The organism is Escherichia sp. E4385, assembly GCF_963883145.1.
GTDB lineage: Bacteria > Pseudomonadota > Gammaproteobacteria > Enterobacterales > Enterobacteriaceae > Escherichia.
Map to the genome: position 1 here is coordinate 171,971 of NZ_CAWOOJ010000017.1, position 50,165 is coordinate 222,135.

General features: G+C 52.1%; 54 protein-coding genes. 40 read left to right on the forward strand and 14 right to left on the reverse strand.

What is annotated here, in order from left to right; genetic code table 11:
- Positions 1-258: 258 nt before the first annotated feature.
- On the forward strand, positions 259-819 hold the full coding sequence (gene nudE / locus AACS80_RS17890; RefSeq protein WP_105268146.1) for an ADP compounds hydrolase NudE: 561 nt from the start codon (positions 259-261) through the stop codon (positions 817-819).
- Positions 820-985: 166 nt separating this feature from the next.
- Here nudE and mrcA read toward each other — a convergent pair whose 3' ends face one another.
- A complete protein-coding gene (mrcA, locus tag AACS80_RS17895; RefSeq protein ID WP_130208973.1) occupies positions 986-3,538 on the reverse strand; it encodes a peptidoglycan glycosyltransferase/peptidoglycan DD-transpeptidase MrcA in 2,553 nt (850 codons plus the stop codon).
- 119 nt (positions 3,539-3,657) lie between these two features.
- Here mrcA and hofM point away from each other — a divergent pair, with 119 nt between their 5' ends.
- The 20 genes from hofM (at position 3,658) to AACS80_RS17995 (ending at position 21,478) form a co-directional block, all read left to right on the forward strand.
- On the forward strand, positions 3,658-4,437 hold the full coding sequence (gene hofM, locus AACS80_RS17900) for a DNA utilization protein HofM (protein ID WP_130217654.1): 780 nt from the start codon (positions 3,658-3,660) through the stop codon (positions 4,435-4,437).
- Positions 4,437-4,976: a PilN domain-containing protein gene (locus tag AACS80_RS17905; RefSeq protein WP_130258693.1), complete on the forward strand. Its 540-nt coding sequence runs from the start codon at positions 4,437-4,439 to the stop codon at positions 4,974-4,976. The genes hofM and AACS80_RS17905 overlap by 1 nt, the downstream gene beginning before the upstream one ends.
- Positions 4,960-5,400 (forward strand): HofO family protein, encoded by a 441-nt coding sequence (locus tag AACS80_RS17910; protein WP_135408040.1) that lies wholly within the window; start codon positions 4,960-4,962, stop codon positions 5,398-5,400. The genes AACS80_RS17905 and AACS80_RS17910 overlap by 17 nt, the downstream gene beginning before the upstream one ends.
- Positions 5,390-5,794, forward strand: a complete 405-nt coding sequence (locus AACS80_RS17915; protein ID WP_130221396.1) for a DUF2531 family protein — start codon at positions 5,390-5,392, stop codon at positions 5,792-5,794. Before AACS80_RS17910 ends, AACS80_RS17915 begins: the two co-directional genes overlap by 11 nt.
- Positions 5,706-6,944 carry a DNA uptake porin HofQ gene (hofQ, locus tag AACS80_RS17920; RefSeq protein ID WP_130208965.1) on the forward strand — a complete coding sequence of 413 codons (1,239 nt, stop codon included), beginning with the start codon at positions 5,706-5,708 and terminating at the stop codon, positions 6,942-6,944. The genes AACS80_RS17915 and hofQ overlap by 89 nt, the downstream gene beginning before the upstream one ends.
- A gap of 400 nt (positions 6,945-7,344) precedes the next feature.
- Complete coding sequence (gene aroK / locus AACS80_RS17925; protein ID WP_001507994.1) at positions 7,345-7,866, forward strand: shikimate kinase AroK; 522 nt, start codon at positions 7,345-7,347, stop codon at positions 7,864-7,866.
- 56 nt (positions 7,867-7,922) lie between these two features.
- The gene (gene aroB / locus AACS80_RS17930) at positions 7,923-9,011 is read left to right on the forward strand and encodes a 3-dehydroquinate synthase (protein WP_135410772.1); all 1,089 of its coding nucleotides are present in this window, start codon (positions 7,923-7,925) and stop codon (positions 9,009-9,011) included.
- Between the two features lie 91 nt (positions 9,012-9,102).
- Entirely contained in the window at positions 9,103-10,392 is a 1,290-nt protein-coding gene (damX, locus tag AACS80_RS17935; RefSeq protein WP_138183902.1) for a cell division protein DamX, read from the forward strand.
- 106 nt (positions 10,393-10,498) lie between these two features.
- Positions 10,499-11,335 (forward strand): adenine-specific DNA-methyltransferase, encoded by an 837-nt coding sequence (dam, locus tag AACS80_RS17940; protein ID WP_130217642.1) that lies wholly within the window; start codon positions 10,499-10,501, stop codon positions 11,333-11,335.
- 17 nt (positions 11,336-11,352) lie between these two features.
- Positions 11,353-12,030 carry a ribulose-phosphate 3-epimerase gene (rpe, locus tag AACS80_RS17945; RefSeq protein ID WP_000816280.1) on the forward strand — a complete coding sequence of 226 codons (678 nt, stop codon included), beginning with the start codon at positions 11,353-11,355 and terminating at the stop codon, positions 12,028-12,030.
- Positions 12,023-12,781 (forward strand): phosphoglycolate phosphatase, encoded by a 759-nt coding sequence (gene gph, locus AACS80_RS17950; protein WP_130208957.1) that lies wholly within the window; start codon positions 12,023-12,025, stop codon positions 12,779-12,781. The genes rpe and gph overlap by 8 nt, the downstream gene beginning before the upstream one ends.
- Positions 12,774-13,778, forward strand: coding sequence for a tryptophan--tRNA ligase (trpS, locus tag AACS80_RS17955; protein ID WP_130208955.1), 1,005 nt, complete (start codon positions 12,774-12,776; stop codon positions 13,776-13,778). The genes gph and trpS overlap by 8 nt, the downstream gene beginning before the upstream one ends.
- Before the next feature lie 290 nt (positions 13,779-14,068).
- Positions 14,069-14,974: a GntR family transcriptional regulator YhfZ gene (gene yhfZ, locus AACS80_RS17960; protein ID WP_130208953.1), complete on the forward strand. Its 906-nt coding sequence runs from the start codon at positions 14,069-14,071 to the stop codon at positions 14,972-14,974.
- Positions 14,975-14,990: 16 nt separating this feature from the next.
- Complete coding sequence (locus AACS80_RS17965) at positions 14,991-15,353, forward strand: PRD domain-containing protein (protein ID WP_130208951.1); 363 nt, start codon at positions 14,991-14,993, stop codon at positions 15,351-15,353.
- An 83-nt stretch (positions 15,354-15,436) separates the two neighbouring features.
- The gene (locus AACS80_RS17970; RefSeq protein WP_135410773.1) at positions 15,437-16,600 is read left to right on the forward strand and encodes a YhfX family PLP-dependent enzyme; all 1,164 of its coding nucleotides are present in this window, start codon (positions 15,437-15,439) and stop codon (positions 16,598-16,600) included.
- Positions 16,600-17,826 (forward strand): phosphopentomutase, encoded by a 1,227-nt coding sequence (locus tag AACS80_RS17975; RefSeq protein ID WP_135410774.1) that lies wholly within the window; start codon positions 16,600-16,602, stop codon positions 17,824-17,826. The genes AACS80_RS17970 and AACS80_RS17975 overlap by 1 nt, the downstream gene beginning before the upstream one ends.
- Complete coding sequence (locus AACS80_RS17980) at positions 17,823-18,701, forward strand: phosphotriesterase-related protein (RefSeq protein ID WP_135410775.1); 879 nt, start codon at positions 17,823-17,825, stop codon at positions 18,699-18,701. Before AACS80_RS17975 ends, AACS80_RS17980 begins: the two co-directional genes overlap by 4 nt.
- Positions 18,702-18,711: 10 nt before the next feature.
- Positions 18,712-19,065 carry a DUF2620 domain-containing protein gene (locus AACS80_RS17985; protein ID WP_000719728.1) on the forward strand — a complete coding sequence of 118 codons (354 nt, stop codon included), beginning with the start codon at positions 18,712-18,714 and terminating at the stop codon, positions 19,063-19,065.
- An 11-nt stretch (positions 19,066-19,076) separates the two neighbouring features.
- The gene (locus AACS80_RS17990) at positions 19,077-20,381 is read left to right on the forward strand and encodes a YhfT family protein (RefSeq protein WP_130208943.1); all 1,305 of its coding nucleotides are present in this window, start codon (positions 19,077-19,079) and stop codon (positions 20,379-20,381) included.
- Positions 20,382-20,392: 11 nt separating this feature from the next.
- The gene (locus tag AACS80_RS17995; protein WP_131161829.1) at positions 20,393-21,478 is read left to right on the forward strand and encodes an aminotransferase class I/II-fold pyridoxal phosphate-dependent enzyme; all 1,086 of its coding nucleotides are present in this window, start codon (positions 20,393-20,395) and stop codon (positions 21,476-21,478) included.
- Positions 21,479-21,585: 107 nt separating this feature from the next.
- On the opposite strand, the gene AACS80_RS18000 is transcribed toward AACS80_RS17995, so the two are convergent.
- The 6 genes from AACS80_RS18000 to tsgA form a co-directional block, all read right to left on the reverse strand.
- Entirely contained in the window at positions 21,586-21,753 is a 168-nt protein-coding gene (locus AACS80_RS18000) for a YhfL family protein (RefSeq protein ID WP_064527562.1), read from the reverse strand.
- A 400-nt stretch (positions 21,754-22,153) separates the two neighbouring features.
- Positions 22,154-23,527 (reverse strand): siroheme synthase CysG, encoded by a 1,374-nt coding sequence (gene cysG / locus AACS80_RS18005; RefSeq protein WP_135410776.1) that lies wholly within the window; start codon positions 23,525-23,527, stop codon positions 22,154-22,156.
- An 18-nt stretch (positions 23,528-23,545) separates the two neighbouring features.
- A complete protein-coding gene (gene nirC, locus AACS80_RS18010; protein ID WP_130208937.1) occupies positions 23,546-24,352 on the reverse strand; it encodes a nitrite transporter NirC in 807 nt (268 codons plus the stop codon).
- Between the two features lie 126 nt (positions 24,353-24,478).
- A complete protein-coding gene (gene nirD, locus AACS80_RS18015) occupies positions 24,479-24,805 on the reverse strand; it encodes a nitrite reductase small subunit NirD (protein ID WP_000084764.1) in 327 nt (108 codons plus the stop codon).
- Positions 24,802-27,345, reverse strand: a complete 2,544-nt coding sequence (gene nirB, locus AACS80_RS18020) for an NADPH-nitrite reductase large subunit (protein WP_000049213.1) — start codon at positions 27,343-27,345, stop codon at positions 24,802-24,804. Before nirB ends, nirD begins: the two co-directional genes overlap by 4 nt.
- 261 nt (positions 27,346-27,606) lie before the next feature.
- On the reverse strand, positions 27,607-28,788 hold the full coding sequence (gene tsgA, locus AACS80_RS18025; RefSeq protein ID WP_130208935.1) for an MFS transporter TsgA: 1,182 nt from the start codon (positions 28,786-28,788) through the stop codon (positions 27,607-27,609).
- Between the two features lie 264 nt (positions 28,789-29,052).
- Here tsgA and ppiA point away from each other — a divergent pair, with 264 nt between their 5' ends.
- The 5 genes from ppiA (at position 29,053) to argD (ending at position 32,390) form a co-directional block, all read left to right on the forward strand.
- A complete protein-coding gene (ppiA, locus tag AACS80_RS18030; RefSeq protein WP_064527557.1) occupies positions 29,053-29,625 on the forward strand; it encodes a peptidylprolyl isomerase A in 573 nt (190 codons plus the stop codon).
- A gap of 104 nt (positions 29,626-29,729) precedes the next feature.
- On the forward strand, positions 29,730-29,897 hold the full coding sequence (locus AACS80_RS18035; RefSeq protein WP_000736860.1) for a YhfG family protein: 168 nt from the start codon (positions 29,730-29,732) through the stop codon (positions 29,895-29,897).
- Positions 29,887-30,489: a putative adenosine monophosphate-protein transferase Fic gene (locus AACS80_RS18040; RefSeq protein WP_131161827.1), complete on the forward strand. Its 603-nt coding sequence runs from the start codon at positions 29,887-29,889 to the stop codon at positions 30,487-30,489. The genes AACS80_RS18035 and AACS80_RS18040 overlap by 11 nt, the downstream gene beginning before the upstream one ends.
- A 31-nt stretch (positions 30,490-30,520) precedes the next feature.
- Positions 30,521-31,084, forward strand: coding sequence for an aminodeoxychorismate synthase component 2 (gene pabA, locus AACS80_RS18045; protein WP_135408026.1), 564 nt, complete (start codon positions 30,521-30,523; stop codon positions 31,082-31,084).
- A gap of 85 nt (positions 31,085-31,169) precedes the next feature.
- Positions 31,170-32,390 (forward strand): bifunctional acetylornithine/succinyldiaminopimelate transaminase, encoded by a 1,221-nt coding sequence (gene argD / locus AACS80_RS18050; RefSeq protein WP_135410777.1) that lies wholly within the window; start codon positions 31,170-31,172, stop codon positions 32,388-32,390.
- Positions 32,391-32,446: 56 nt separating this feature from the next.
- Here the strand turns inward: argD and AACS80_RS18055 are convergent, their stop codons facing one another.
- Complete coding sequence (locus AACS80_RS18055) at positions 32,447-34,537, reverse strand: YccS/YhfK family putative transporter (RefSeq protein ID WP_130209200.1); 2,091 nt, start codon at positions 34,535-34,537, stop codon at positions 32,447-32,449.
- A gap of 50 nt (positions 34,538-34,587) precedes the next feature.
- Positions 34,588-35,220, reverse strand: coding sequence for a cAMP-activated global transcriptional regulator CRP (gene crp / locus AACS80_RS18060; protein WP_000242755.1), 633 nt, complete (start codon positions 35,218-35,220; stop codon positions 34,588-34,590).
- Positions 35,221-35,521: 301 nt separating this feature from the next.
- Between crp and AACS80_RS18065 the strand changes: the two genes are divergently transcribed.
- Positions 35,522-35,926 carry an OsmC family protein gene (locus tag AACS80_RS18065; RefSeq protein WP_001148908.1) on the forward strand — a complete coding sequence of 135 codons (405 nt, stop codon included), beginning with the start codon at positions 35,522-35,524 and terminating at the stop codon, positions 35,924-35,926.
- 54 nt (positions 35,927-35,980) lie between these two features.
- Here AACS80_RS18065 and AACS80_RS18070 read toward each other — a convergent pair whose 3' ends face one another.
- Genes AACS80_RS18070 through AACS80_RS18085 form a run of 4 tightly spaced genes read right to left on the reverse strand, consistent with a single transcriptional unit; the run spans position 35,981 to position 40,051 of the window.
- Entirely contained in the window at positions 35,981-36,850 is an 870-nt protein-coding gene (locus AACS80_RS18070; RefSeq protein ID WP_130208927.1) for a phosphoribulokinase, read from the reverse strand.
- 53 nt (positions 36,851-36,903) lie between these two features.
- Positions 36,904-37,122 (reverse strand): YheU family protein, encoded by a 219-nt coding sequence (locus AACS80_RS18075; RefSeq protein WP_064527543.1) that lies wholly within the window; start codon positions 37,120-37,122, stop codon positions 36,904-36,906.
- Positions 37,116-38,138, reverse strand: coding sequence for a hydrolase (locus tag AACS80_RS18080; RefSeq protein ID WP_131161824.1), 1,023 nt, complete (start codon positions 38,136-38,138; stop codon positions 37,116-37,118). Before AACS80_RS18080 ends, AACS80_RS18075 begins: the two co-directional genes overlap by 7 nt.
- The gene (locus tag AACS80_RS18085; RefSeq protein ID WP_135410778.1) at positions 38,138-40,051 is read right to left on the reverse strand and encodes an ABC transporter ATP-binding protein; all 1,914 of its coding nucleotides are present in this window, start codon (positions 40,049-40,051) and stop codon (positions 38,138-38,140) included. Before AACS80_RS18085 ends, AACS80_RS18080 begins: the two co-directional genes overlap by 1 nt.
- A gap of 130 nt (positions 40,052-40,181) precedes the next feature.
- Here AACS80_RS18085 and kefG point away from each other — a divergent pair, with 130 nt between their 5' ends.
- From kefG to slyD, 4 genes are all read left to right on the forward strand, one after another.
- Positions 40,182-40,733: a glutathione-regulated potassium-efflux system ancillary protein KefG gene (gene kefG / locus AACS80_RS18090; protein ID WP_001297514.1), complete on the forward strand. Its 552-nt coding sequence runs from the start codon at positions 40,182-40,184 to the stop codon at positions 40,731-40,733.
- Positions 40,733-42,538: a glutathione-regulated potassium-efflux system protein KefB gene (gene kefB / locus AACS80_RS18095; RefSeq protein ID WP_000399122.1), complete on the forward strand. Its 1,806-nt coding sequence runs from the start codon at positions 40,733-40,735 to the stop codon at positions 42,536-42,538. The genes kefG and kefB overlap by 1 nt, the downstream gene beginning before the upstream one ends.
- Before the next feature lie 9 nt (positions 42,539-42,547).
- Positions 42,548-42,748, forward strand: coding sequence for a YheV family putative zinc ribbon protein (locus tag AACS80_RS18100; RefSeq protein WP_001007730.1), 201 nt, complete (start codon positions 42,548-42,550; stop codon positions 42,746-42,748).
- Between the two features lie 94 nt (positions 42,749-42,842).
- A complete protein-coding gene (gene slyD, locus AACS80_RS18105) occupies positions 42,843-43,433 on the forward strand; it encodes a peptidylprolyl isomerase (protein ID WP_000861334.1) in 591 nt (196 codons plus the stop codon).
- Between the two features lie 48 nt (positions 43,434-43,481).
- Here slyD and AACS80_RS18110 read toward each other — a convergent pair whose 3' ends face one another.
- Positions 43,482-43,700, reverse strand: coding sequence for a protein SlyX (locus tag AACS80_RS18110; protein ID WP_064527535.1), 219 nt, complete (start codon positions 43,698-43,700; stop codon positions 43,482-43,484).
- A 220-nt stretch (positions 43,701-43,920) separates the two neighbouring features.
- On the opposite strand from AACS80_RS18110, the gene fkpA reads away from it, so the two are divergent.
- The 9 genes from fkpA to AACS80_RS18155 all read left to right on the forward strand — a co-directional run.
- Positions 43,921-44,733 carry an FKBP-type peptidyl-prolyl cis-trans isomerase gene (fkpA, locus tag AACS80_RS18115; protein WP_130208921.1) on the forward strand — a complete coding sequence of 271 codons (813 nt, stop codon included), beginning with the start codon at positions 43,921-43,923 and terminating at the stop codon, positions 44,731-44,733.
- Between the two features lie 166 nt (positions 44,734-44,899).
- Complete coding sequence (locus AACS80_RS18120) at positions 44,900-45,622, forward strand: helix-turn-helix transcriptional regulator (RefSeq protein WP_000091466.1); 723 nt, start codon at positions 44,900-44,902, stop codon at positions 45,620-45,622.
- The gene (gene tusD / locus AACS80_RS18125) at positions 45,622-46,008 is read left to right on the forward strand and encodes a sulfurtransferase complex subunit TusD (RefSeq protein WP_001209689.1); all 387 of its coding nucleotides are present in this window, start codon (positions 45,622-45,624) and stop codon (positions 46,006-46,008) included. Before AACS80_RS18120 ends, tusD begins: the two co-directional genes overlap by 1 nt.
- Positions 46,008-46,367, forward strand: a complete 360-nt coding sequence (tusC, locus tag AACS80_RS18130; RefSeq protein ID WP_130261005.1) for a sulfurtransferase complex subunit TusC — start codon at positions 46,008-46,010, stop codon at positions 46,365-46,367. Before tusD ends, tusC begins: the two co-directional genes overlap by 1 nt.
- A gap of 7 nt (positions 46,368-46,374) precedes the next feature.
- Entirely contained in the window at positions 46,375-46,662 is a 288-nt protein-coding gene (gene tusB / locus AACS80_RS18135; RefSeq protein WP_130261004.1) for a sulfurtransferase complex subunit TusB, read from the forward strand.
- Positions 46,663-46,787: 125 nt separating this feature from the next.
- The gene (rpsL, locus tag AACS80_RS18140) at positions 46,788-47,162 is read left to right on the forward strand and encodes a 30S ribosomal protein S12 (RefSeq protein WP_000246815.1); all 375 of its coding nucleotides are present in this window, start codon (positions 46,788-46,790) and stop codon (positions 47,160-47,162) included.
- 96 nt (positions 47,163-47,258) lie between these two features.
- Positions 47,259-47,729 carry a 30S ribosomal protein S7 gene (gene rpsG, locus AACS80_RS18145; protein ID WP_001138043.1) on the forward strand — a complete coding sequence of 157 codons (471 nt, stop codon included), beginning with the start codon at positions 47,259-47,261 and terminating at the stop codon, positions 47,727-47,729.
- Positions 47,730-47,825: 96 nt separating this feature from the next.
- The gene (gene fusA / locus AACS80_RS18150) at positions 47,826-49,940 is read left to right on the forward strand and encodes an elongation factor G (RefSeq protein WP_130208915.1); all 2,115 of its coding nucleotides are present in this window, start codon (positions 47,826-47,828) and stop codon (positions 49,938-49,940) included.
- Between the two features lie 70 nt (positions 49,941-50,010).
- On the forward strand, positions 50,011-50,165 hold a 155-nt coding region (locus AACS80_RS18155; RefSeq protein WP_001690099.1), incomplete at its 3' end, for a GTP-binding protein.

The following is a 50,165-nucleotide window of genomic DNA, read 5'->3' on the forward strand; positions in this document are numbered from 1 at the left end:
CTGCGGTTGGCTATCGGCAAGCGTGGAGTTGAACTTGAGCATCATTAAGCGCATCCCAGTAACCGCTGATCATAGCAAACCCTCTGAGGGCGGAATATCAGCAAATTCCTGGAGTTATTTCAACCTATTGACTTTTAATTTGATTTGAGAACGATTATTTGTCAGGTTGCATAAATGTAAATAACATGCAATTCACATTGCCGAAACGGTGTCCGATATCGCACAATAAATACTGATTTCACTGCAAAAGATTCCACAATGAGAAAATCATTACAAAAACCCACCATTCTGAATGTTGAAACTGTAGCCCGTTCCCGACTGTTTACCGTCGAAAGCGTGGATCTGGAGTTCAGCAATGGCGTGCGGCGTGTTTATGAACGAATGCGTCCAACCAACAGGGAAGCGGTGATGATTGTGCCTATTGTGGACGACCATCTGATCCTGATTCGCGAGTACGCGGTGGGAACTGAATCCTACGAGTTAGGGTTTTCGAAAGGGCTGATTGATCCCGGTGAAAGCGTCTACGAAGCAGCTAACCGCGAGCTAAAAGAAGAAGTGGGATTTGGTGCGAACGATCTGACTTTTTTGAAGAAACTCAGCATGGCGCCGTCTTACTTTTCCAGCAAAATGAATATTGTGGTGGCGCAAGATCTCTACCCGGAATCGCTGGAAGGCGATGAGCCGGAGCCGCTACCGCAGGTTCGCTGGCCGCTGGCGCATATGATGGATTTGCTCGAAGAGCCTGACTTCAATGAAGCGCGCAATGTCAGCGCGCTGTTCCTGGTACGTGAGTGGTTGAAGGGGCAGGGGCGGTTGTAAATACGTAGATCTTGCCTGATGCGTCATACATATCAGGCCTACGGGATTCCTGCAATGTATTGAGTTTTCAAGATTTTGCATGCCGGATAAGGCGTTCATGCCGCATCCGGCATGAACAACGCGCACTTTGCCAGCAAACTAAAAAGGCGCCGAAGCGCCTTTTTAATCAGAACAATTCCTGTGCCTCACCATTATCGATAATGGTCGTTCCCACCTCGCGCACCGCTTGCTGTGTAGGCTGTGTACCTTCAATGAAGTACTCTTCGCGGCTGTTGCCGCCGCTGGCCAGTTGCCCAGTGCTGCGATCGATATTCACCGTCACAATACCCGGCGGCGGCGTCAGCGGTTGTTCCGGTACGCCTTCCAGAACGGCTTTCATATAAGCGTCCCATGCAGGCTGCGCGCTTTTAGCACCACCTTCGTAACCAGAGATCTGATCTTTAATTGCCCCGGAAGCCGTGGTATGACCGAGATTACGACGGTGGTCGTCAAAGCCAATCCATACTGAGGTTACTACGCCTGGTCCGTAACCCGAGAACCATGCATCCTTCGAGCTGTTGGTGGTCCCGGTTTTCCCGCCGATATCATGACGTTGCAAATCACGACCTGCGCGCCAGCCAGTACCTTGCCAGCCTGGTTCACCAAAGATATTGGTGTTCAGTGCGCTCTTAATCAGGAATGCCAGCGGAGTGCTGATAACGTGCGGTGCATACTCCTGCGCGCCGGTCTTCGCGACTAATGTCTGATTAGCTTGCTCCAGTTGCGGCATCGGCACCGAAACATTTTGCTGCTCGCGGGAGATAGCCACGTCTTCAACGTCGTTATTTTCCAGCACGTTCGATTTTTGCGTATCGCCATAAATCACCGGGATATCGCATTCCGGGCAAGCTACTTTCGGTTTCGCTTCGAAAATCACGCCGCCCTGGTCGTTTTCAATTTTGCTGATAAACCACGGATCCACCAGGAAGCCACCGTTCGCCATTACTGCATAGCCGCGCGCCACCTGCAGCGGCGTGAAGGACGCGGAACCCAGCGCCAGCGATTCGGTATGAACAATGTTTTGCGCCGGGAAGCCGAAGCGTTGCAGATACTCTGCAGCGTAGTCGACGCCCATAGCCCGCATTGCACGCACCATCACTACGTTCTTCGACTGACCCAGTCCCTGACGTAAACGGATTGGACCGGCATATTGCGGCGGTGAGTTTTTCGGCTCCCAGTCAGAACCAGCACCGGCGTCCCAGCGGGAAATCGGCACATCGTTCAGCATACTTGCCAGCGTCAGACCTTTATCCATTGCAGCGGTGTAGAGGAACGGTTTGATATTCGAACCCACCTGACGCAGCGCCTGAGTTGCGCGGTTAAACTTGCTCTGGTTGAAGTCAAAGCCACCAACCAGCGCCATGACGGCACCGTTTTGCGGATTGATCGACACAAGCGCCGAGTTCACCTCTGGCACCTGCGCCAGCCACCAGGCATCGCCAACCTGGCGAACCCAGATTTGCTGACCCGTTTGCACCACATCAGTCACTTTACGTGGCGTCGGTCCCTGTTGAGTGTCTGAACGGTAAGGACGCGCCCAGCGAACGCCTTCCATACGCAACGTTACGGACGTTCCGTCAGCCAGCATCGCTGTCGCTTCCTGCGGATTGGTGCTGGTAACTGCGGCAGGCAGCAGCGGACCGTAAGTCGGCAACGCTTTCAGAGTATTGGTTATCTTTTTGGTGTCCCACGCCGTCTCACCTACTTTCCACAGCACATTAGCCGGGCCGCGATAACCGTGACGCATGTCGTAGTCCAGCACGTTGTTACGTACCGCTTGCTGCGCGGCCTGCTGAACTTTGCGGGTAATGGTGGTGTAAATGCGATAACCGTCTTCATAAGCGCTTTCGCCGTAACGGCTATACATCTCCTGACGCACCATTTCGGTGAGATACGGCGCCGAGAAGGCAATTTCCGGCGCGTGATAATTGGCGTTAATCGGCTCACTACGCGTCTGATCGTATTGCTGCTGGGTGATATACCCTTCGCTCAACATACGCGACAGCACAACGTTACGCCGCGCGACGGCGCGATCCATTGAGTAGAGCGGGTTGAAAGTGGATGGGGCTTTTGGCAGCCCGGCAATCACCGCCATTTCGTTCAGCGTCAGTTGGTCGACCGTTTTACCGAAATAGACTTGTGCCGCAGCACCGACACCATAGGCGCGGTAACCGAGGTAAATCTTGTTCAGATAAAGCTCGAGGATCTCGTCTTTAGTCAGCAACTGTTCAATACGAATCGCGAGGAAGACTTCCTTAATCTTACGCATCAGCGTGCGTTCCGGACTGAGGAAGAAGTTTCTCGCCAGTTGCTGGGTAATGGTACTCGCCCCTTGTGACGCGTGACCAGAGAACAACGCCACACTTGCCGCACGGAAGATCCCCACCGGGTCAACGCCGTGATGCTCATAAAAGCGGCTGTCCTCAGTCGCGATAAAGGCTTTCACCATTTCCGGCGGGATTTGATCCAACGTAACCGGAATACGACGCTTTTCACCATATTGCGCAATTAGCTCGCCATCGGCGCTGTAAATCTGCATCGGAATTTGCAGGCGAACATCTTTTAATGTCGCCACATCCGGCAGTTGTGGCTCGATGTAGCGGTAGAGGCCATAAATCGAGCCTGCTCCCAGCAGAATGCAACAGACTGCAAGGATCAATAAATACTTTACGAACTTCACTGGAAATTTCCGATTTGGTTTCATTTGGGCAGTTTATAAACAAACGCGCGGTAGTATAAAGGCAAGCCAGACGCATTGATATACCCGTCAGAGTGACGGGTGATAAGGAGATCATCACAATGGCATTTAAGAACTGGCAAATTGGGTTGCATTTACAACAGCAAGAAGCGGTGGCGGTTGCTATCGTGCGTGGTGCAAAAGAATGTTTTTTGCAACGTTGGTGGCGCTTGCCGCTGGCGACAGACATTATCAAAGATGGACGCATTCTCGATACAGAGCGGCTGGCAAAAACGTTGTTACCGTGGAGTCGTGAACTGCCGCATCGACATCACATTATGCTGGCATTTCCTGCTGGTCGAACGTTACAGAGGGCATTTCCACGCCCGGCGATGTCTCTCGGTGAGCGAGAGCAAACGGCATGGCTGGCAGGCACAATGGCACGCGAGCTGGATATGGAACCGGACTCCCTGCGCTTCGATTATAGCGAAGATTCACTAAGCCCGGCCTATAACGTGACCGCCGCGCAAAGCAAAGAGTTGGCAACGTTACTTACCCTGGCAGAAAGATTGCGTGTTCACGTTAGCGCGATTACCCCAGATGCCTGCGCTTTACAACGGTTTCTGCCTTTTTTACCCCCTCACAAGCAATGTCTGGCCTGGTGTGACCACGAGCAGTGGTTGTGGGCGACGCGTTATAACTGGGGGCGCAAGCTGGTGGTGGGGATGACAAGCGCGAATGACCTTGCAGCGATGTTATCCGTGGATCCCGACAGTATCGCAATATGCGGCGAAGGCGGATTTGACCCCTGGGAGGCGGTTTCTGTTCGTCAGCCGCCGCTACCGCCACCAGGTGGAGACTTCGCCATTGCGCTGGGGCTGGCGCTTGGGGAGAGTCGCTAATGAACCCACCAATCAATTTTTTGCCCTGGCGACAGCAACGCCGTGCGGCCTTTTTTCGCTTCTGGTTGCAGATGTTTGTTGCCCCTCTGCTGCTGACCGTAGGGATAACGCTAATGCAGCGTCTGGCATATAACGCCGAAGCACGCGTAGACGCCATTTTGCTCGAGGGAGAACAACAACTCGCCCGTAGCTTACAGGTCACTAAGCCACGTTTGTTGGAACGCCAACAGTTACGCGAACAGCATTTGCGACGTCAGCGTCAGCGACAATTTACCCGCGACTGGCAACCAGCGCTGGAAGCGCTGGCGACGCTTTTACCAGAAAAAGCCTGGCTGACCACGCTGAGCTGGCAGCAGGGAACGCTGGAAGTCAAAGGACTTACGTCGAACATCACAGCACTAAATGTGTTGGAGAAGTCACTCCGTGAGGATGCCTCTTTTCAGCTCAACCAGCGAGGGGCCACGCAGCAGGATGCACAAGGGCGCTGGCAATTTGCGTATCAGTTAACAAGGAAGGTTAGCGATGAACTCGCTCTTTGACTGGTGGTTTGCCACATCTCCTCGTACCCGTCAGTTTGGCTGGGCAGTCTGGTTGCTGGTGTTATTCACAATCATCGTTCTTTCATTGGCCCATCAGGAAGAGAGCGACGCATTAATTCGACTGCGGGCAAGTAATCACCAGCAGTGGGCTGCACTGCATCGCCTGGTAGACACCACACCCATCCGCGAAGAAAAGACGTTGTCCTTTTCGCCGCTGGATTTTCAGTTGCCTGGCGCGCAACTGGTTTACTGGCATCCGTCCGCCCAGGGAGGGGAGTTGGCGTTGAAAACGCTCTGGGAAGCGGTGCCGTCGGCATTTACACGACTGGCAGAGCGCAACGTCAGCGTAAGTCGTTTTTCGTTAAGCGTGGAAGGTGATGAACTCTTGTTCACGCTCCAACTGGAGGGGGCGAATGATGGCTAAACGTTGGCTGCTGGCTGGTGTTGCATTATGGCTATTAACCGGCATGCGCGACCCGTTTAAACCACCGGAAGATCTATGCCGGATTAGCGAACTTACCCAGTGGCGCTATCAGGGGATGGTAGGAAGAGGCGAGCGCGTTATTGGCGTAATAAAAGATGGGCAAAAGAAATGGCGACGGGTGCAGCAAAACGATGTGCTGGAAAACGGCTGGACGATCTTACAGCTGACGCCAGACACACTAACGCTGGGAACCGGGACAAACTGCGAACCGCCACAGTGGTTGTGGCAACGGCAAGGAGATACAAATGAAGCAATGGATAGCCGCACTACTGTTGATGATGATGCCCATCGTGCAGGCGGCAAAGCCGCAAAAAGTCACGCTGATGGTGGATGACGTTCCGGTTGCTCAGGTTTTGCAGGCGCTGGCCGAACAGGAGAAGTTGAACCTGGTGGTGTCGCCAGACGTCAGCGGTACGGTATCGCTACATTTAACGGATGTTCCCTGGAAGCAGGCGCTACAAACCGTAGTGAAAAGCGCCGGGCTGATAACGCGTCAGGAAGGCAATATTCTTTCAGTGCATTCCGTTGCCTGGCAAAATGAAAATATCGCCCGCCAGGAGGCAGAGAAAGCACGGGCGCAGGCAAACCTGCCGCTGGAAAATCGCAGCATTACCCTGCAATACGCCGATGCCGGAGAGTTGGCGAAAGCGGGGGAGAAGCTACTTAGCGCCAAAGGCAGCATGACCGTTGATAAACGTACCAATCGCCTTTTGTTGCGCGATAACCAGGCGGCGTTAACTGCACTGGAACAGTGGGTCATGCAAATGGATTTGCCGGTAGGCCAGGTTGAACTGTCGGCACACATTGTCACCATTAATGAAAAAAGTCTGCGCGAGTTAGGCGTGAAATGGACGCTGGCCGATGCGCAACAAGCTGGCGGCGTTGGGCAAGTGACTACGCTCGGTAGCGATCTCGCGGTGGCGACGGCGACGACGCATATCGGTTTTAACATTGGGCGGATCAACGGACGTTTGCTGGATCTGGAGCTTTCCGCACTAGAACAGAAACAGCAACTGGATATCATCGCCAGTCCACGTTTACTGGCTTCGCATCTCCAGCCTGCCAGCATTAAACAGGGAAGCGAAATTCCGTATCAGGTTTCCAGTGGTGAAAGTGGTGCAACATCGGTGGAGTTTAAAGAGGCGGTACTGGGAATGGAGGTCACGCCCACGGTGTTACAAAAAGGTCGCATCCGGCTGAAATTACACATCAGCCAGAACGTTCCGGGGCAGGTCCTTCAACAAGCCGATGGCGAAGTGCTGGCAATTGACAAGCAGGAGATCGAAACGCAAGTCGAGGTCAAAAGCGGAGAAACGTTGGCGTTGGGCGGCATTTTTACCCGTAAAAATAAATCGGGTCAGGATAGCGTACCGCTGTTGGGTGACATTCCCTGGTTCGGGCAATTATTTCGTCATGACGGAAAAGAAGATGAACGACGTGAGTTAGTGGTGTTTATCACGCCACGACTGGTTTCCAGTGAGTAAACCGCCGCAAAAGCGGTGATGTTTTTACGTTGAACGTGTTTCATCTATTTGACGCGCGCAGGTATTTAGCATACAAGGAGTACCGATTTGAGAGTTGGTGCTCTTAGCTGCCTGCGTTTTATGATGATGATTTATCATTCAGGCGGTATTTTGCTGTCTTTTTTACGCTAATCTTACCCGGTGATTTATCGCCAAAGCGGTGATAGCAAGGCAGCATGCCTGCAGCGACCAGATATGCAGAGGGATGGGCGATTTATTCAGTTGCCAAACCTGCTGGAGTATTGAGATAATTTTCAGTCTGACTCTCGCAATATCTTATGAGGTTTCAGTCCATGTCCTGCTGCGCTCTCTGAGCGAAGCGGGTTTATCATTAACGAATAGTCTTAGTAGTACCGAAAAAATGGCAGAGAAACGCAATATCTTTCTGGTTGGGCCTATGGGTGCCGGAAAAAGCACTATTGGGCGCCAGTTAGCTCAACAACTCAATATGGAATTTTACGATTCCGATCAAGAGATTGAGAAACGAACCGGAGCTGATGTGGGCTGGGTTTTCGATTTAGAAGGCGAAGAAGGCTTCCGCGATCGCGAAGAAAAGGTCATCAATGAATTGACCGAGAAGCAGGGTATTGTGCTGGCTACTGGCGGCGGCTCTGTGAAATCCCGCGAAACGCGTAACCGTCTTTCCGCTCGTGGCGTTGTCGTTTATCTTGAAACGACCATCGAAAAGCAACTTGCACGCACGCAGCGTGATAAAAAACGCCCGTTGCTGCACGTTGAAACACCGCCACGTGAAGTTCTGGAAGCGTTGGCCAATGAACGCAATCCGCTGTATGAAGAGATTGCCGACGTGACCATTCGTACTGATGACCAAAGCGCTAAAGTGGTCGCAAACCAGATTATTAACATGCTGGAAAGCAACTAATTCTGGCTTTAAATACACTCGTCTGCGGGTACAGTAATTAAGGTGGATGTCGCGTTATGGAGAGGATAGTCGTCACTCTCGGGGAACGTAGTTACCCAATTACCATCGCATCTGGTTTGTTTAACGAACCAGCTTCATTCTTACCGCTGAAATCGGGCGAGCAGGTGATGTTGGTCACCAACGAAACCCTGGCTCCTCTGTATCTCGATAAGGTCCGCGGCGTACTTGAACAGGCGGGTGTTAACGTCGATAGCGTTATCCTCCCTGACGGCGAGCAGTATAAAAGCCTGGCTGTACTCGACACCGTCTTTACAGCGTTGTTGCAAAAGCCGCATGGCCGCGATACTACACTGGTTGCACTTGGCGGCGGCGTGGTGGGCGATCTTACCGGTTTCGCGGCGGCGAGCTATCAGCGCGGCGTTCGCTTCATTCAAGTCCCAACGACGTTATTGTCGCAGGTTGACTCCTCCGTTGGCGGCAAAACCGCGGTAAACCATCCCCTCGGTAAAAACATGATTGGCGCGTTTTACCAACCTGCATCGGTGGTGGTAGATCTCGATTGTCTGAAAACGCTTCCTCTGCGTGAGTTAGCTTCGGGGCTAGCGGAAGTCATCAAATACGGCATTATTCTTGACGGCGAGTTTTTCCACTGGCTGGAAGAGAATCTCGACGCGCTGCTTCGTCTGGATGGCCCTGCAATGGCGTACTGTATTCGCCGCTGCTGTGAGCTGAAAGCAGAAGTTGTCGCCGCCGACGAGCGTGAAGCTGGCTTACGTGCTTTACTCAATCTTGGACATACCTTTGGTCATGCCATTGAAGCTGAAATGGGCTATGGTAATTGGCTACACGGTGAAGCGGTTGCTGCGGGTATGGTAATGGCGGCGCGCACATCGGAACGTCTCGGGCAGTTCAGTTCTGCCGAAACGCAGCGTATTATTACCCTGCTCACGCGGGCTGGGTTACCGGTCAATGGGCCGCGCGAAATGTCCGCGCAGGCATATTTACCGCATATGCTGCGTGACAAGAAAGTTCTTGCGGGAGAAATGCGCTTAATTCTTCCGCTGGCAATTGGTAAGAGCGAAGTTCGCGGCGGTGTTTCGCACGATATCGTTCTTAACGCCATTGCTGATTGTCAGTTAGCGTAACAACAAGAAAGGTCAGGCCGCTTATCCGGCGGTTTATTAGCTTCAGGTTAATTGCAACGTGGTAAGCATTAACCTTTTAGTGGGGTGTTAAATGGATGAATTCAAACCAGAAGACGAGCTGAAACCCGATCCCAGCGATCGTCGTACTGGTCGTTCTCGTCAATCTTCTGAGCGTTCTGAACGTGGCGAACCGCAGATCAATTTTGATGATATTGAACTTGATGATACGGATGATCGCCGTCCGACCCGCGCGCAAAAAGAGCGCGATGAGGAACCGGAAATCGAACAAGAATATGACGAATCCGAAGATGAAACGGTGGATGAAGAGCGTGTAGAGCGGCGTCCGCGTAAGCGCAAAAAAGCAGCCAGCAAACCTGCTTCTCGTCAGTATATGATGATGGGCGTCGGTATTCTGGTTCTGTTGCTGTTGATCATCGGTATCGGTTCTGCGTTAAAAGCCCCCTCGACCTCTTCCAGCGATCAAACTGCGTCTGGCGAGAAGAGTATTGATCTTGCTGGCAATGCGACCGATCAGGCGAATGGCGTGCAGCCAGCATCGGGAACCACGTCTGCGGAAAATACTCAGCAGGATGTTTCTCTGCCACCGATTTCTTCTACGCCGACCCAGGGGCAGACCCCGGCGGCAACGGATGGTCAACAGCGTGTTGAAGTACAGGGTGATCTGAACAATGCCCTGACCCAGCCACAAAATCAGCAACAGCTGAACAATGTGGCGGTAAATTCGACATTGCCGACCGAACCCGCAACGGTTGCGCCAGTACGCAATGGCAATGCATCGCGCGACACGGCAAAAACGCAAACCGCTGAACGTCCGACCACCACGCGTCCGCCGCGTCAGCAGGCAGTGATTGAACCGAAAAAACCGCAAGCAACTGTGAAAACCGAACCGAAGCCGGTAGCACAGCAACCGAAGCGTACCGAACCAGCAGCGCCAGTGGCGAGCTCGAAGGCACCGGCTGCGACTTCTACGCCAGCGGCAACGCCAGCGCCGAATGCGACTGCCAGCACGGAGCCAGCACAAACGGCATCTCCGGCGCAAACCACGACAACACCAGCTGCTGGGGCGAAGAGCGCGGGTAATGTTGGTTCGTTGAAATCGGCACCGTCAAGCCATTACACTCTGCAGTTGAGCAGTTCCTCTAACTACGACAACCTGAACGGTTGGGCGAAGAAAGAGAACCTGAAAAACTACGTTGTCTATGAAACGACGCGTAATGGTCAGCCGTGGTATGTCCTGGTTTCTGGCGTGTACGCTTCGAAAGAAGAAGCGAAAAAAGCGGTATCTACATTGCCAGCCGATGTCCAGGCCAAAAATCCTTGGGCGAAACCGCTGCGTCAGGTACAGGCCGATCTGAAGTAATCAAGGCTATTTCCCGCAATGGATAACCGTTGCGGGAACTGCCTGAAGCGCTGGATGCTGTCGGAGCTTTCTCCACAGCCGGAGAAGGTGTAATTAGTTAGTCAGCATGAAGAAAAATCGCGCTTTTTTGAAGTGGGCAGGGGGCAAATATCCCTTGCTTGATGATATTAAACGGCATTTGCCTAAGGGCGAATGTCTGGTTGAGCCTTTTGTTGGTGCCGGGTCGGTGTTTCTTAACACCGACTTTTCTCGTTATATCCTTGCTGATATCAACAGCGATCTGATTAGTCTCTACAACATTGTAAAGACGCGTACTGAAGAGTATGTGCAGGCTGCCCGCGAGCTGTTTGTTCCCGAAACAAATTGCGCCGAGGTCTACTATCAGTTCCGCGAAGAGTTCAACAAAAGCCAGGATCCCTTGCGTCGGGCAGTACTGTTTTTATATTTGAACCGCTACGGTTACAACGGTTTGTGCCGTTACAATCTGCGCGGTGAATTTAATGTGCCGTTTGGCCGTTATAAAAAGCCCTATTTCCCGGAAGCTGAGTTGTATCATTTTGCCGAAAAAGCGCAGAATGCCTTTTTCTATTGTGAGTCTTACGCCGACAGCATGGCGCGCGCAGATGATGCATCCGTCGTCTATTGCGATCCGCCTTATGCGCCGCTTTCTGCGACCGCTAACTTCACGGCGTATCACACAAACAGTTTTACGCTTGAACAACAAGCCCATCTGGCGGAGATCGCAGAAGGTCTGGTTGATCGCCATATTCCTGTGCTGATCTCCAATCACGATACGATGTTAACGCGTGAGTGGTATCAGCGCGCAAAATTGCATGTCGTCAAAGTTCGACGCAGTATAAGCAGCAACGGCGGCACACGTAAAAAGGTGGACGAACTGCTGGCTTTGTACAAACCAGGAGTCGTTTCACCCGCGAAAAAATAATTCTCAAGGAGAAGCGGATGAAACAGTATTTGATTGCCCCCTCAATTCTGTCGGCTGATTTTGCCCGCCTGGGTGAAGATACCGCAAAGGCCCTGGCAGCTGGCGCTGATGTCGTGCATTTTGACGTCATGGATAACCACTATGTTCCCAACCTGACAATTGGGCCAATGGTGCTGAAATCCTTGCGTAACTACGGCATTACCGCCCCTATCGACGTGCATCTGATGGTGAAACCCGTCGATCGCATTGTGCCGGATTTTGCTGCTGCTGGCGCCAGTATCATTACCTTTCATCCAGAAGCCTCCGAGCATGTTGACCGCACGCTGCAACTGATTAAAGAAAATGGCTGTAAAGCGGGGCTGGTATTTAACCCGGCGACACCATTGAGCTATCTGGATTACGTGATGGATAAGCTGGATGTGATCCTGCTGATGTCCGTCAACCCTGGTTTCGGCGGTCAGTCTTTCATTCCGCAAACATTAGATAAACTGCGCGAAGTGCGCCGCCGCATCGATGAGTCGGGCTTTGATATCCGTCTGGAAGTGGACGGTGGCGTGAAGGTGAACAACATTGGCGAAATCGCTGCGGCGGGAGCGGATATGTTCGTCGCCGGTTCGGCAATCTTCGACCAGCCAGACTACAAAAAAGTCATTGATGAAATGCGCAGTGAACTGGCAAAGGTAAGTCATGAATAAGTTTGAAGATATTCGCGGCGTCGCTTTTGATCTCGACGGTACGCTGGTGGACAGTGCTCCTGGTCTTGCTGCTGCGGTAGATATGGCGCTGTATGCGCTGGAGTTGCCCGTTGCAGGCGAAGAACGCGTTATTACCTGGATTGGCAACGGCGCAGATGTCCTGATGGAGCGGGCATTGGCCTGGGCGCGTCAGGAACGTGCGACCCTGCGTAAAACAATGGGTAAACCGCCCGTTGATGACGACATTCCGGCAGAAGAACAGGTACGTATTCTGCGTAAACTGTTCGATCGCTACTATGGCGAGGTTGCCGAAGAGGGGACGTTTTTGTTCCCGCACGTTGCCGATACTCTGGGCGCGTTGCAGGCTAAAGGCCTGCCGCTAGGCCTGGTTACCAACAAACCGACGCCGTTCGTCGCGCCGCTGCTCGAAGCCTTAGATATCGCCAAATACTTCAGCGTGGTGATTGGTGGTGATGACGTGCAAAACAAAAAACCGCATCCGGACCCGCTGTTACTGGTGGCTGCGCGGATGGGAATTGCCCCACAACAGATGCTGTTTGTTGGCGACTCACGCAATGATATTCAGGCGGCAAAAGCGGCAGGTTGCCCATCAGTTGGCTTAACCTACGGATATAACTACGGCGAGGCTATCGATCTCAGCCAGCCTGATGTAATTTATCACTCTATAAATGACCTTCTGCCCGCATTAGGGCTTCCGCATAGCGAAAATCAGGAATCGAAAAATGACTAAGCCCATCGTTTTTAGTGGCGCACAGCCCTCAGGTGAATTGACCATTGGTAACTACATGGGTGCGCTGCGTCAGTGGGTAAACATGCAGGATGACTATCATTGCATTTACTGCATCGTTGACCAACATGCCATCACCGTGCGCCAGGATGCGCAAAAGCTGCGTAAAGCGACGCTGGATACGCTGGCTCTGTACCTGGCATGTGGCATCGATCCTGAGAAAAGCACCATTTTTGTTCAGTCCCATGTACCAGAACATGCGCAGCTAGGCTGGGCGTTGAACTGCTATACCTACTTCGGCGAACTGAGCCGCATGACCCAATTCAAAGATAAATCTGCGCGTTATGCCGAGAACATCAACGCTGGTCTGTTTGACTATCCGGTGCTGATGGCGGCGGACATCCTGCTGTATCAAACCAATCTGGTGCCGGTCGGTGAAGATCAGAAACAGCATCTGGAACTGAGCCGCGATATCGCCCAGCGTTTCAACGCGCTGTATGGCGATATTTTTAAAGTACCGGAGCCGTTTATTCCGAAATCTGGCGCGCGCGTAATGTCGCTGCTGGAGCCGACCAAGAAGATGTCCAAGTCTGACGATAACCGCAATAACGTTATCGGCCTGCTGGAAGATCCGAAATCGGTAGTGAAGAAAATCAAACGTGCGGTCACTGACTCCGACGAGCCACCGGTAGTTCGCTACGATGTGCAGAACAAAGCGGGCGTTTCCAACCTGCTGGATATCCTTTCTGCAGTTACTGGCAAGAGCATCCCGGAACTGGAAAAACAGTTCGAAGGCAAGATGTATGGTCATCTGAAAGGCGAAGTAGCTGATGCCGTTTCCGGTATGCTGACTGAATTGCAGGAACGCTATCACCGTTTCCGCAATGACGAAGCCTTCCTGCAACAGGTGATGAAAGACGGCGCAGAAAAAGCCAGCGCGCACGCTTCCCGTACGCTGAAAGCGGTGTATGAAGCGATTGGTTTTGTGGCGAAGCCGTAATTCACTATTGCTGGCAAATTGCGCTTTGTTCATGCCGGATGCGGCGTGAACGCCTTATCCGGCCTACAAAGTAATGCACATATTGCAAGGAAATGTAGGCCTGATAAGCGTAGCGCATCAGGCAATTTTGCTTTTATCATCACTCTGAAACTGGGGAAACCCGGTTTTTTTATCCTCTTTTCGCAACAACCCGAAAAAATGTGAAGTGCCTCGCCGTTTCCACATCTCTTAGTTGCCACTTATCTTCATTTTAATGAAGATATAAATATTCACTTTATTGAAAATATATTATGCGTCGAACGTTTATCAAAAAAGAAGGCGTCGTCATCACGACTCTGGCTCGTTATCTGTTAGGTGAAAAGTGCGGTAATCGATTGAAAACCATAGATGAACTGGCAACTGAATGCCATTCATCGGTTGGTCTGACACAGGCCGCGCTGAAAACGCTGGAATCAAGCGGCGCGATTAGAATTGAACGCCGTGGGCGCAATGGCAGTTATCTGGTCGAGATGAATAACAAAGCATTGCTGACTCATGTGGATATCAACAACGTGGTATGTGCGATGCCCTTGCCCTATACCCGTTTGTACGAAGGACTGGCAAGCGGGCTGAAAGCTCAGTTTGATAGCATTCCTTTTTATTATGCGCATATGCGCGGCGCGGATATTCGCGTGGAGTGTTTACTTAACGGCGTCTATGACATGGCGGTAGTGTCCCGCCTGGCGGCAGAAAGTTATCTCACGCAAAAAGGGTTATGCCTGGCGCTGGAACTTGGGCCACATACCTATGTTGGCGAGCACCAGCTGATTTGCCGTAAAGGGGCGTCTGGCAACGTGAAACGCGTGGGGCTGGATAACCGCTCGGCGGATCAGAAAATCATGACCGATGTCTTTTTTGGCAATAGCGATGTGGAGCGCGTCGACCTCTCATATCACGAGAGTTTACAACGCATTGTAAAAGGCGATGTCGATGCGGTTATCTGGAACGTGGTGGCGGAAAGCGAACTTGCCATGCTGGGATTAGAAGCGACGCCGCTGACGAACGATCCACGATTTTTACAGGCCACTGAAGCCGTGGTGCTAACGCGAGCCGATGATTACCCGATGCAACAATTGCTACGTGCGGTTGTTGATAAACATGCCCTGCTTGCTCATCAACAGCGAGTCGTCAGTGGGGAACTTGAACCCAGTTATTAAGCGAAAGGCGTCTTAAATGGAAAACAGACTCAACCTGCTTTGCGAGGCAGGCGTCATTGATAAGGACATCTGCAAAGGCATGATGCAGGTCGTCAAAGTACTGGAAACAGAATGCCATCTTCCCATACGCAGCGAGCAGGGAACGATGGCGATGACGCATATGGCGAGTGCGCTGATGCGCAGTCGTCGGGGCGAACACATACTGCCGCTGGATGACGAATTACTGGCGGAACTGGCGCAATCCACATACTGGCCAGCGATTGTGCAATTGCATCAGGTGCTATTGAAGGAATTCGCGCTGGAAATTAACCCGTGTGAAGAAGGGTATTTGCTGGCCAATCTCTATGGATTATGGATGGCCGCCAACGAAGGTGTCTGAGTTATACGGCAAATCCGCGTCACATAACTTAAATATTCAAAAAAATGAATGTTTAATTCAAGGAATAGAAACGAGGCAACAAGATGTTTGTAGAAGCATTGAAACGCCAGAACCCAGCGCTGATTTCCGCCGCACTAAGCTTGTGGCAACAGGGCAAGATCGCCCCGGACAGTTGGGTTGTCGACGTGGATCAGTTACTGGAAAACGGTAAGAGGCTGATTGAGACGGCGCGGCTTTACGGCATTGAGCTGTATCTGATGACCAAGCAGTTTGGCCGTAATCCATGGCTGGCGGAAAAACTTCTGGCACTGGGCTACAGCGGCATTGTGGCGGTGGATTACAAAGAGGCGCGGGTCATGCGCCGCGCCGGTCTGCCGGTGGCGCATCAGGGACATCTGGTGCAAATCCCTTGTCACCAGGTTTCTGACGCCGTTGCACAGGGAACTGACGTCATCACCGTATTTACCCTCGATAAAGCGCGGGAAGTCTCTGCGGCAGCGGTGAATGCTGGACGTGTGCAGTCTGTGCTGCTCAAAGTTTATAGCGACGATGATTTTCTTTATCCGGGCCAGGAGAGCGGTTTTCCCCAAAACACGCTGCATGACATTGTCGCTGAAATCCAGAAACTGCCAGGACTACATTTAGCGGGACTTACCCATTTCCCTTGCCTGCTTTGGGATGAAACAAGCGGGAAAGTTTTGCCGACACCGAATCTTCACACGCTGGTACAAGCACGGGATCAACTGGCGAAATCTGGTATTGCGATTGAGCAACTGAACGCGCCTTCAGCGACCAGCTGCACTTCGCTGCCATTACTGGCGGAATACGGTGTGACTCATGCCGAACCCGGTCATGCACTGACGGGCACTATTCCGGCAAACCAGCAGGGCGATCAGCCTGAACGTATCGCCATGCTCTGGTTAAGTGAAATCTCCCATCATTTCCGTGGCGACAGCTACTGCTACGGCGGCGGTTACTACCGTCGTGGTCATGCTCACCGCGCTCTGGTTTTTACTAACGAAAATCAAAAGATTACTGAAACCAATCTCAAAACTGTAGATGACAGCAGTATCGACTACACCCTGCCGTTAGCAGGTGAGTTTCCGGTGAGCAGCGCGGTGGTGCTCTGTTTTCGTACGCAGATTTTTGTTACCCGCAGTGATGTCGTGCTGGTATCGGGTATTCAGCGTGGCGAACCGGAGATCGTCGGTCGTTATGACAGTCTTGGAAACTCTCTGGGGGCGTAATGGCGCGATTCGTGGTGTTAGTGATTGATAGCTTTGGCGTAGGCGCAATGAAAGATGTCACGCTGGTGCGTCCGCAGGATGCGGGAGCGAATACCTGTGGTCACATTCTGAGCCAGCTGCCGCATTTGCAGCTGCCAACGCTGGAGAAAATGGGGCTAATCAACGCATTAGGTTATGCGCCTGGAGATATGCAGCCGTCAGACTCCTCAACCTGGGGCGTGGCAGAGCTGCAACATGAAGGTGGCGATACCTTTATGGGGCATCAGGAAATTTTAGGCACGCGCCCGTTACCGCCGCTACGGATGCCCTTTCGCGATGTGATTGACCGTGTTGAGCAAGCATTACTTAACGCTGGCTGGCAGGTGGAGCACCGTGGCGATGATCTGCAATTTCTGTGGGTCAATCAGGCGGTTGCGATTGGCGATAATCTCGAGGCGGATTTAGGCCAGGTCTATAACATCACCGCCAATCTCTCTGTGATCTCTTTTGACGACGCAATCAAAATTGGTCGTATCGTGCGTGACCAGGTACAGGTCGGTCGGATCATTACATTTGGCGGCTTGTTAACCGACAGTCAGCGTATTCTCGATGCCGCAGAAAGCAAAGAAGGGCGCTTTATTGGCATCAACGCGCCGCGTTCTGGCGCTTATGACAACGGTTTCCAGGTCGTGCATATGGGCTATGGCGTCGATGAAAAAGTGCAGGTGCCACAAAAACTGTATGAAGCAGGCGTGCCAACCGTGCTGGTGGGTAAGGTGGCAGATATTGTCAGCAATCCTTATGGCGTGAGCTGGCAAAACCTGGTGGATAGCCAGCGGATTATGGATATCACCCTCGACGAATTTATCACCCATCAGACAGCGTTTATTTGCACCAACATTCAGGAAACCGACCTCGCTGGTCACGCAGAAGACGTCGCACGTTATGCCGAACGTTTGCAGGTCGTTGACCGTAATCTTGCTCTCCTGGTTGAGGCGATGCAGCCAGATGACTGCCTGATTGTCATGGCGGATCACGGCAACGACCCGACAATCGGTCACAGCCACCATACCCGCGAAGTCGTGCCTGTGCTGGTTTATCAGCAAGGGCTGGTCCATACGCAACTCGGTGTGCGCACCACGCTTTCTGATGTGGGGGCTACCGTGTGTGAATTTTTCCGTGCGCCACCGCCCCAAAATGGTCGCTCTTTTCTTTCCTCCCTCCGGTTTGCAGGAGACACCCTATGAGTTTTGATCCGACGGGTTACACCCTGGCCCATGAGCATCTGCATATTGATCTCTCCGGCTTTAAAAACAACGTGGACTGCCGCCTTGATCAGTATGGGTTCATCTGCCAGGAGATGAACGACCTGATGGCCCAGGGCGTTCGTAATGTGATCGAGATGACCAACCGTTACATGGGGCGCAATGCGCAATTTATGCTCAATGTAATGCGTGAGACGGGGATCAACGTGGTGGCCTGTACCGGTTATTACCAGGACGCGTTTTTCCCGGAACATGTGGCGACCCGCAGCGTGCAGGAACTGGCGCAGGAGATGGTCGATGAAATTGAACAGGGTATCGATGGCACCGACCTGAAAGCCGGGATTATCGCGGAGATTGGTTCCAGCGAAGGAAAGATTACGCCGCTGGAAGAGAAGGTATTTATTGCCGCCGCGCTGGCACATAACCAGACTGGACGCCCGATCTCCACGCATACCTCTTTTAGCACCATGGGGCTGGAGCAACTGGCGTTGCTGCAAGCCCACGGGGTTGATCTTTCGCGCGTCACCGTCGGCCACTGCGATCTGAAAGACAATCTCGACAACATTTTGAAGATGATCGATCTCGGCGCGTATGTGCAGTTCGACACCATCGGCAAGAACAGTTACTACCCGGACGAAAAGCGCATTGCGATGCTCCACGCGCTACGTGACCGTGGGTTGCTGAACCGCGTCATGCTGTCGATGGATATTACGCGCCGCTCCCATTTAAAAGCCAACGGTGGTTATGGCTATGACTATTTATTGACCACCTTTATTCCGCAATTGCGCCAGTCAGGATTCAGTCAGGCCGATGTGGATGTGATGTTACGTGAAACTCCCTCTCAATTTTTCCAATAAGGACAGACTCATGAAAAAGATTGGCGTTGCAGGCTTACAGCGTGAGCAGATTAAAAAAACCATTGAAGCGACTGCTCCTGGCTGTTTTGAAGTTTTCATTCACAACGACATGGAAGCGGCAATGAAAGTGAAATCCGGGCAACTGGATTATTACATCGGCGCGTGTAATACCGGTGCGGGCGCGGCATTGTCGATTGCCATCGCGGTGATTGGCTATAACAAAAGTTGCACTATTGCCAAGCCGGGCATTAAAGCGAAAGACGAGCATATCGCCAAAATGATCGCCGAAGGGAAAGTGGCGTTTGGGCTTTCTGTTGAGCACGTCGAACACGCGATTCCGATGTTGATTAACCATCTGAAATAAAAGGCACGACTATGGATCTGTATATTCAGATTATCGTGGTGGCGTGCCTGACGGGTATGACATCGCTTCTGGCGCATCGCTCGGCGGCTGTTTTTCATGACGGTATCCGCCCGATCCTGCCGCAACTGATTGAAGGCTATATGAACCGTCGCGAGGCGGGGAGTATCGCTTTTGGTCTGAGCATTGGTTTTGTGGCCTCGGTGGGGATCTCTTTTACCCTGAAAACCGGGCTACTCAACGCATGGTTACTCTTTCTTCCTACCGATATCCTCGGCGTACTGGCGATAAACAGCCTGATGGCGTTTGGTCTTGGCGCTATCTGGGGGATATTGATCCTCACATGCCTGTTGCCGGTAAACCAGCTGCTGACCGCGCTACCGGTGGATGTATTAGGTAGCCTGGGGGAATTAAGCTCACCGGTGGTTTCAGCGTTTGCACTGTTCCCGCTGGTAGCGATTTTCTACCAGTTTGGCTGGAAGCAAAGTCTGATCGCGGCCGTGGTTGTGCTGATGACCCGTGTGGTGGTAGTGCGCTATTTCCCGCATCTCAATCCGGAATCCATCGAAATCTTTATTGGCATGGTGATGCTGCTGGGGATCGCGATAACTCACGACCTGCGTCATCGTGATGAAAATGATCTTGATACAAGCGGACTTTCCGTCTTTGAAGAGCGTACGTCGCGGATTATCAAAAATTTACCCTATATCGCCATCGTGGGGGCATTGATTGCCGCCGTTGCCAGCATGAAGATTTTTGCTGGTAGCGAAGTGTCGATCTTCACACTGGAGAAAGCATATTCCGCAGGCGTAACGCCGGAACAATCGCAAACGCTGATCAATCAGGCGGCACTGGCGGAATTTATGCGTGGGCTGGGGTTTGTGCCGTTGATTGCCACCACCGCGTTAGCCACCGGCGTATATGCAGTTGCGGGCTTTACCTTTGTTTATGCGGTGGGCTATCTCTCGCCGAATCCGATGGTTGCAGCGGTATTAGGCGCAGTGGTTATTTCGGCGGAAGTCCTGTTACTTCGTTCGATCGGCAAATGGCTGGGGCGTTACCCATCGGTACGTAATGCGTCGGATAACATCCGTAACGCCATGAATATGCTGATGGAAGTGGCGCTGCTGGTCGGTTCGATTTTCGCAGCAATTAAGATGGCGGGTTATACCGGATTCTCTATCGCGGTTGCCATTTACTTCCTCAACGAATCCCTGGGCCGTCCGGTACAGAAAATGGCGGCACCGGTCGTGGCAGTAATGATCACCGGCATCCTGCTGAATGTTCTTTACTGGCTTGGCCTGTTCGTTCCGGCTTAAGGAAGGCATCGATGAAGACGTTTCCTCTGCAAAGCCTGACGATTATTGAGGCGCAGCAAAAGCAGTTTGCGCTGGTGGATAGCATTTGCCGCCATTTCCCCGGCAGCGAGTTTCTTACTGGCGGTGATTTAGGGTTAACTCCAGGTCTGAATCAACCGCGTATTACCCAACGGGTGGAGCAGGTGCTGGCTGATGCATTTCACGCACAGGCCGCGGCGCTGGTGCAGGGCGCGGGGACTGGAGCAATTCGCGCCGGGCTGGCGGCTTTGCTCAAACCGGGGCAGCGTCTTCTGGTGCATGACGCGCCTGTTTATCCGACGACGCAGGTCATTGTTGAGCAGATGGGGCTGACGCTTATCACTGCTGATTTCAATGACCTGGCGGCACTTAAGCAGGTCGTCGAAGAGCAACAACCGGATGCGGCGCTAGTACAGCATACGCGCCAGCAGCCACAGGACAGCTACATGCTGGCAGATGTGCTGGCAACGTTGCGCTCGTCTGGCGTTCCAGCGTTAACCGATGACAACTATGCGGTGATGAAGGTCGCGCGAATCGGCTGCGAATGCGGGGCGAATGTTTCGACATTCTCCTGCTTCAAGCTGTTTGGGCCAGAGGGTGTTGGCGCGGTGGTAGGTGATGCCGATGTTATTAGTCGGATTCGCGCCACGCTTTACTCCGGCGGCAGCCAGATTCAGGGTGCTCAGGCGCTGGAAGTGTTGCGTGGGCTGGTGTTCGCGCCTGTAATGCATGCGGTGCAGGCGGGCGTTTCTGAACGGTTGCTGGCTTTACTTAACGGTGGTGCGGTGCCGGAAGTTAAAAACGCCGTCATTGCTAATGCGCAGTCGAAAGTATTAATTGTGGAGTTTCATCAGCCGATTGCCGCCAGGGTGCTGGAAGAGGCGCAAAAGCGCGGCGCGTTGCCTTACCCGGTGGGTGCGGAGTCGAAATATGAAATCCCGCCGCTCTTTTACCGCCTTTCCGGAACGTTTCGCCAGGCGAATCCACAATTAGAACATTGTGCGATTCGCATTAATCCGAATCGTAGTGGTGAAGAGACGGTGCTGCGGATTTTGCGTGAGAGTATTGCCAGCGTTTAATCGTTGTGAATGACGTTTTCGGAGTTAATACAAAAACAAATACGCCCTCAGGTAATCCCGAGGGCGTCAGGTAATTAAATCAGCGTTAGCTAATTTCAGTCAGAGACTTACTGTGCAGTAGGACCGCAGCCGCCAATGATTTTAGAAATAGAAATTGCCGGGTGCAGCAGGTAGTCGTAAGAGCAGTTCTTTTCACGGTTTTCAATATGACCAGTACATGCAGTTAATGTTGCCAGGACTGCACCAACCAGTGCCACTTTAATAAACTTGTTCATTTTCATTCCCTATGTAAAATATATCGAGTAATATTCATTGATTATGTGAATATAAGCAAACAGCTCGCTAAAGACGATACAGGAATATTTATTGTGCGTCAGTGAACGGACTATGAATATTATGCTTATATTTGTAAGCCGCTGTAACTGCAGGGCGTTATTAAAATAAATTATACTCGTCATACTTCAAGTTGCATGTGCTGCGTCTGCGTTCGCTCACCCCAGTCACTTACTCATGTAAGCTCCTGGGGATTCACTCGCTTGTCGCCTTCCTGCAACTCGAATTATTTAGAGTATAGTTAAAAGTTTGTTTTATGTATGCTGAAAATAAACATTAATATAAGTATGTTTGTAAATAAAAAAAGGCCAGAAATATCCGGCCTTAGTTAATTTTTTTAAATTAATGGTAAGAGAACCAATTTAATTTATTGCGCAGGCCAACGACCCGACCAATAATAATTAATGATGGGCTGTTCATTTGTTGAGCCAGTTCACCTAGCTGCGCGAGCGTACCGTCAATCACGCGCTGCGTGACTGCCGTGCCGTTTTCAACAATCGCCACTGGTATTTCACCAGGCATTCCGTGTTCAATCAGTTTTTGCTGAATGGTCGCGGCCTGATTCAGCCCCATATAGAATACCAGCGTCTGTTTTTCTGCCGCCAGATTTTCCCAGTCCAGCTCGCCACCGGTTTTTAAGTGTCCGGTAATTAAGCGTACGCTCTGAGCATAATCGCGATGCGTAAGTGGAATACCCGAATAGGCAGAGCAACCAGAAGCTGCGGTAATACCCGGAACCACCGAGAACGGAATACCCGCGTTGCACAGTGTTTCCAGCTCTTCGCCACCACGGCCGAAAATAAACGGATCGCCGCCTTTCAGACGCACTACGCGTTTGCCTTTTTGCGCTTCCCGCAGCAGGATCTGGTTAATCTCTTCCTGCGGTACGCAGTGATATCCCGCGCGTTTACCGACGAAGACACGATCCGCATCTCGACGTACCAGATTCATAATATCGTCAGAAACCAGACGGTCGTAGACCACCACATCAGCCTGCTGAATTTGTTGCAGACCTTTCAGCGTCAGCAGCCCGGCATCGCCCGGACCTGCGCCAACCAGCACCACTTCACCACGATGATCGAGTGGTTCGTTGATTAACTGTTCGGTGGTTTCAGTAATGGCTTTCTGATCGTTGTTTGCCAGCGACTGCGCCAGGCGGTCGTTAACGAACAGTTTTTCCCAGAAGCGGCGACGTTCACCCATCGTGGCGAACTGTTGTTTTACCCGACCGCGTAATTGCCCGGCGTATTTCGCTACCTTGCCCAGATGCAACGGCAGCAGTGATTCAAGTTTTTCGCGCAACAGTCGCGCCAGAACCGGAGAAGTACCGCCAGAGGAAACCGCCACCATTAGCGGTGAGCGGTCAATAATCGACGGCATAATAAAGCTGGCGGCTTTCGGCGCATCGACCACGTTACAGAAGATACGACGAGATTCAGCGGCTTCGCTGACACGCTGGTTAAGCGCGTCATCATCCGTCGCTGCAATCGCCAGCCAGCAGGTGTCGAGAAGGCTTTCATCAAATGGCCCTTCGACGAGGGTTAACATGCCTGCATCTGCCCATGCGGTGAACTGTGGAATAAACGCTAATGCATTCACCGTTAAGCGAGCGCCTGCGTCTAACAGCAACCTTGCTTTGCGTTCCGCGACATCACCACCGCCGACAATCAGACAGTCGCGATCGCGTAATTGGCAAAATATAGGCAAATGATCCACGTAAAAACCCCTTAGTAATTAACCGGCAGCCGTTTCAGTTTGATTAAATTTGTCCGCAATCGGACGATTCGCTTTCGGCGTAGCATACCAATAACCCAATCCCATGAATACGGCGCCCGATAAAGTATTACCCAGCGTCACCCACAGCAGGTTATGACCAATACCCGCCAGCGTGTAGGCTTCGCTGTGGTTGCCGAACCAGGAGAGCGCGAACAGCGTCATGTTAGCGATGGAGTGCTCATAGCCGGACGCGATAAATGCCAGCAGACACCACCAGATAGCGATAAATTTCGCCGCCCCTTCAGTGCGCAGCGCCATCCAGATTGCCAGGCAAACCAGCCAGTTACACAATGCACCTTTGAAGAACAGTACCATTGCCGGTGCGGTGGTTTTAGCCAGCGCGACGGAGTGAACGATGCTGGTATCTACCGGCAGCAGGCTACCACCGCCCCAGCTATAGAGCATGGCAACGAAGACAGAACCGACCAGGTTACCCAGCCAGGTTTGCGGCAGGATTGCCCACATTTGCCCGTGGCTGATGGTGCCCGCTTTCACCCCAAAGGTGAGGAACATTGTGTGTCCGGTGAACAGTTCAGAACCGGCGATAATCACCAGCGTTAAGGCGATACCAAAAGTCGCGCCCATCACCAGAGGACGTATGGACGGATCGAGCAAATTACCGAGCGTGAAAATCAGGATGATCCCAAGACCCACATACGCCCCCGCCATAGCGGAGCTGACCCAAAAGCCGAGCGGGTTATTTGCCGACAGGCGTGCAATGCGCGCAGCATTAGCCGCACACTTATTAATAGTGTCTGTAAACATTTGATTATCCTTTTAAAAAATAAAAACAAAAAGTAAAGCAAAAAGTTTAAAAAATGTCCTGCAATATACCGAAGGTCATTGCAGGACCATGCAAAAAGGGGAGGCATTGCGCCTCCCGTTAAAACATTAACCGCGTAGCTGTACCACGCCGTCTTTCACTCGTGCTTCGTAATGCTTGACGGAAAACTGCTCGTCTTCCATGCACAAGCCGTCGCTTAAGCGAAAACGCTGTTTTTTCAGCGGACTGGCGACCCACAGCTCGCCCTGGTGTTCCGCAATCAGCCCGCGTGACAGCACGCTGGATTCGAAGAACGGATCGATGTTGCTGATCGCAAACACCTGATCGCTGTGATACGGGCGGAAAATCGCGACCTGCTCGTCACCTAACAGCGCGCAGACGCCGGTTTCAGGCAGGATGTCATCGATTTTGCAGATGTCTTTCCACTGGCTCATGCGTTGTCCTCCACCAGAGTTACCGGGATACGTTCATACGGCGTTGCCGGACGGTGCTGTTCGCGCTCTGGCACCATCTGCACGTTCGGGTCACGCTTGTCGCTGTTGATGAAGTGTTTGAAGCGAGTCTGCGCAGACGGCGTGTTGACCGTTTCAGTCCACTCACACACTACCGCTTCACGCAGGCGCGCCATCTCTTCTTCCAGATGTGCGTTCAGCCCCAGTTTGTCGTCAATGATCACCGCTTTCAGGTAATCAATGCCGCCTTCGAGGTTTTCTAACCACGGTGCGGTACGCGTCAGTTTGTCGGCGGTACGGATGTAGAACATCATGAAGCGGTCGAGGTATTTGATCAGCGTTTCGCGATCGATATCCGCCGCCAGCAGATCCGCATGACGCGGTTTCATGCCGCCGTTACCGCAAACGTATAGGTTCCAGCCTTTTTCAGTGGCGATAATACCCACGTCTTTACCCTGAGCTTCTGAACATTCACGGGTACAGCCGGAGACACCGAACTTCATTTTGTGCGGAGTACGGATGCCTTTGTAGCGGTTTTCCAGTTCCACGCCGAGGCCGACGCTGTCGCCAACGCCGTAGCGGCACCAGGTGCTACCCACGCAGGTTTTCGCCATACGCAGTGCTTTCGCATAGGCATGACCGGTTTCGAAGCCTGCTTCAATCAGCTGACGCCAGATCTCCGGCAGATCGTCTTTTTGTGCGCCAAACATCGCCAGGCGCTGGGAGCCGGTGATTTTGGTGTAGAGATTAAATTCACGCGCGATACGACCCACTGCCATCAGCCCTTCCGGGGTGATTTCACCGCCCGGAGAACGCGGGATCACCGAGTAGGTGCCGTCTTTCTGGATGTTAGCGAGGAAGTTGTCGTTAGAATCCTGCAGCGGAGTATGTTCCGGCTTCAGAATGTATTCGTTCCAGCAGGAGGCCAGCAGCGAACCGACGGTCGGTTTACAAACTTCACAACCGTAGCCTTTGCCGTGTTTCGCCAGCAGTTCTTCGAAGGTTTTAATGCCTTCAACGCGGATCAAATGGAACAGTTCCTGACGCGAATAAGCAAAGTGTTCGCACAGGTTGTTGTTAACTTCGATGCCCTGTTTCGCCAGTTCCGCGTTCAGTACCTGAGTGACCAGCGGGATACAGCCACCGCAGCCAGTACCCGCTTTGGTTTCGGCTTTCAGCGCCGCAACGGTGTGGCAGCCTTTGTTGATGGCAGCAATCAGATCGCCTTTGGTGACGTCGAAGCAGGAGCAGATTTGCGCGCTGTCCGGCAGTTTATCAACACCGATAGACGGCTTACCGCTACCAGAGTGCGCTGGCAGGATCAGGGAATCCGGGTTTTCTGGCAGCTCGATTGCGTTCAGCACCAGTTGCAGCAGATTACCGTAGTCGCTGGTATCGCCCACCAGTACCGCGCCGAGCAGGGTTTTGTTGTCTTCGCTGACAATCAGGCGTTTGTAGATCTCTTTGCTTTCGTCGAGGTAAACGTAGCTACGTGCGCCAGGCGTGCGACCGTGTGCATCACCAATACCGCCTACGTCTACGCCCAGCAGTTTCAGCTTGGCGCTAAGGTCAGCACCTTCAAAGGCGTTTTCGCTGCCAAGAATGTGGTCAACGGCGACCTGCGCCATTTTGTAGCCAGGTGCTACCAGACCAAATACACGGTTGTTCCAGCTTGCGCATTCACCGATGGCGTAGATATCCGGATCGGAAGTCTGGCAGGAATCATTAATGACAATACCCCCACGCGGAGCTACGTCCAGACCACACTGGGTTGCCAGTTTATCGCGCGGACGGATACCGGTAGAGAAGACGATAAAGTCGACTTCCAGCTCGCTGCCGTCGGCAAAACGCATGGTTTTACGCGCTTCAACACCTTCCTGCACAATCTCAAGGGTGTTTTTGCTGGTGTGAACGCGTACACCCATGCTCTCGATTTTGCGACGCAGCTGCTCGCCGCCCATCTGATCAAGCTGTTCTGCCATCAGCATAGGGGCAAATTCGATAACGTGGGTTTCAATGCCTAAGTTTTTCAGCGCGCCAGCGGCTTCCAGACCTAACAGGCCGCCACCAACAACGGCACCGCGCTTGCTGCGACGGGCGCAGGATTCAATGGCGTTGAGGTCTTCAATGGTGCGATAGACAAAGCAGTCCTGAGTATCAGAACCTTTGATTGGCGGGATCCACGGATAGGAACCGGTCGCCATGATCAGCTTGTCATAAAAAACGGTACGCCCGGCGCTGGAGTGGATCACCTTCTCCTGACGGTTGATGGTGATAGCGCGTTCGCCGACCAGAACTTTGATGCCGTGTTTCTCGTAGAAGCCTTCGCGCACCAGCGACAGCTCTTCGGCGGTGTGGTGAGAGAAGTAAGACGAGAGGTGTACGCGGTCATAAGCGATGCGCGGTTCTTCACAGAAAACGGTAATATCAAAGTTGGCCGCATCAGATTTATCAAGAAGATCTTCGATAAAGCGATGGCCGACCATACCGTTACCGATAATTGCGAGTCTGACTTTGCTCATTTTTGCCTCGATTTCTTTTTTATTACCGCCTACCTTAACGATTCAGCAACCCCGCTTATTGATGTAAATCAAATTCACCTTTATATACTCCTTAAGTGGTATATTGCTGATTTGTATAAATTTTCTTAAGTCACGGAATTGTCTGATATTTCATGTTTGTGTAAAAAACACACAAAATGAAAGGTTTTATAGAGATGAAGGCACGTTGCGGGGGAAGAGAAGAAAAGGCCGGACGACGATAGCGCCGCCCGGCATGAGCAATTAATGAGAGGTCAGGGTGTTGTGCTGACGGTGACGGCTGACGAAACCTAACAGGAAGCACATCACGAATACAACAGCGTACAGACCGTTTGCAGTGAGCAGTGCTGCCTGTGGACCGCTATGTTCAACAATCGGTCCGGTAACCACAAAGGTCAACATGGTGCCGATGGTCCCGCAGGTCAGGACAAAGTTAACCAGTTTTGGCGATGGTACTTTGGTCTGCTGTGAACCCAGGGTGATGATGGTGGTATAGATCGCGCTGGAGAAGAAGCCCAGAGCGAGAATTGACCACGCCATATGTGCCGGTGTTCCGGTGTTAAAGACATACATCAGAATCGCAGCCAGACCAGCCAGTACGGTCAGAATGCGTTGCAGATCAAAGAAGCGAAGAATAAAGCTGAATGCCCACATGCCAACCATGTAAGACATCCAGAAGTTGCTTACCAGCGTACCCGCATCGTTCAGGCTCATGCCCAGACCTTTGGCATATTCCGGCACCCAGGAGATAAAACCTAACTGACCGAGGATGTAGCACAGTGCCGCAATGGAGAGAAACAGCACGCCGATCCCCCATTTTTCTTTCGCTACCGGAGCGTCAGTTTTTGGCGCATGTTTACCCAGTGCCGGGAACTCACAGCCGAAGGTCAGAATAAAGATAGCGACGTACACCAGCCCGATGCAGGCATAAACCCAGTACCACTCAATGCTGCGTGCCAGCAGATACGCGGCAATCATCGGGAAAATCATCCCGGCCATGCTGAAGAAGGAGTCGGTAAATAACAGGCGGGAACCGCGCTGACGCCCTTCATACATTTGCGTTATCAGGAACGTACCAATCGACATGGTGATGCCGCTAACCACCCCGAGAATGAACATCGCCGCCGAGAACAGCGCCAGGCTGTGGCTGAACATCAAACCGGCAACCGCCAGCACCATCAGGAGAAAGCCAAAACGTAACTGCGTTTTCAACGGGACGATTTCCATCAGCCAGGCGTTGAGGAAGATAGAGATTAAAATGCCGGCATTGAGGAAGGTGAAGGTATTACTCATACTGGAAACAGGCAGATTGAAATAATCGGCGATGTTTCCCATCACCATCCCGGTGACAATAACCAACGCACCGGTCAGTGCGTAGGAGAGAAAGCTAATCCATGTGAGCTTGATGCGATTGCTGTTAGTCATGATTGGCCTGCGTTAAAAGATAAAATGGCATAGTGGATATGCTGCGAGCGGGCGATTTTAGGTGATTTTGTGATCTGATTAAATATTTAATTGCAAACGGTTGCTAATTTGCAATATTTAAAGTGATTCTCATCACGAAATATACGTGATCATCAGGTTACATATATTTCAAGTGCGTAAAATTAGGTAAAGGAATGGCCTTGTCATTGAAGGCTATTTAGAATCTCTCCACTTGCTTTTTTTCTGCTCTGTTAAGGAAATCTCATGTTCAAATCGACCCTGGCAGCTGTTGTAGCTGTTTTCGCTCTTTCTGCTCTCTCACCTGAAGCAATGGCAGCGAAAGGGGATCCGCACGTATTGTTAACAACCTCTGCTGGTAATATCGAACTGGAGCTGGATAGCCAGAAAGCGCCAGTATCAGTGCAAAATTTCGTCGATTATGTGAACAGCGGCTTTTATAACAACACCACTTTTCACCGGGTGATCCCGGGCTTTATGATTCAGGGTGGTGGATTTACCGAGCAGATGCAGCAGAAAAAACCGAATCCGCCGATCAAAAATGAGGCTGATAACGGTCTGCGTAACACCCGTGGCACCATCGCGATGGCGCGTACCGCCGACAAAGACAGCGCCACCAGCCAGTTCTTTATCAACGTTGCCGATAACGCCTTCCTCGACCACGGTCAGCGTGATTTCGGTTACGCGGTATTTGGCAAAGTGGTGAAAGGCATGGATGTTGCTGACAAGATTTCCCAGGTCCCAACCCATGATGTTGGCCCGTACCAGAATGTGCCGTCAAAACCGGTAGTTATCCTTTCCGCTAAAGTCCTGCCGTAATGATTTCTCGCGCGGGTAATCTTGCCCGCGCCTCTGCTCTCCCGGCGTAACCTGGATTTGCCGCTTATACTTGTGGCAAACGGACACGTTCAGGGAGGCATCAAGTGAAGAAACTCACCGATAAGCAAAAGTCCCGTCTCTGGGAGCTTCAGCGTAATCGTAATTTCCAGGCCAGCCGCCGCCTTGAAGGCGTCGAGATGCCATTAGTCACTCTTACTGCCGCAGAGGCTTTAGCACGCCTTGAAGAGCTGAGGAGGCACTATGAGCGATAAATTCGGCGAAGGGCGCGATCCGTATCTTTATCCTGGCCTTGATATCATGCGTAATCGGTTGAATATCCGCCAGCAGCAGCGGCTGGAACAGGCTGCTTACGAAATGACGGCGCTGCGTGCTGCGGCCATTGAGCTTGGTCCGCTGGTGCGCGGTTTACCGCATTTGCGCGCTATTCATCGCCAGCTTTATCAGGATATTTTCGACTGGGCGGGGCAACTACGCGAAGTCGATATTTATCAGGGCGATACGCCGTTCTGCCACTTTGCCTATATCGAAAAAGAGGGCAATGCCCTGATGCAGGATCTGGAGGAAGAAGGTTATCTGGTTGGCCTGGAGAAAGCGAAGTTCGTCGAGCGGCTGGCGCACTACTATTGTGAAATCAACGTTCTGCATCCATTCCGTGCGGGAAGCGGTCTGGCGCAGCGGATCTTCTTCGAACAACTGGCGATTCATGCCGGATATCAACTGAACTGGCAAGGTATTGGTGAAGAGGCCTGGAATCAGGCGAATCAGAGTGGGGCAATGGGTGATCTTACCGCGCTGCAGATGATATTTAGCAAAGTGGTAAGCGAAGCCGGGGAATCTGAGTAAAATAGCGCGGTTCTTTCGTACCGGAGCCGCCATGATCCTGCTTATTGATAACTACGATTCTTTTACCTGGAACCTCTACCAGTACTTTTGTGAACTGGGGGCCGATGTGCTGGTTAAGCGCAACGATGCGTTGACGTTGGCGGATATTGACGCCCTTAAACCACAAAAAATTGTCATATCACCCGGCCCCTGTACGCCAGATGAAGCCGGGATCTCCCTTGACGTTATTCGTCACTATGCCGGGCGCTTGCCGATCCTTGGCGTCTGCCTCGGTCATCAGGCGATGGCACAGGCTTTTGGTGGCAAAGTTGTGCGCGCCGCAAAGGTCATGCACGGCAAAACCTCGCCGATTACACATAACGGTGAGGGCGTATTCCTGGGGCTAGCGAATCCACTCACTGTGACGCGCTACCATTCGCTGGTGGTGGAACCTGACTCATTACCAGCGTGCTTTGACGTGACGGCCTGGAGCGAAACCGGGGAGATTATGGGGATTCGCCATCGCCAGTGGGATCTGGAAGGTGTGCAGTTCCATCCAGAAAGTATTCTTAGCGAACAAGGACATCAACTGCTGGCTAATTTCCTGCATCGCTGATTTCTGATTGCTATCAAGTGATTTTTTATGCATATTTTGTGATTATAATTTCACATTGATTTATGCGTAACAGGGTGATCATGAGATGGCAATTGAACAAATAGCAATTACACGCGCGACTTTCGATGAAGTGATTCTGCCGATTTATGCTCCGGCAGAGTTTATTCCGGTAAAAGGTCAGGGCAGCCGAGTCTGGGATCAGCAAGGCAAAGAGTATGTCGATTTCGCGGGCGGGATTGCGGTAACGGCGTTAGGCCATTGCCATCCGGCGCTGGTGGAAGCGTTAAAAACCCAGGGGGAAACTCTGTGGCATATCAGCAACGTTTTCACCAATGAACCGGCGCTGCGTCTTGGGCGTAAACTGATTGAGGCGACGTTTGCCGAACGCGTGGTGTTTATGAACTCCGGTACGGAAGCCAACGAAACCGCTTTTAAACTGGCGCGTCACTACGCCTGCGTGCGTCATAGTCCGTTTAAAACCAAAATCATCGCCTTCCATAGCGCCTTTCATGGTCGCTCGTTGTTTACCGTTTCTGTGGGCGGGCAGCCAAAATATTCCGACGGCTTTGGGCCGAAACCGGCAGATATTATCCACGTGCCTTTTAATGATCTTCACGCAGTGAAAGCGGTGATGGATGACCATACCTGCGCGGTGGTGGTTGAGCCTATTCAGGGTGAGGGCGGCGTGACGGCGGCGACGCCAGCGTTTTTGCAGGGCTTGCGTGAGTTGTGCGATCAGCATCATGCCTTGCTGGTGTTTGATGAAGTGCAGTGTGGAATGGGGCGGACTGGCGATTTGTTTGCCTATATGCACTACGGCGTGACGCCAGATATTTTGACCTCTGCGAAAGCCCTGGGCGGCGGCTTCCCGATTAGCGCCATGCTGACCACGGCGGAGATTGCTTCAGCGTTTCATCCTGGTTCTCACGGTTCCACCTATGGCGGTAATCCACTGGCCTGTGCAGTCGCGGGTGCGGCATTTGATATCATCAATACCCCTGAAGTGCTGGAAGGCATTCAGGCGAAACGCCAGCGTTTTGTTGACCATTTGCAGAAGATCGATCAGCAGTTTGATGTGTTTAGCGATATTCGCGGCATGGGGTTGTTGATTGGCGCGGAGCTAAAACCTCAGTACAAAGGTCAGGCGCGTGATTTTCTTTATGCGGGTGCCGAGGCTGGCGTAATGGTGCTGAACGCTGGGCCGGATGTGATGCGTTTTGCGCCATCGCTGGTGGTGGATGATGCGGATATCGATGAAGGGATGCAACGTTTCGCCCACGCGGTGGCGAAGGTGGTCGGGGCGTAAATAAGACGCGTCATCGTCGCATCAGGCAAAAGATGTCGCTTCTGGCAATGAATTGATTACGCCTTCGAATCCCGCAACTTGCGACTCAACCAAATCCCGTGATGCGGTCGCTGACGCCACGCCATCGACGATATGGTGTGCATGGTGTTCAGATGGCCAATAACCCGTTGTAAATGCTGTTCCAGGGTACCAGCCGCGCCTTCGTGCGGCAGCATCTCTGGCGCGTCTATGATATTGGCGTCACCAGACCCGCCCGGCTCGTCATATTCCAGCCGCTGTTGACAGCGTTGAATAGCGATTTCACAAGACTGCAAATACTCTTGCGCCAGCTCCTGTGGTAATGTCCGGTGTTCTCGCGCCAGCGTGGTCATGGCATTAATATGTTCAACAATAAACTGACTATGTGTTACCCACAGTTTCATGTCAGCCAGATAATGGCTGTTAAACGCGGGTTCCTGCATCGCCTGATTCAATGAGTTATACAGAGTGTTATGTGCCTGATTCACCCGCATTCGCTGCCAGGCCAGTGGTGTTGGTTGCGGATCTTTACTCAGGATCAGACGAATCGCTTCCTGGTAGGTTTCTAAAGCATCATGGGCGTTCTTACGCAATAACCCGCTCTGCCACTGCGGCCACAGCCATACCGTGCCACCGAAGGCAATCAAACAACCAATAATGGTATCGATAAGACGCGGAATGATGTATTGCTCGCCGTTCAGCCACAACAGTTGCAGGGTATACACCGCAGTAATGGTAAAGCCGACCGTTGCCCAGCCGTAGTTTTTGCGCAATATCAGGTAGCTGGCGAGGGTGGTAAACAGCATCAGCGTCAGGGTGTAACCTTCGGGAATTTTAAAGTGCAGCGCCACGCCCGCAATGATTAATCCGACCACGGTTCCCACGGAGCGATTCACAATCCTCAGACGGGTCGCGCCGTAACCATTTTGTGTCACCAGCAACACCGTCATCAGGATCCAATACGACTTCGGCAGATGCAGCGCGGTGCCCATCAGGCTGGCGACGCTCAACATCACACTGAGTCGCCCGGCATTGCGCAGTGCCGGAGATTTCAATGAAAGATAACTTTTCAGCGCCGGAAGTAATGGCATCCGCCGCTGTTTATCCGCCAGCAGATCGCGGGCATAGAGCGGTTTCTGGGTACGCAGCACACGAGCGATGCGGCTGAAGTGCCAGTAGCAGAATTGCCCCACGGGGTTATCCGGGTGTTGGCGGGCGATTTTCTCCAGTGCACCAATTTGCTTCTCCATCGTAAAACGCGTCGGCAGGCGATGGTAAAGAATGTCATCAGCCAGCACGCGCAGGCGAGCAGCGATGGTTTGCGCATTCCAGCGGATAACTTCCTCCGCATGGCTACGCTCGACCAGCTTTTGCACCTCTTCAGGTTGATGCAAACTGACCGAAATATGTTCCTGTAAATCCAGAGCTTCCTGGAAAATGCGCAACATCCGCTTGTAGTCAGTATTATTTTGCGCGGAAAGCATGTGCATTTGCTGATAGCACTGGGTAATTAAATCGACCGCTTTTTGCTGGCGTACCAGTAGTGGCGGGAGCGCTTTTTCGGGATCGGTATGCTGAGTGAGCAGACTGTATTTGATTTCACAGTAATCAGCCAGTTCACGGTAGAGCAGACTAAGTGATTCGCGTAGGGGTTGTTCGCGCCAGATCCAGAACCAAAACCAGTTAAACAGCCCGTACCAGAGTGTGCCTAACGCATAAATGAGCAATGGCTCCCATACCGGCATATATCCCGCCAAACTGAGGGTAAAAATGGCAGCCAGCAGCGATGCAGGAAGCAATTTTGCGTGTAATGGCCCAAGCTCGGCAGTGACGCCAAGTACCAGCGTTAACCCGGTCAGCAGAAAGGGTAGGGGGATATCTTTTTCCAACAGCAGCTGTGTCAATAAGCTACAGGTAGCAAACAGCGACGCGCCAATAATCAAGCGTTTGAAAAAACGTTTATGGGGGGTATCAAGCCCCGCAATGTTGCAACAGGCAGGGACGAGTGAAAACAGCAGGCCGAGTCTTAATTCGCCAAACAACAGACCAACGGCCACGGGCAAACATAGCACCAGTGTTTGTCGTAGTGCATAGTTGATATCAGGATGATAAATCAGTCTGCGCCACATCGGTTTAAACAAAATGGCGCGCTACCAGGTAACGCGCCACTCCGATGGGGTTAACGGGTGCCGTAAACGACGATGGTTTTCCCGTGTGCGGAGATCAGGTTCTGATCTTCCAGCATCTTCAGAATGCGCCCCACGGTTTCACGAGAACAGCCGACAATCTGACCGATTTCCTGACGGGTAATTTTAATTTGCATACCGTCCGGGTGAGTCATGGCATCGGGTTGTTTCGCCAGATTCAGCAGCGTCTGCGCGATGCGACCTGTAACGTCGAGGAAAGCGAGGTTGCCTACTTTCTCTGAAGTGACTTGCAGACGACGCGCCATCTGCGCGGAGAGGCGCATCAGAATATCCGGGTTAACCTGAATTAATTGACGAAATTTTTTGTAGGAAATTTCAGCTACTTCACAGGCGGTTTTTGCACGTACCCATGCGCTACGTTCCTGGCCTTCTTCAAACAGGCCCAATTCGCCAATAAAATCACCCTGATTCAGATAGGAGAGGATCATTTCTTTACCCTCCTCGTCTTTGATCAGCACTGCCACAGAGCCTTTAACGATGTAGTACAGCGTTTCCGCTTTTTCACCCTGGTGAATAAGCGTGCTCTTGGATGGATACTTATGAATGTGGCAATGAGACAAGAACCATTCGAGAGTCGGGTCTGTTTGCGGTTTGCCAAGCACCATGCGCGGTTATCCTCTGTTATAAGCTTTCTCCAGAGCCAGAAAACGCCGCTGTCTCTGGGTTGCCGAAATGTGCTTCCCGCTACCTGGGAAGGGGCTATCAACTGAACTGCACGGTAATGTGACGTCCTTTACATACATGCAGTACATCAATGTATTACTGTAGCATCCTGACTGTTTTAGCATAGCTTTCGCTCTGTGTCTCCTGGTGTCTCGCTTCAGCATGACCCAGGTCGCCTTCCGTTGCGCGATTTGGTCAGTACGCGTACTCTGTCAGGAAAATTGACGCAATGGAGTTCCGATTATGCAAGCGCGTGTGAAGTGGGTTGAAGGGTTAACTTTTTTGGGTGAATCCGCCTCTGGTCACCAGATTTTAATGGATGGCAACTCTGGCGATAAAGCGCCAAGTCCGATGGAAATGGTGCTGATGGCGGCGGGTGGCTGTAGCGCCATTGATGTGGTTTCTATCCTGCAAAAAGGGCGTCAGGATGTGGTTGATTGTGAAGTAAAACTAACCTCTGAACGCCGCGAAGAGGCTCCGCGCCTGTTTACCCATATCAATTTGCATTTTATCGTCACCGGTCGCGACCTGAAGGACGCAGCGGTTGCGCGTGCGGTGGATCTCTCTGCTGAGAAATATTGTTCAGTGGCGCTGATGCTGGAAAAAGCCGTGAATATTACCCACTCGTATGAAGTGGTCGCCGCGTGATTTAACTACCCCGTTGTGACGCCGGATAGTATTTTATCCGGCTTATTAGCGGCGCTACTCGATTTTCTTCCCTTCCATCAGTCGTTGCACCAGCGGCAGCATAATTAACTCCATTGCCAGACCCATTTTGCCGCCCGGCACCACTAATGTATTGATGTGGGAAATGAATGAGCCCTGCAACATCGCCAGTAGCCAGGGGAAATCAATCCCTTCCAGATTACGAAAATGGATCACCACAAAGCTTTCATCCAGCGATGGAATGCCTTTTGCCGCGAACGGGTTTGAAGTGTCGACGGTGGGAACGCGCTGGAAGTTAAGATGGGTGCGGGAAAACTGCGGCGTGATGTAGTTGATATAGTCTTCCATTGAACGCACTACAGAGTCCATCACCGCTTCTCGTGAGTGCCCGCGCTCGCTGGTGTCGCGGATGAGTTTTTGAATCCACTCCAGGTTAACGATAGGCACTACGCCAACCAGTAAATCCACATGCTGCGCGACGTTATGTTGTGGTGTGACCACGCCGCCGTGTAAACCTTCATAAAACAGTACATCGGTGGGTTCCGGTAAAGGTTGCCAGGGGGTGAATGTCCCCGGTACCTGATTCCACGGTACGGCTTCGTCGTAGGTATGCAGATATTTGCGAGATTTCCCTTTGCCGCTCTGGCCGTATTCAATAAAGGTCTGTTCCAGCAGGCCGAAGTCGTTGGCTTCGGGACCGAAGTAGCTGATATGCCGCCCGGCGTCGCGCGCTTTGCGGATCGCCATGTCCATTTCCGGGCGGGTGTAGCGGTGAAAACTGTCGCCTTCCACCTCGGCGGCTTGCAGATTTAACTGGGCGAATATTTTACGAAACGCGAGGCTGGTGGTGGTAGTCCCCGCGCCGCTGGATCCTGTTACCGCAATGACCGGATGTTTGGCAGACATAGTAACTCCATGACTTGGCTATCATTATTATTTCGTCCGCCGACGGTTGCAGGTTATTCGCGAAACTGACTGCGCGGCATGATATTGACCGTCTCGTGCAGTTCCGACCAGACCAGTACCGCTTCTCCGCACTGTAGCTGGCGTTTGACGTCGGCGACTTTCTGTTCAAGCGTACGCTCTTGTTCACCATAATCGGTGCCTTCACGTAACACAAAGCTTTCAATTAAATTTTCCAGCGTTTCAGGGGAGATGTCTTGCCAGGGAATCAACATGATTTCGCCTCCAGATACGTTGTTAACCAGTCAGGAATGCGTGACTCCAGCCACATTTGCGGGTGAAGTAATGTACCGCCAATAAAACCAACATGACCCCCATGTTCGGTCAGTTGATACTCTACTTGCGGAGGAAGATTTTCCGGTTTCGGGATCACCTGGTGATCCATAAACGGATCGTCTTTGGCGTGAATAATCAGCGTCGGTTTGGCGATCCGGTTCAGCATCGGCATGGCGCTACACTGACGATAATAGTCGATAGCGTCGGCGTAGCCGTGAATTCTGGCGGTGATCAGATCGTCAAATTCACGGATGCGACGTACCGATTTTAACTGCGCGAGATTAATCGGTAGCGTACCGGGGTAGGCCGCCAGCTTGCGCGCCGCATTGGCTTTTAGCAGGTTCAGCAAATAACGCTGATAAACGCGGGAAAAGCCCTTTTCCATATGGTAACTACAGGCTTCCAGCACAAACGGCGCGGAGACAATCACCGCCGCATCAATCGGGACATCATTACCTTCTTTGGCCAGCAGGCAAGCCAGCATATTACCGCCGAGCGAATAGCCGACGGCCGCCGTTGGCGCATGACCAAACTCACGTTGCAGCCAGCGTAAAAACCAACTGGCGTCTTCGGTTTCGCCCGAATGGTAAATGCGGTGCATGCGATTAGGTTCACCGCTGCATCCGCGAAAATGCATCACCACACCCAGCCAGCCGCGCTTTTTCGCCGCATCAACCAAGCCGTGGGCGTAAGGGCTATTGAGACTGCCTTCCAGACCATGAAACACCACCAGACGCGGTTTATGCTGCGCTTGTGTGGGATCTTCACTCCACGCGAGATCAACAAAATCGCCGTCGGGCAACTCCAGCCGCTGCCAGTGCGGAGTGAATTTCACCTGACGACGAAACAGACGCGGCAGCATGGTTTGTAGATGGCAATTGCTGAAACCGCGCATAGGGATGAATTCAGCACTACTGCTGAATTCATTGGCATCGGTCGTCGTTATCTGTGCCATCAGTTGCTTTGGCCTTCCTGCAGCATCTGCTCAAGCTGCTCCTGGGCCTCCAGCCATGCCATTTCGCACTCTTCCAGCCCGGATTTAGCGCTCGCTTGTTGTTGCAGGCAGGCGGTCAGTTCCGCTTTACGGCTCTGGTCGTACAGTTCGCTGTCGCCCAATTTTTCTTCCGCCTGCGCCAGTTGCGAGTTCAGCTTCTCCATCTCTTTTTCCAGACGGGCAATCTCTTTACGCAGTGGCTGGGTTTGCGCACGCAGCTCCGCTTCCCGACGCTTCTGATCTTTACGTGCCTGGGCGCTGTTCGCGTTCTCTTTTGGCGCGTCGTCGGTCTGGTTTTCCTGCTTTTGTACGTCGCTCAACCACTGTTGATAATCTTCCAGATCGCCGTCGAACGGTTCGACTTTACGATCGTGAACCAGATAGAGATCGTCAGTGGTGGAACGCAGCAAATGACGGTCGTGCGAGACGACAACCAGCGCGCCTTCAAACTCGATCAATGCTTCGGTGAGTGCCTGGCGCATGTCGAGGTCAAGGTGGTTGGTCGGTTCGTCGAGCAGCAGCAGATTCGGGCGCTGCCAGACAATTAATGCCAGCACCAGGCGGGCTTTTTCACCACCGGAGAAACGGCGCGTCTCTTCAGTCACTTTATCGCCCTGGAAACCAAAACCGCCCAGGTAGTCACGCAGTTTTTGCTCCAGCTCCTGCGGCGCTAAACGTGCCAGATGTTGAATAGGCGATTCGTCGGCGCGCAGGTATTCCAGTTGATGCTGGGCGAAGTAGCCGAGTTTGATCCCTTTCGCCAGACCAATTTCACCGCTGACAGGCGCAAGTTCACCGGCTAACAGTTTGATTAATGTCGATTTACCCGCGCCATTGCGACCTAGCAGACCAATGCGCGAACCGGGGACCAGATTCAGTTTTATTGAGTCGAGAATAATGCGATCGCCATAGCCCGCACTGACTTTTTCCATCTTCAGTAACGGATTTGGCAGGCTTTCCGGCGCGCGGAAGCTAAAGCGGAACGGGTTGTCGACGTGCGCCGGGGCAATCAGCTCCATACGCTCGAGCATCTTAATGCGGCTCTGGGCCTGCTTCGCTTTGGTGGCTTTGGCACGGAAACGGTCGATATAACTTTGCAGATGCGCTACGCGTTCCTGCTGGCTTTCATACATTGCTTGTTGCTGCGCCAGACGGGTGGCGCGCTGTACTTCAAACGAACTGTAGTTGCCGGTGTACTCGAACATGCTTTGTTGTTCGATATGAATAATTTTATCCACTATCGGATCGAGGAAGTCGCGGTCGTGAGAGATCAGGATCAGCGTGCCCTGATAGCTCTTCAGCCATTTTTCCAGCCAGATAACGGCATCGAGATCGAGGTGGTTAGTCGGTTCGTCGAGCAGCAGCAAGTCTGAACGGCAAATCAGCGCCTGGGCAAGGTTAAGACGCATACGCCAGCCACCGGAGAAATCACTCACCGGGCGCTCCAGTTGTTCATTGCTGAAACCGAGGCCGTGCAGCAGGCTGGCGGCGCGGGAGCGAATACTCCATGCGTCGATAGCGTCCAGCTTGCCGTGAATGGTCGCGATGGCATGCCCGTCGTTACGTTCGTTGGCGTCGTGTAGCTGCGCTTCCAGTTGGCGATATTCACGGTCGCCATCAATGACATATTCCAGCGCCGCTTGCGGTAACGCCGGCGTTTCCTGATTCACCCACGCCAGTTGCCAGCTTCCCGGAAAGGTGTAGCTGCCGCCGTCGGCGCTGATTTCATTTTTCAGCAATGCCAGCAGGGTAGATTTACCACAGCCGTTTTTACCCACCAGGCCGACTTTCTGCCCGGGGTTGATGGTGGCGGTGGCATTATCCAGCAGGACGCGCACGCCGCGACGAATTTGTAACGAGGAGAAAACAATCATAAGGCGCCGTATGTTCAGACTATGTTAACTTATCATTATGATAATGTAATGTATGGGCGAGCTGCCGCACCGGGCGCAATGGTAGCCCAAAACAGCGACTATACACAAAAACCATACCGGGAGGGGGATGATGTCTCAGCCAGCGAAAGTTTTGCTGCTGTATGCCCATCCGGAATCTCAGGACTCGGTGGCAAACCGGGTCCTGCTTAAACCGGCCACGCAGCTCAGCAATGTTACCGTGCACGACCTTTACGCGCACTATCCCGATTTTTTTATTGATATCCCCCGTGAGCAGGCATTACTGCGCGAGCACGAGGTGATTGTCTTTCAGCATCCTCTTTATACCTATAGCTGCCCGGCGCTACTGAAAGAGTGGCTGGACCGGGTATTAAGTCGTGGTTTTGCCAGCGGGCCGGGGGGAAACCAACTGGCGGGAAAGTACTGGCGTAGCGTGATTACCACCGGCGAGCCGGAAAGTGCTTACCGTTATGACGCATTGAATCGCTACCCGATGAGCGATGTTCTGCGCCCCTTTGAACTGGCGGCGGGCATGTGCCGGATGCATTGGTTAAGCCCCATCATTATTTACTGGGCGAGACGGCAAAGCGCACAGGAGCTGGCGAGCCACGCCAGAGCCTACGGTGACTGGCTGGCAAATCCACTGTCTCCAGGAGGCCGCTGATGGAAGGTTCCGATTTTTTACTCGCAGGAGTACTGTTTCTCTTCGCGGCGGTGGCTGCGGTGCCGTTGGCATCGCGGCTGGGTATTGGCGCTGTGTTGGGATATTTGCTGGCAGGGATTGCAATTGGCCCGTGGGGACTGGGGTTTATTAGCGACGTCGATGAGATCCTCCATTTTTCAGAGCTTGGCGTGGTATTCCTGATGTTTATCATCGGCCTGGAGTTGAATCCCTCCAAACTTTGGCAACTGCGGCGTTCGATTTTTGGCGTAGGCGCGGCACAGGTGCTGTTAAGCGCGGCGTTGCTGGCGGGATTATTGATGCTGACGGATTTCGCCTGGCAGGCGGCGGTGGTCGGTGGCATTGGCCTTGCGATGTCTTCAACTGCAATGGCGTTGCAATTGATGCGCGAAAAAGGGATGAATCGCAGCGAATCCGGCCAGTTAGGCTTCTCGGTGTTACTGTTTCAGGATCTGGCGGTGATCCCGGCACTGGCGTTAGTGCCGTTGTTGGCGGGGTCAGCAGATGAACATTTCGACTGGATGAAAATCGGCATGAAGGTGCTGGCGTTTGTCGGCATGCTGATTGGCGGGCGCTATTTACTGCGTCCGGTATTCCGCTTTATTGCAGCTTCTGGCGTGCGGGAAGTGTTCACCGCCGCGACGCTGCTGCTGGTGTTGGGTTCCGCATTGTTTATGGATGCGCTGGGACTGTCGATGGCGCTCGGTACGTTTATTGCAGGCGTGCTGCTGGCGGAAAGTGAATATCGCCATGAACTGGAAACGGCAATCGATCCGTTTAAGGGGTTGCTGCTCGGGCTATTTTTTATCTCGGTCGGGATGTCGCTCAACCTCGGGGTGCTTTATACCCATCTGTTGTGGGTAGTGATAAGCGTGGTTGTGCTGGTGGCGGTGAAAATTCTCGTGCTGTATCTACTGGCGCGACTGTATGGCGTGCGTAGCTCAGAGCGAATGCAGTTTGCTGGTGTATTGAGTCAGGGTGGTGAGTTTGCCTTTGTACTCTTTTCTACCGCTTCTTCACAACGCTTATTCCAGGGCGACCAGATGGCGCTGTTGCTGGTGACGGTGACGCTTTCCATGATGACCACGCCGCTGCTGATGAAGCTGGTGGATAAATGGCTATCCCGCCAGTTTAACGGACCGGAAGAAGAAGACGAAAAACCGTGGGTCAACGATGATAAACCGCAGGTCATTGTCGTGGGCTTTGGGCGTTTTGGTCAGGTGATTGGTCGTTTGCTGATGGCAAATAAAATGCGCATTACTGTGCTGGAGCGGGATATCAGCGCTGTTAACCTGATGCGTAAATATGGCTACAAAGTTTATTACGGTGACGCCACGCAGGTAGATCTTTTACGTTCTGCGGGTGCAGAGGCCGCAGAGTCTATTGTCATTACCTGTAACGAGCCGGAAGACACCATGAAGCTGGTGGAGATTTGCCAGCAACACTTCCCGCATTTGCATATTCTTGCGCGAGCACGCGGACGTGTGGAAGCGCATGAGTTATTACAGGCAGGGGTGACGCAGTTTTCCCGTGAGACATTCTCCAGTGCGTTAGAGCTGGGGCGCAAAACGCTGGTTACGCTTGGGATGCACCCGCATCAGGCACAGCGGGCGCAGCTGCATTTTCGTCGCCTGGATATGCGTATGCTGCGGGAGCTTATCCCGATGCATGCCGATACCGTACAAATTTCTCGCGCCAGGGAAGCCCGACGCGAACTGGAAGAGATTTTCCAGCGTGAGATGCAACAAGAACGACGCCAGCTGGACGGCTGGGATGAATTTGAGTAGAGGGTAAAGATGGCAATCCGAAAACGTTTTATTGCGGGCGCAAAATGCCCTGCCTGTCAGGCACAGGATTCAATGGCGATGTGGCGCGAAAATAATATTGATATTGTTGAATGTGTTAAGTGCGGACATCAGATGCGAGAAGCAGACAAAGAAGCCCGCGATCACGTTCGCAAAGATGAACAAGTGATCGGGATTTTTCATCCGGACTAGCGATATGCGCCGAGTTTTTTTAAGCTAGTGAGTACACGGCTGCAGAATTCCGCTACAATCTGCGCCACTATTCTTCCCATGCTCAGGAGATATCATGAAAGTAGCAAAAGACCTGGTGGTCAGCCTGGCCTATCAGGTACGTACAGAAGACGGTGTGTTGGTTGATGAGTCTCCGGTGAGTGCGCCGCTGGACTATCTGCATGGTCACGGTTCCCTGATCTCTGGCCTGGAAACAGCGCTGGAAGGTCATGAAGTTGGCGACAAATTTGATGTCGCTGTTGGCGCGAACGACGCTTACGGTCAGTACGACGAAAACCTGGTGCAGCGCGTTCCTAAAGACGTATTTATGGGCGTTGATGAACTGCAGGTAGGTATGCGCTTCCTGGCTGAAACCGACCAGGGTCCAGTACCGGTTGAAATTACTGCGGTTGAAGACGATCACGTTGTGGTTGACGGTAACCACATGCTGGCTGGTCAGAATCTGAAATTCAACGTTGAAGTTGTGGCGATTCGCGAAGCGACTGAAGAAGAACTGGCTCATGGTCACGTTCACGGTGCGCACGATCATCACCACGATCACGACCACGACGGTTGCTGCGGCGGTCATGGCCACGATCACGGTCATGAACACGGTGGCGAAGGCTGCTGTGGCGGTAAAGGTAACGGCGGTTGCGGTTGCCACTAATACCGAAAAAGTGACAAAAAAGCGGGGAATCCCCGCTTTTTTTACGCCTCAATAATGCGGCGGTGGCGTTTCTTCAGCCTGCGACGCGATGTTCGACGGCTGGCTGGCTTTTAACTTCTCGGTCAGCAGACGCAGATGATCGCGCAGTTTCGCCATCTCCATTTCATGAGCGGTCACCGTGACGTTCAGTTCTTCAATGGTGATTTCCTGAAAAGCCAGCCGGCTCTCCAGTTCTGCCAGGCGTGCTTCCAAAGTTAAATCCTGCATGATTCACCTCTTTTGTCGAATGGTCGCTGCGGATTCTACTTAACTTTGCTGCCCGAGACAGCACTCATTTCGCAGTCATCGAAACTAATTTAAACAAAAAGAGTCTGAAAATAGATGATAATAGGGCGTATCTGTATGTAGATTTGTTCGACAACGTTTTATAGTACCTTTCTGATAATAGTTAACCCAGGGGTGAGATGCCCCGATCCTGGAGATATGGATGAAATCACTGTTTAAAGTAACGCTGCTGGCGACCACAATGGCCGTTGCCCTGCATGCACCAATCACTTTTGCTGCCGAAGCGGCGAAACCAACTGCAACTGCTGACAGCAAAGCAGCGTTCAAAAATGACGATCAGAAATCAGCTTACGCGCTGGGTGCTTCGCTCGGTCGTTACATGGACAATTCTCTGAAAGAACAAGAAAAGCTGGGCATCAAACTGGATAAAGATCAGCTAATCGCGGGTGTTCAGGATGCATTTGCTGATAAAAGCAAACTCTCCGATCAAGAGATCGAACAGACTCTGCAAGCGTTTGAAGCACGCGTGAAGTCCTCCGCTCAGGCGAAGATGGAAAAAGATGCTGCTGATAACGAAGCGAAAGGTAAAGAGTACCGCGAGAAATTTGCCAAAGAGAAAGGTGTAAAAACCTCTTCAACTGGCCTGGTTTATCAGGTAGTAGAAGCCGGTAAAGGCGAAGCACCGAAAGACAGCGATACTGTAGTGGTGAACTACAAAGGTACGCTGATCGACGGTAAAGAGTTCGATAACTCATACACCCGTGGTGAACCGCTCTCGTTCCGTCTGGACGGCGTGATCCCTGGCTGGACTGAAGGTCTGAAGAACATCAAGAAAGGCGGTAAGATCAAACTGGTTATTCCACCAGAGCTGGCTTACGGCAAAGCGGGCGTTCCGGGGATCCCACCGAACTCTACTCTGGTATTTGACGTAGAACTGCTGGACGTGAAACCAGCACCGAAGGCTGATACGAAGCCAGAAGCAGATGCTAAAGCAGCAGATTCTGCTAAAAAATAAGCATTAAAAACCGCCGCCTGACCAGGCGGCGGTTTTTTTATTGCAGGCCGGATATAATTAGTGCTGGAAAGCGGAACCTCCGCTGTATTAATTTAATTACCCGCATCATTAATGAGCCTGCCCTGAAAAGTTAACGACAGGCTCCTGAAAAGGAGTGTTTTTTTTCATGTCCAGGTCGCTTTTAACCAACGAAACCAGTGAGTTGGATTTACTGGATCAACGTCCTTTCGACCAGACCGATTTTGATATTCTGAAATCCTACGAAGCGGTGGTGGACGGGTTAGCGATGCTCATTGGTTCCCACTGTGAAATCGTTTTGCACTCTTTGCAGGATTTAAAATGTTCAGCCATTCGTATTGCCAACGGCGAACATACAGGCCGGAAGATTGGCTCGCCAATTACCGATCTGGCACTGCGTATGCTGCACGACATGACGGGAGCGGATAGCAGCGTTTCTAAATGCTACTTTACTCGCGCCAAAAGCGGCGTATTAATGAAGTCCCTGACCATCGCGATTCGTAACCGCGAACAGCGTGTAATTGGTCTGCTGTGCATCAATATGAATCTTGATGTTCCCTTCTCGCAGATTATGAGCACTTTTGTGCCGCCAGAAACCCCGGACGTCGGTTCAAGTGTCAACTTTGCGTCTTCGGTTGAAGATCTGGTTACCCAAACACTGGAGTTCACCATTGAAGAAGTGAACGCCGATCGTAATGTTTCTAATAACGCCAAAAATCGTCAAATCGTGTTGAATCTTTACGAGAAAGGCATTTTCGATATCAAAGATGCGATCAACCAGGTTGCTGATCGTCTCAACATCTCCAAACATACTGTTTATCTCTATATCCGTCAGTTCAAGAGCGGTGATTTCCAGGGGCAAGATAAGTAATGCGTTTTGCCATCGTGGTGACCGGGCCAGCATACGGAACGCAACAGGCGAGTAGTGCTTTTCAGTTTGCACAGGCGCTGATAGCAGAAGGCCATGAGTTGAGTAGCGTCTTTTTCTACCGGGAAGGGGTCTATAACGCTAACCAATTGACCTCACCGGCAAGCGACGAATTTGACCTTGTGCGCGGCTGGCAACAGTTGAATGCGCAACATGGTGTGGCACTGAATATCTGCGTAGCGGCAGCGTTACGCCGCGGTATCGTCGATGAAACTGAAGCAGGAAGACTGGGGCTGGCCTCGTCAAACCTTCAGCCGGGATTTACCTTAAGCGGACTTGGCGCTCTGGCAGAAGCCTCGCTAACCTGTGACAGGGTGGTACAGTTCTGATGAAACGAATAGCGTTTGTCTTTTCTACTGCGCCTCATGGCACCGCGGCTGGTCGTGAGGGATTAGATGCTTTACTGGCAACTTCCGCTTTAACTGACGATCTCGCCGTCTTCTTTATCGCCGATGGCGTTTTTCAGCTTCTGCCAGGACAAAAGCCCGATGCGGTGCTGGCGCGTGATTACATTGCCACTTTTAAATTGTTGGATCTGTACGACATTGAACAGTGCTGGGTTTGTGCGGCTTCTCTGCGCGAGCGCGGGTTAGATCCGCAGACACCATTTGTTGTCGAAGCCACGCCGCTTGAAGCAGAAGCCTTACGCAGCGAACTCGGCAACTACGATGTTATTTTGAGATTTTGAGGCGTACATGCTGCACACATTACATCGCTCACCCTGGCTGACAGATTTTCCTGCGCTGCTGCGTCTGCTCAGTGAGGGCGACGAACTGCTGTTATTGCAGGATGGCGTAACTGCCGCAGTTGACGGCAACCGCTACCTTGAAAGTCTGCGTAATGCCCCCATTAAGGTTTATGCCCTGAACGAAGACCTCATTGCCCGCGGTTTGAGTGCTCAAATTTCGAACGATATCATCCCAATTGACTATACTGATTTCGTCAGACTTACGGTTAAGCACACCAGCCAGATGGCCTGGTGACGGCGGGATCGTTGTATATTTCTTGACACCTTTTCGACACCGCCCTAAAATTCGGCGTCCTCATATTGTGTGAGGACGTTTTATTACGTGTTTACGAAGCAAAAGCTAAAACCAGGAGCTATTTAATGGCAACAGTTAACCAGCTGGTACGCAAACCACGTGCTCGCAAAGTTGCGAAAAGCAACGTGCCTGCGCTGGAAGCATGCCCGCAAAAACGTGGCGTATGTACCCGTGTATATACTACCACCCCTAAAAAACCGAACTCCGCACTGCGTAAAGTATGCCGTGTTCGTCTGACTAACGGTTTCGAAGTGACTTCCTACATCGGTGGTGAAGGTCACAACCTGCAGGAGCACTCCGTGATCCTGATCCGTGGCGGTCGTGTTAAAGACCTCCCGGGTGTTCGTTACCACACCGTACGTGGTGCGCTTGACTGCTCCGGCGTTAAAGACCGTAAGCAGGCTCGTTCCAAGTATGGCGTGAAGCGTCCTAAGGCTTAATGGTTCTCCGTTAAGTAAGGCCAAACGTTTTAACTTAAATGTCAAACTAAACTCGTAGAGTTTTGGACAATCCTGAATTAACAACGGAGTATTTCCATGCCACGTCGTCGCGTCATTGGTCAGCGTAAAATTCTGCCGGATCCGAAGTTCGGATCAGAACTGCTGGCTAAATTTGTAAATATCCTGATGGTAGATGGTAAAAAATCTACTGCTGAATCTATCGTATACAGCGCGCTGGAGACCCTGGCTCAGCGCTCTGGTAAATCTGAACTGGAAGCATTCGAAGTAGCTCTCGAAAACGTGCGCCCGACTGTAGAAGTTAAGTCTCGCCGCGTTGGTGGTTCTACTTATCAGGTACCAGTTGAAGTCCGTCCGGTTCGTCGTAATGCTCTGGCAATGCGTTGGATCGTTGAAGCTGCTCGTAAACGCGGTGATAAATCCATGGCTCTGCGCCTGGCGAACGAACTTTCCGATGCTGCAGAAAACAAAGGTACTGCAGTTAAGAAACGTGAAGACGTTCACCGTATGGCCGAAGCCAACAAGGCGTTCGCACACTACCGTTGGTAATCCCTTCGGAGTTTTAGTCACCAGGCGGGCGCTTCCAGTAAGCAGCCCGCTTTGGGCTACTTAAATTGAACGCCTAAAAGATAAACGAGGAAACAAATGGCTCGTACAACACCCATCGCACGTTACCGTAACATCGGTATCAGTGCGCACATCGACGCCGGTAAAACCACTACTACCGAACGTATTCTGTTCTACACCGGTGTAAACCATAAAATCGGTGAAGTTCATGACGGCGCTGCAACCATGGACTGGATGGAGCAGGAGCAGGAACGTGGTATTACCATCACTTCCGCTGCAACTACTGCATTCTGGTCTGGTATGGCTAAGCAGTATGAGCCGCATCGCATCAACATCATCGACACCCCGGGGCACGTTGACTTCACAATCGAAGTAGAACGTTCCATGCGTGTTCTCGATGGTGCGGTAATGGTTTACTGCGCAGTTGGTGGTGTTCAGCCGCAGTCTGAAACCGTATGGCGTCAGGCAAACAAATATAAAGTTCCGCGCATTGCGTTCGTTAACAAAATGGACCGCATGGGTGCGAACTTCCTGAAAGTTGTTAACCAGATCAAAACCCGTCTGGGCGCGAACCCGGTTCCGCTGCAGCTGGCGATTGGTGCTGAAGAACATTTCACCGGTGTTGTTGACCTGGTGAAAATGAAAGCTATCAACTGGAACGACGCTGACCAGGGCGTAACCTTCGAATACGAAGATATCCCGGCAGACATGGTTGAACTGGCTAACGAATGGCACCAGTACCTGATCGAATCCGCAGCTGAAGCTTCTGAAGAGCTGATGGAAAAATACCTGGGTGGTGAAGAACTGACTGAAGCAGAAATCAAAGGTGCTCTGCGTCAGCGCGTTCTGAACAACGAAATCATCCTGGTAACCTGTGGTTCTGCGTTCAAGAACAAAGGTGTTCAGGCGATGCTGGATGCGGTAATTGATTACCTGCCATCCCCGGTTGACGTACCTGCGATCAACGGTATCCTGGACGACGGTAAAGACACTCCGGCTGAACGTCACGCAAGTGATGACGAGCCGTTCTCTGCACTGGCGTTCAAAATCGCTACCGACCCGTTTGTTGGTAACCTGACCTTCTTCCGTGTTTACTCCGGTGTGGTTAACTCTGGTGATACCGTACTGAACTCCGTGAAAGCTGCACGTGAGCGTTTCGGTCGTATCGTTCAGATGCACGCTAACAAACGTGAAGAGATCAAAGAAGTTCGCGCGGGCGACATCGCTGCTGCAATCGGTCTGAAAGACGTAACCACTGGTGACACCCTGTGTGACCCGGATGCGCCGATCATTCTGGAACGTATGGAATTCCCTGAGCCGGTAATCTCCATCGCAGTTGAACCGAAAACCAAAGCTGACCAGGAAAAAATGGGTCTGGCTCTGGGCCGTCTGGCTAAAGAAGACCCGTCTTTCCGTGTATGGACTGACGAAGAATCTAACCAGACCATCATCGCGGGTATGGGCGAACTGCACCTCGACATCATCGTTGACCGTATGAAGCGTGAATTCAACGTTGAAGCGAACGTAGGTAAACCGCAGGTTGCTTACCGTGAAACTATCCGCCAGAAAGTTACCGATGTTGAAGGTAAACACGCGAAACAGTCTGGTGGTCGTGGTCAGTATGGTCATGTTGTTATCGACATGTACCCGCTGGAGCCGGGTTCAAACCCGAAAGGCTACGAGTTCATCAACGACATTAAAGGTGGTGTAATCCCTGGCGAATACATCCCGGCCGTTGATAAAGGTATCCAGGAACAGCTGAAAGCAGGTCCGCTGGCAGGCTACCCGGTAGTAGACATGGGTGTTCGTCTGCACTTCGGTTCTTACCATGACGTTGACTCCTCTGAACTGGCGTTTAAACTGGCTGCTTCTATCGCCTTTAAAGAAGGCTTTAAGAAAGCGAAACCAGTTCTGCTTGAGCCGATCATGAAGGTTGAAGTAGAAACTCCAGAAGAGAACACCGGTGACGTTATCGGTGACTTGAGCCGTCGTCGTGGTATGCTCAAAGGTCAGGAATCTGAAGTTACTGGCGTTAAGATCCACGCTGAAGTACCGCTGTCTGAAATGTTCGGATACGCAACTCAGCTGCGTTCTCTGACCAAAGGTCGTGCATCATACACCATGGAATTCCTGAAGTATGATGAAGCGCCGAGTAACGTTGCTCAGGCCGTAATTGAAGCCCGTGGTAAATAAGCCTAAGGGTTAATACCAAAGTCCCGTGCTCTCTCCTGAAGGGGAGAGCACTATAGTAAGGAATATAGCCGTGTCTAAAGAAAAATTTGAACGTACAAAACCGCACGTTAACGTTGGTACTATCGGCCACGTTGACCACGGTAAAACTACTCTGACCGCTGCAATCACCACCGTACTGGCTAAAACCTACGGCGGTGCTGCTCGTGCATTCGACCAGATCGATAA

Excerpts from the sequence above, each read along its gene's own strand:
- trpS (WP_130208955.1), top strand. The coding sequence starts at position 12,774 with ATGACTAAGCCCATCGTTTTTAGTGGCGCACAGCCCTCAGGTGAATTG.
- AACS80_RS18065 (WP_001148908.1), top strand. The coding sequence starts at position 35,522 with ATGCAAGCGCGTGTGAAGTGGGTTGAAGGGTTAACTTTTTTGGGTGAA.
- tusC (WP_130261005.1), top strand. The coding sequence starts at position 46,008 with ATGAAACGAATAGCGTTTGTCTTTTCTACTGCGCCTCATGGCACCGCG.
- AACS80_RS17970 (WP_135410773.1), top strand. The coding sequence starts at position 15,437 with ATGTTTGTAGAAGCATTGAAACGCCAGAACCCAGCGCTGATTTCCGCC.
- dam (WP_130217642.1), top strand. The coding sequence starts at position 10,499 with ATGAAGAAAAATCGCGCTTTTTTGAAGTGGGCAGGGGGCAAATATCCC.
- AACS80_RS17985 (WP_000719728.1), top strand. The coding sequence starts at position 18,712 with ATGAAAAAGATTGGCGTTGCAGGCTTACAGCGTGAGCAGATTAAAAAA.
- tusB (WP_130261004.1), top strand. The coding sequence starts at position 46,375 with ATGCTGCACACATTACATCGCTCACCCTGGCTGACAGATTTTCCTGCG.
- aroB (WP_135410772.1), top strand. The coding sequence starts at position 7,923 with ATGGAGAGGATAGTCGTCACTCTCGGGGAACGTAGTTACCCAATTACC.
- rpsL (WP_000246815.1), top strand. The coding sequence starts at position 46,788 with ATGGCAACAGTTAACCAGCTGGTACGCAAACCACGTGCTCGCAAAGTT.
- pabA (WP_135408026.1), top strand. The coding sequence starts at position 30,521 with ATGATCCTGCTTATTGATAACTACGATTCTTTTACCTGGAACCTCTAC.
- hofM (WP_130217654.1), top strand. The coding sequence starts at position 3,658 with ATGGCATTTAAGAACTGGCAAATTGGGTTGCATTTACAACAGCAAGAA.
- tusD (WP_001209689.1), top strand. The coding sequence starts at position 45,622 with ATGCGTTTTGCCATCGTGGTGACCGGGCCAGCATACGGAACGCAACAG.
- argD (WP_135410777.1), top strand. The coding sequence starts at position 31,170 with ATGGCAATTGAACAAATAGCAATTACACGCGCGACTTTCGATGAAGTG.
- AACS80_RS18100 (WP_001007730.1), top strand. The coding sequence starts at position 42,548 with ATGGCAATCCGAAAACGTTTTATTGCGGGCGCAAAATGCCCTGCCTGT.
- AACS80_RS18110 (WP_064527535.1), bottom strand. The coding sequence starts at position 43,700 with ATGCAGGATTTAACTTTGGAAGCACGCCTGGCAGAACTGGAGAGCCGG.
- fkpA (WP_130208921.1), top strand. The coding sequence starts at position 43,921 with ATGAAATCACTGTTTAAAGTAACGCTGCTGGCGACCACAATGGCCGTT.
- gph (WP_130208957.1), top strand. The coding sequence starts at position 12,023 with ATGAATAAGTTTGAAGATATTCGCGGCGTCGCTTTTGATCTCGACGGT.
- damX (WP_138183902.1), top strand. The coding sequence starts at position 9,103 with ATGGATGAATTCAAACCAGAAGACGAGCTGAAACCCGATCCCAGCGAT.
- AACS80_RS18080 (WP_131161824.1), bottom strand. The coding sequence starts at position 38,138 with ATGGCACAGATAACGACGACCGATGCCAATGAATTCAGCAGTAGTGCT.
- AACS80_RS17980 (WP_135410775.1), top strand. The coding sequence starts at position 17,823 with ATGAGTTTTGATCCGACGGGTTACACCCTGGCCCATGAGCATCTGCAT.
- crp (WP_000242755.1), bottom strand. The coding sequence starts at position 35,220 with ATGGTGCTTGGCAAACCGCAAACAGACCCGACTCTCGAATGGTTCTTG.
- yhfZ (WP_130208953.1), top strand. The coding sequence starts at position 14,069 with ATGCGTCGAACGTTTATCAAAAAAGAAGGCGTCGTCATCACGACTCTG.
- nirB (WP_000049213.1), bottom strand. The coding sequence starts at position 27,345 with ATGAGCAAAGTCAGACTCGCAATTATCGGTAACGGTATGGTCGGCCAT.
- ppiA (WP_064527557.1), top strand. The coding sequence starts at position 29,053 with ATGTTCAAATCGACCCTGGCAGCTGTTGTAGCTGTTTTCGCTCTTTCT.
- hofQ (WP_130208965.1), top strand. The coding sequence starts at position 5,706 with ATGAAGCAATGGATAGCCGCACTACTGTTGATGATGATGCCCATCGTG.
- AACS80_RS17910 (WP_135408040.1), top strand. The coding sequence starts at position 4,960 with ATGAACTCGCTCTTTGACTGGTGGTTTGCCACATCTCCTCGTACCCGT.
- kefG (WP_001297514.1), top strand. The coding sequence starts at position 40,182 with ATGTCTCAGCCAGCGAAAGTTTTGCTGCTGTATGCCCATCCGGAATCT.
- AACS80_RS17905 (WP_130258693.1), top strand. The coding sequence starts at position 4,437 with ATGAACCCACCAATCAATTTTTTGCCCTGGCGACAGCAACGCCGTGCG.
- tsgA (WP_130208935.1), bottom strand. The coding sequence starts at position 28,788 with ATGACTAACAGCAATCGCATCAAGCTCACATGGATTAGCTTTCTCTCC.
- AACS80_RS18075 (WP_064527543.1), bottom strand. The coding sequence starts at position 37,122 with ATGTTGATTCCCTGGCAAGACATCTCCCCTGAAACGCTGGAAAATTTA.
- rpsG (WP_001138043.1), top strand. The coding sequence starts at position 47,259 with ATGCCACGTCGTCGCGTCATTGGTCAGCGTAAAATTCTGCCGGATCCG.
- AACS80_RS17995 (WP_131161829.1), top strand. The coding sequence starts at position 20,393 with ATGAAGACGTTTCCTCTGCAAAGCCTGACGATTATTGAGGCGCAGCAA.
- AACS80_RS18055 (WP_130209200.1), bottom strand. The coding sequence starts at position 34,537 with ATGTGGCGCAGACTGATTTATCATCCTGATATCAACTATGCACTACGA.
- slyD (WP_000861334.1), top strand. The coding sequence starts at position 42,843 with ATGAAAGTAGCAAAAGACCTGGTGGTCAGCCTGGCCTATCAGGTACGT.
- AACS80_RS17915 (WP_130221396.1), top strand. The coding sequence starts at position 5,390 with ATGATGGCTAAACGTTGGCTGCTGGCTGGTGTTGCATTATGGCTATTA.
- aroK (WP_001507994.1), top strand. The coding sequence starts at position 7,345 with ATGGCAGAGAAACGCAATATCTTTCTGGTTGGGCCTATGGGTGCCGGA.
- nudE (WP_105268146.1), top strand. The coding sequence starts at position 259 with ATGAGAAAATCATTACAAAAACCCACCATTCTGAATGTTGAAACTGTA.
- AACS80_RS18000 (WP_064527562.1), bottom strand. The coding sequence starts at position 21,753 with ATGAACAAGTTTATTAAAGTGGCACTGGTTGGTGCAGTCCTGGCAACA.
- AACS80_RS17965 (WP_130208951.1), top strand. The coding sequence starts at position 14,991 with ATGGAAAACAGACTCAACCTGCTTTGCGAGGCAGGCGTCATTGATAAG.
- rpe (WP_000816280.1), top strand. The coding sequence starts at position 11,353 with ATGAAACAGTATTTGATTGCCCCCTCAATTCTGTCGGCTGATTTTGCC.
- kefB (WP_000399122.1), top strand. The coding sequence starts at position 40,733 with ATGGAAGGTTCCGATTTTTTACTCGCAGGAGTACTGTTTCTCTTCGCG.
- nirC (WP_130208937.1), bottom strand. The coding sequence starts at position 24,352 with ATGTTTACAGACACTATTAATAAGTGTGCGGCTAATGCTGCGCGCATT.
- fusA (WP_130208915.1), top strand. The coding sequence starts at position 47,826 with ATGGCTCGTACAACACCCATCGCACGTTACCGTAACATCGGTATCAGT.
- AACS80_RS18120 (WP_000091466.1), top strand. The coding sequence starts at position 44,900 with ATGTCCAGGTCGCTTTTAACCAACGAAACCAGTGAGTTGGATTTACTG.
- AACS80_RS18085 (WP_135410778.1), bottom strand. The coding sequence starts at position 40,051 with ATGATTGTTTTCTCCTCGTTACAAATTCGTCGCGGCGTGCGCGTCCTG.
- nirD (WP_000084764.1), bottom strand. The coding sequence starts at position 24,805 with ATGAGCCAGTGGAAAGACATCTGCAAAATCGATGACATCCTGCCTGAA.
- AACS80_RS17990 (WP_130208943.1), top strand. The coding sequence starts at position 19,077 with ATGGATCTGTATATTCAGATTATCGTGGTGGCGTGCCTGACGGGTATG.
- AACS80_RS17975 (WP_135410774.1), top strand. The coding sequence starts at position 16,600 with ATGGCGCGATTCGTGGTGTTAGTGATTGATAGCTTTGGCGTAGGCGCA.
- AACS80_RS18070 (WP_130208927.1), bottom strand. The coding sequence starts at position 36,850 with ATGTCTGCCAAACATCCGGTCATTGCGGTAACAGGATCCAGCGGCGCG.
- AACS80_RS18040 (WP_131161827.1), top strand. The coding sequence starts at position 29,887 with ATGAGCGATAAATTCGGCGAAGGGCGCGATCCGTATCTTTATCCTGGC.